50 protein-coding genes and 1 tRNA gene are annotated in these 56349 nt (G+C 65.2%); 38 read left to right on the top strand and 13 right to left on the bottom strand.

The genetic code is table 11. The annotated features are described in order from the left end of the window. Positions 1-146: 146 nt before the first annotated feature. Entirely contained in the window at positions 147-1847 is a 1701-nt protein-coding gene (locus V9L21_RS24375) for a bifunctional protein-serine/threonine kinase/phosphatase (RefSeq protein ID WP_337315366.1), read from the top strand. Between the two features lie 17 nt (positions 1848-1864). Here V9L21_RS24375 and V9L21_RS24370 read toward each other — a convergent pair whose 3' ends face one another. Beyond that, positions 1865-3130 (bottom strand): MFS transporter, encoded by a 1266-nt coding sequence (locus V9L21_RS24370; protein WP_337315365.1) that lies wholly within the window; start codon positions 3128-3130, stop codon positions 1865-1867. A 257-nt stretch (positions 3131-3387) separates the two neighbouring features. Between V9L21_RS24370 and V9L21_RS24365 the strand changes: the two genes are divergently transcribed. Further along, the gene (locus V9L21_RS24365) at positions 3388-4680 is read left to right on the top strand and encodes a type IV pili methyl-accepting chemotaxis transducer N-terminal domain-containing protein (RefSeq protein WP_337315364.1); all 1293 of its coding nucleotides are present in this window, start codon (positions 3388-3390) and stop codon (positions 4678-4680) included. Positions 4681-4705: 25 nt separating this feature from the next. Here the strand turns inward: V9L21_RS24365 and V9L21_RS24360 are convergent, their stop codons facing one another. The 4 genes from V9L21_RS24360 to V9L21_RS24345 all read right to left on the bottom strand — a co-directional run bounded on the left by V9L21_RS24360 (position 4706) and on the right by V9L21_RS24345 (position 9415). Continuing rightward, positions 4706-5515: an ABC transporter ATP-binding protein gene (locus V9L21_RS24360; RefSeq protein ID WP_337315363.1), complete on the bottom strand. Its 810-nt coding sequence runs from the start codon at positions 5513-5515 to the stop codon at positions 4706-4708. 55 nt (positions 5516-5570) lie between these two features. Further along, positions 5571-6509 carry a nitrate ABC transporter permease gene (ntrB, locus tag V9L21_RS24355; RefSeq protein ID WP_337315362.1) on the bottom strand — a complete coding sequence of 313 codons (939 nt, stop codon included), beginning with the start codon at positions 6507-6509 and terminating at the stop codon, positions 5571-5573. A gap of 22 nt (positions 6510-6531) precedes the next feature. Next, positions 6532-7776 (bottom strand): CmpA/NrtA family ABC transporter substrate-binding protein, encoded by a 1245-nt coding sequence (locus V9L21_RS24350; protein ID WP_337315361.1) that lies wholly within the window; start codon positions 7774-7776, stop codon positions 6532-6534. A gap of 358 nt (positions 7777-8134) precedes the next feature. Then, positions 8135-9415 carry a nitrate- and nitrite sensing domain-containing protein gene (locus V9L21_RS24345; protein ID WP_337315360.1) on the bottom strand — a complete coding sequence of 427 codons (1281 nt, stop codon included), beginning with the start codon at positions 9413-9415 and terminating at the stop codon, positions 8135-8137. 76 nt (positions 9416-9491) lie between these two features. Here V9L21_RS24345 and tsaD point away from each other — a divergent pair, with 76 nt between their 5' ends. Beyond that, positions 9492-10553: a tRNA (adenosine(37)-N6)-threonylcarbamoyltransferase complex transferase subunit TsaD gene (gene tsaD / locus V9L21_RS24340; RefSeq protein WP_337315359.1), complete on the top strand. Its 1062-nt coding sequence runs from the start codon at positions 9492-9494 to the stop codon at positions 10551-10553. On the opposite strand, the gene V9L21_RS24335 is transcribed toward tsaD, so the two are convergent. Further along, the gene (locus V9L21_RS24335; RefSeq protein ID WP_337315358.1) at positions 10489-11247 is read right to left on the bottom strand and encodes an alpha/beta hydrolase-fold protein; all 759 of its coding nucleotides are present in this window, start codon (positions 11245-11247) and stop codon (positions 10489-10491) included. The two genes, tsaD and V9L21_RS24335, sit on opposite strands and share 65 nt — an antisense overlap. Positions 11248-11443: 196 nt before the next feature. Then, entirely contained in the window at positions 11444-11815 is a 372-nt protein-coding gene (locus V9L21_RS24330; protein WP_337315357.1) for an Hsp20/alpha crystallin family protein, read from the bottom strand. 121 nt (positions 11816-11936) lie between these two features. Here V9L21_RS24330 and V9L21_RS24325 point away from each other — a divergent pair, with 121 nt between their 5' ends. The 25 genes from V9L21_RS24325 (at position 11937) to V9L21_RS24205 (ending at position 35810) form a co-directional block, all read left to right on the top strand. Then, on the top strand, positions 11937-13226 hold the full coding sequence (locus V9L21_RS24325; RefSeq protein ID WP_337315356.1) for a branched-chain amino acid ABC transporter substrate-binding protein: 1290 nt from the start codon (positions 11937-11939) through the stop codon (positions 13224-13226). Positions 13227-13238: 12 nt separating this feature from the next. Further along, on the top strand, positions 13239-14396 hold the full coding sequence (locus V9L21_RS24320) for a pyridoxal phosphate-dependent aminotransferase (protein WP_337315355.1): 1158 nt from the start codon (positions 13239-13241) through the stop codon (positions 14394-14396). 115 nt (positions 14397-14511) lie between these two features. Then, positions 14512-14778, top strand: coding sequence for a 30S ribosomal protein S15 (gene rpsO, locus V9L21_RS24315; protein ID WP_007837783.1), 267 nt, complete (start codon positions 14512-14514; stop codon positions 14776-14778). 215 nt (positions 14779-14993) lie between these two features. Then, positions 14994-17309, top strand: a complete 2316-nt coding sequence (gene pnp / locus V9L21_RS24310) for a polyribonucleotide nucleotidyltransferase (RefSeq protein WP_337315354.1) — start codon at positions 14994-14996, stop codon at positions 17307-17309. A gap of 82 nt (positions 17310-17391) precedes the next feature. After that, positions 17392-18390, top strand: coding sequence for an NAD(P)H-quinone oxidoreductase (locus tag V9L21_RS24305; protein WP_337315353.1), 999 nt, complete (start codon positions 17392-17394; stop codon positions 18388-18390). Beyond that, positions 18384-19169 carry a triose-phosphate isomerase gene (gene tpiA, locus V9L21_RS24300; protein WP_337315352.1) on the top strand — a complete coding sequence of 262 codons (786 nt, stop codon included), beginning with the start codon at positions 18384-18386 and terminating at the stop codon, positions 19167-19169. Before V9L21_RS24305 ends, tpiA begins: the two co-directional genes overlap by 7 nt. Before the next feature lie 39 nt (positions 19170-19208). Next, entirely contained in the window at positions 19209-19634 is a 426-nt protein-coding gene (gene secG, locus V9L21_RS24295; RefSeq protein WP_337315351.1) for a preprotein translocase subunit SecG, read from the top strand. Between the two features lie 117 nt (positions 19635-19751). Next, positions 19752-19836 (top strand) — tRNA-Leu (locus V9L21_RS24290). Between the two features lie 64 nt (positions 19837-19900). Next, on the top strand, positions 19901-20260 hold the full coding sequence (locus V9L21_RS24285; RefSeq protein ID WP_012748607.1) for an NADH-quinone oxidoreductase subunit A: 360 nt from the start codon (positions 19901-19903) through the stop codon (positions 20258-20260). A 15-nt stretch (positions 20261-20275) separates the two neighbouring features. Then, the gene (locus V9L21_RS24280; RefSeq protein ID WP_012748606.1) at positions 20276-20755 is read left to right on the top strand and encodes a NuoB/complex I 20 kDa subunit family protein; all 480 of its coding nucleotides are present in this window, start codon (positions 20276-20278) and stop codon (positions 20753-20755) included. Positions 20756-20768: 13 nt separating this feature from the next. Further along, positions 20769-21380, top strand: a complete 612-nt coding sequence (locus V9L21_RS24275) for an NADH-quinone oxidoreductase subunit C (RefSeq protein WP_258507957.1) — start codon at positions 20769-20771, stop codon at positions 21378-21380. A 1-nt stretch (position 21381) separates the two neighbouring features. Further along, entirely contained in the window at positions 21382-22635 is a 1254-nt protein-coding gene (locus V9L21_RS24270; RefSeq protein ID WP_157614743.1) for an NADH-quinone oxidoreductase subunit D, read from the top strand. Between the two features lie 10 nt (positions 22636-22645). Next, positions 22646-23203: an NADH-quinone oxidoreductase subunit NuoE family protein gene (locus tag V9L21_RS24265; RefSeq protein ID WP_337315350.1), complete on the top strand. Its 558-nt coding sequence runs from the start codon at positions 22646-22648 to the stop codon at positions 23201-23203. Next, on the top strand, positions 23203-24543 hold the full coding sequence (gene nuoF / locus V9L21_RS24260; protein WP_443305526.1) for an NADH-quinone oxidoreductase subunit NuoF: 1341 nt from the start codon (positions 23203-23205) through the stop codon (positions 24541-24543). The genes V9L21_RS24265 and nuoF overlap by 1 nt, the downstream gene beginning before the upstream one ends. Before the next feature lie 20 nt (positions 24544-24563). Further along, a complete protein-coding gene (nuoG, locus tag V9L21_RS24255) occupies positions 24564-26729 on the top strand; it encodes an NADH-quinone oxidoreductase subunit NuoG (RefSeq protein ID WP_337315348.1) in 2166 nt (721 codons plus the stop codon). Continuing rightward, complete coding sequence (nuoH, locus tag V9L21_RS24250; RefSeq protein WP_281146864.1) at positions 26726-27802, top strand: NADH-quinone oxidoreductase subunit NuoH; 1077 nt, start codon at positions 26726-26728, stop codon at positions 27800-27802. Before nuoG ends, nuoH begins: the two co-directional genes overlap by 4 nt. Positions 27803-27819: 17 nt before the next feature. Next, entirely contained in the window at positions 27820-28341 is a 522-nt protein-coding gene (gene nuoI, locus V9L21_RS24245) for an NADH-quinone oxidoreductase subunit NuoI (RefSeq protein WP_055805171.1), read from the top strand. 38 nt (positions 28342-28379) lie between these two features. Continuing rightward, entirely contained in the window at positions 28380-29048 is a 669-nt protein-coding gene (locus V9L21_RS24240) for an NADH-quinone oxidoreductase subunit J (RefSeq protein ID WP_337315347.1), read from the top strand. Beyond that, positions 29045-29353, top strand: a complete 309-nt coding sequence (gene nuoK, locus V9L21_RS24235; RefSeq protein ID WP_012748597.1) for an NADH-quinone oxidoreductase subunit NuoK — start codon at positions 29045-29047, stop codon at positions 29351-29353. Before V9L21_RS24240 ends, nuoK begins: the two co-directional genes overlap by 4 nt. A 7-nt stretch (positions 29354-29360) precedes the next feature. Next, positions 29361-31397, top strand: coding sequence for an NADH-quinone oxidoreductase subunit L (nuoL, locus tag V9L21_RS24230; RefSeq protein WP_337315346.1), 2037 nt, complete (start codon positions 29361-29363; stop codon positions 31395-31397). A gap of 25 nt (positions 31398-31422) precedes the next feature. Next, a complete protein-coding gene (locus V9L21_RS24225) occupies positions 31423-32898 on the top strand; it encodes an NADH-quinone oxidoreductase subunit M (protein WP_337315345.1) in 1476 nt (491 codons plus the stop codon). A 24-nt stretch (positions 32899-32922) separates the two neighbouring features. Then, on the top strand, positions 32923-34410 hold the full coding sequence (gene nuoN / locus V9L21_RS24220) for an NADH-quinone oxidoreductase subunit NuoN (RefSeq protein ID WP_337315344.1): 1488 nt from the start codon (positions 32923-32925) through the stop codon (positions 34408-34410). Between the two features lie 15 nt (positions 34411-34425). Next, on the top strand, positions 34426-34731 hold the full coding sequence (locus V9L21_RS24215) for a DUF2818 family protein (RefSeq protein ID WP_337315343.1): 306 nt from the start codon (positions 34426-34428) through the stop codon (positions 34729-34731). A gap of 1 nt (position 34732) precedes the next feature. Then, entirely contained in the window at positions 34733-35338 is a 606-nt protein-coding gene (locus V9L21_RS24210) for an NUDIX hydrolase (protein ID WP_337315342.1), read from the top strand. Between the two features lie 7 nt (positions 35339-35345). After that, on the top strand, positions 35346-35810 hold the full coding sequence (locus V9L21_RS24205) for a DUF1178 family protein (RefSeq protein ID WP_337315341.1): 465 nt from the start codon (positions 35346-35348) through the stop codon (positions 35808-35810). Positions 35811-35860: 50 nt separating this feature from the next. Here the strand turns inward: V9L21_RS24205 and V9L21_RS24200 are convergent, their stop codons facing one another. Continuing rightward, positions 35861-37645 carry an ABC transporter transmembrane domain-containing protein gene (locus V9L21_RS24200; RefSeq protein ID WP_337315340.1) on the bottom strand — a complete coding sequence of 595 codons (1785 nt, stop codon included), beginning with the start codon at positions 37643-37645 and terminating at the stop codon, positions 35861-35863. A 76-nt stretch (positions 37646-37721) separates the two neighbouring features. On the opposite strand from V9L21_RS24200, the gene V9L21_RS24195 reads away from it, so the two are divergent. Genes V9L21_RS24195 through V9L21_RS24180 form a run of 4 tightly spaced genes read left to right on the top strand, consistent with a single transcriptional unit; the run spans position 37722 to position 42715 of the window. Continuing rightward, positions 37722-38258, top strand: coding sequence for a MarR family winged helix-turn-helix transcriptional regulator (locus V9L21_RS24195; RefSeq protein ID WP_258507912.1), 537 nt, complete (start codon positions 37722-37724; stop codon positions 38256-38258). Further along, on the top strand, positions 38251-39744 hold the full coding sequence (locus V9L21_RS24190) for an efflux transporter outer membrane subunit (RefSeq protein WP_337315339.1): 1494 nt from the start codon (positions 38251-38253) through the stop codon (positions 39742-39744). The genes V9L21_RS24195 and V9L21_RS24190 overlap by 8 nt, the downstream gene beginning before the upstream one ends. A gap of 34 nt (positions 39745-39778) precedes the next feature. Next, positions 39779-41116: an efflux RND transporter periplasmic adaptor subunit gene (locus tag V9L21_RS24185; RefSeq protein ID WP_337315338.1), complete on the top strand. Its 1338-nt coding sequence runs from the start codon at positions 39779-39781 to the stop codon at positions 41114-41116. 27 nt (positions 41117-41143) lie between these two features. Further along, a complete protein-coding gene (locus V9L21_RS24180) occupies positions 41144-42715 on the top strand; it encodes a DHA2 family efflux MFS transporter permease subunit (RefSeq protein ID WP_337315337.1) in 1572 nt (523 codons plus the stop codon). Between the two features lie 42 nt (positions 42716-42757). On the opposite strand, the gene V9L21_RS24175 is transcribed toward V9L21_RS24180, so the two are convergent. Continuing rightward, complete coding sequence (locus tag V9L21_RS24175; RefSeq protein WP_337315336.1) at positions 42758-43957, bottom strand: AGE family epimerase/isomerase; 1200 nt, start codon at positions 43955-43957, stop codon at positions 42758-42760. A 224-nt stretch (positions 43958-44181) separates the two neighbouring features. On the opposite strand from V9L21_RS24175, the gene V9L21_RS24170 reads away from it, so the two are divergent. The 5 genes from V9L21_RS24170 (at position 44182) to V9L21_RS24150 (ending at position 48845) form a co-directional block, all read left to right on the top strand. Beyond that, positions 44182-44952, top strand: coding sequence for an ABC transporter ATP-binding protein (locus V9L21_RS24170; RefSeq protein WP_157614729.1), 771 nt, complete (start codon positions 44182-44184; stop codon positions 44950-44952). 1 nt (position 44953) lies between these two features. Further along, positions 44954-45661, top strand: coding sequence for an ABC transporter ATP-binding protein (locus V9L21_RS24165; protein WP_126749713.1), 708 nt, complete (start codon positions 44954-44956; stop codon positions 45659-45661). Positions 45662-45717: 56 nt separating this feature from the next. Then, positions 45718-46914 (top strand): ABC transporter substrate-binding protein, encoded by a 1197-nt coding sequence (locus V9L21_RS24160; protein ID WP_157614728.1) that lies wholly within the window; start codon positions 45718-45720, stop codon positions 46912-46914. 62 nt (positions 46915-46976) lie between these two features. Next, positions 46977-47852, top strand: a complete 876-nt coding sequence (locus V9L21_RS24155; RefSeq protein ID WP_021008140.1) for a branched-chain amino acid ABC transporter permease — start codon at positions 46977-46979, stop codon at positions 47850-47852. A 6-nt stretch (positions 47853-47858) separates the two neighbouring features. Then, entirely contained in the window at positions 47859-48845 is a 987-nt protein-coding gene (locus V9L21_RS24150; protein ID WP_258507900.1) for a branched-chain amino acid ABC transporter permease, read from the top strand. Between the two features lie 57 nt (positions 48846-48902). Here V9L21_RS24150 and V9L21_RS24145 read toward each other — a convergent pair whose 3' ends face one another. The 4 genes from V9L21_RS24145 to V9L21_RS24130 all read right to left on the bottom strand — a co-directional run bounded on the left by V9L21_RS24145 (position 48903) and on the right by V9L21_RS24130 (position 53527). Next, the gene (locus tag V9L21_RS24145; protein WP_337315335.1) at positions 48903-50738 is read right to left on the bottom strand and encodes a bifunctional metallophosphatase/5'-nucleotidase; all 1836 of its coding nucleotides are present in this window, start codon (positions 50736-50738) and stop codon (positions 48903-48905) included. Between the two features lie 93 nt (positions 50739-50831). Further along, positions 50832-51287: a hypothetical protein gene (locus tag V9L21_RS24140; RefSeq protein ID WP_337315334.1), complete on the bottom strand. Its 456-nt coding sequence runs from the start codon at positions 51285-51287 to the stop codon at positions 50832-50834. A gap of 93 nt (positions 51288-51380) precedes the next feature. Next, a complete protein-coding gene (locus tag V9L21_RS24135; protein WP_337315367.1) occupies positions 51381-52451 on the bottom strand; it encodes a lipocalin-like domain-containing protein in 1071 nt (356 codons plus the stop codon). After that, on the bottom strand, positions 52451-53527 hold the full coding sequence (locus V9L21_RS24130) for a PLP-dependent cysteine synthase family protein (protein ID WP_337315333.1): 1077 nt from the start codon (positions 53525-53527) through the stop codon (positions 52451-52453). The genes V9L21_RS24135 and V9L21_RS24130 overlap by 1 nt, the downstream gene beginning before the upstream one ends. 100 nt (positions 53528-53627) lie before the next feature. Between V9L21_RS24130 and V9L21_RS24125 the strand changes: the two genes are divergently transcribed. After that, the gene (locus tag V9L21_RS24125) at positions 53628-56138 is read left to right on the top strand and encodes a penicillin acylase family protein (protein ID WP_337315332.1); all 2511 of its coding nucleotides are present in this window, start codon (positions 53628-53630) and stop codon (positions 56136-56138) included. The last annotated feature ends 211 nt before the right edge of the window (positions 56139-56349 follow it).

The following is a 56349-nucleotide window of genomic DNA, read 5'->3' as shown; positions in this document are numbered from 1 at the left end:
TCTTCCAGGGTGCGCACGCCGGCCATGCCGTTGCCGACCATCACGAGCTTGAGTTTGTGCATGGGGTGGGGCCTTTCAACGTTTCAAGCAAAGGACGCACGCGGTGCGCGTGCAAAGTGCGTGGAAAGCACATGGAGAATGGCGCCATGAGCTTTGAAGTGGACATCGGCTACAGCAGCCAGCGCGGACCGCGCGAAGTGAACGAAGACTTTGCCGGTGCGGTCAACGCACCGCCGGGGGACGAGTCGCGCGGGCTCATTGCCGCCATTGCCGACGGCGTGTCCACGGGCGGACGCGGCCTGGAAGCGGCGCAGACCACTGTCATGGGCCTGCTGGCCGATTACTTCGCAACGCCCGCCACCTGGGAGCCGACCGCCGCGCTCGACCGCCTGGTGGCGGCGCAGAACGCCTGGCTTGCCGATCACAACCGCCGGCGCCAGGGCAGCGCGACGGCGCTCACCACCTTGACGGCACTGGTGCTGCACGGCCAGAGCTACACGCTGGCGCATGTGGGCGACACGCGTGCATGGCGCGTGCGCGCCGACGGCGAGCCGGCCATGCCGCTCACGCAGGACCATGCCTTCGAACATCCCGACATGCGCAGCCGCCTGACGCGCGCCATCGGCCTGGACGACCAGGTGCGTGTCGACTACGCGCAGGGCGACGTGCGCGTGGGCGATTGCTTCGTGCTCACGTCCGACGGTGTGCACGGCGTGCTCAAGCCTCAGCGGCTGGCCGCGCTCGCCTTGCAGGGCAGCGCCGAGCAGGCGAGCGAGGCGCTGGTGAACGCGGCTCTCGAGGCCGGTACACGCGACAACGCGACCGCCTTGGTCATTCGCGTCGTCGGCCTCGATCCGCGGCAGCTGGACGACGAGCTCGGAGACGGCCGCCGACTGGCGCCGCCGCCCTTGCTGAAGGTGGGCGACGTGCTCGACGGCTACGTGGTTACCGCCCTGGTGGCCGACACCGGCGTGCACCTGCTCTACCAGGCGCGCAATGCCGCCACGCGCGAACTGGTGGCGCTCAAGACGCTGCACCCCTCGCGTGCCAGCGATCCGCAGGAGCGCGCGATGCTCGCGCACGAAGCCTGGCTGGGCCAGCGCGTGGGAAGCGGTGGATTCGTGCGCGTGCACGAGCGCGCCGAGAACGCCAGCGCGCTCTACATCGTGTTCGACTGGCATGGCGGACGCACGCTGGAGCAGATGCGAAAGTCCGGCGCGCGTGGCGCGGTGGCCGAGGTGGTCACCGCGGCCATCGAAGTGACCAAGGCCCTGGGCCGGCTGCACCGCCACGGCGTGGTGCACCGCGACATCAAGCCCGGCAACCTGCACTTGGGCGACGACGGCCGCTGGCGCATTCTCGACCTGGGCGTGGCGCTGTCGGGCCGCGAAGGTGCGGCGCAACGCGAACTGCATGCGGGCACGCCCAGCTACATCAACCCCGAGCAATGGGAGGGCGCCCCCGCCGACACGGGCAGCGACCTGTTCGCACTCGGCGTCACGCTGTACCAGTGGCTTGGCGGACACTTGCCCTACGGAGAAATCGAGCCCTACCAGGTGGCGCGCTACCGGCGCGACCCGGCCGCGCTCTCGCGCCTGCGGCCCGATGTGCCCGTGTGGCTCGACCATCTGGTGCGCAAGGCCGTGGCCCGCGATCCGCGCGAGCGCTTCGAAACCGCCGAGGAAATGCTGCTCGCCCTGGAGCGGGGCGCTTCCCGCCCGGTCGGTGCGCCGCCCGCCACGCCGCTGATCCGCCGCGACCCGGCCGCGCTCTACAAGATCGCGCTCGCCGTGTCGTTGCTGTTCAACGCACTGCTCGTGGTGTGGCTGCTGTTCTTGCCACGCTGACGGCGAACGGACAAGGGTCATGGCCGCGTTGCCTTTGGTGGGGCGGTGTACTTGGATGGAGCCGGTGAGGGCGTGGTGCGCGCACGACCACCTTTTTCGGCCCAGGTGCGGGTCCAGCGAATCTGCATCACGCGCATCACGCCCAGCATGACAAGCGACAGCACGCCGAAGAACACGAAGCCCCACACGTAGCTGCCGAGGTATTGCTTCGAAAGGCCCATGGCGTTGGGCACCAGGCCGCCGCCCAGCGCGCCGATCTCGCCGATCATCGAACCGGCCACGGCGGTGCTGGTGGGCCAGCGCAGCGGCACCAGCTGGAACAGCGCGCCGTTGCCCGCGCCCAGTGCGGCAAAGCACAAGATCAGGAGCAGCGTGGTGAGCGCAAGCGAGGCCGACGAGATGCCCACCAGCACCAGCCCGACGGCCACCACCAGGAGCACCACCGTGAGCGTGTTCACGCCGCCCCACCGGTCGGAGATCCAGCCGCCGACGATGCGCACCGCCGCGCCCATGAAGGCCGCCAGCATGGTGAGCTGACCGGCCTGCACCTTGCTCACGCCGAACTGGTCGTAGTAATAAGAGGGCAGGAAGGTGATGAGCCCGATGAAGCCCCCGAAAGTCACGCCGTAGATCAGGCTGAACACCCAGCCGTCTTTTTCGAACAGGCAGGCAATGTGCTCGCGGAAGCTCGCGTGGCTGTCGACGTCGGGCGGCTCCTTGGCAAACAGCACCATCACGACCATCGGCACCAGAATGGCGGCCGCCGCCACGGCGTACACCGCCTGCCAGCCGAGCCATTGCGCGAGCGGCGGCGCCACCAGCACCGACACCGCCGTGCCCACGTTGCCGGCGCCCACCAGGCCCATGGCCAAGCCCTTGTGCTGCGGCGGGAACCAGCCCGAACCCAGCGACAGCGCCACGCCGAAACTGGCGCCGGCAATGCCCAGCAGCACGCCCATGGCCAGCAGGTCGTTGAAGCTCTTCACGAAGAAGAAGCCGAACAGCATTGCGACCGCGATCAGGCCCATTTCGACCAGCGTGGCGTTCTTGCGGCCGATGTATTGCGAGAGGATGCCCAGCGGAAAGCGCATGAGCGCGCCCGCGATGATGGGCACGGACAGCATCAGGCCCTTCTGCGCGGGCGAAAGATCGAAGGTTTCCCCGATGAACGGCGCCATGGCGCCGTTAAGCACCCAGATGCAGCAGGAGAACGAGAAGTACAGAAAGGCCGCGAACAGCGTCGGGCCGTGGCCTGAGTGCAAGAAGGTCCTGAAACTGGACATGGCGTTCAATCGTGCGAAATGCCGCGGCGCAGCCTTTGGAGGGCCGAGTCGACAGACGGGGTTGGGGCGGAATGCCGGCAGCGAACGCTGTCGGCGTGGGGGTGCTTCCCGGCCATTGCGCAGCCAGGACGGATGCAGGAGCCTGCAGCCTCACCAAAGCGGTGCTTCGTTACACCGCACCCTGATCGATGCAAGAGACGTGCCTGCGCAAACGCGCGGGCGTGGCCTATGCTTGCCGTGCCTCCAACCGCTTTTCCATGATGTCCCTTCTTGTCGTTCTGCCCAATGATTTCGCCGAATCCGCGCCGCTGCCGGAGCCTCTGCAGCAGGCGCTCGCGAGCGCCGGCGTCGTTGCCGTCGAGCGGGGCACCTGCCACACGCTGGTGCAGAAGGTGGGTGCGCTTGCACCGCAACAGGTGATGGCCTGGCTGCCCGCACCGGCGCAGCAGCTGCAGGCGCTGCTCGATGCCGTCGGCGAATGGAAGGGCATGCCTCCTTGCGGGCTGAGCCTCGTCAGCGCGCCGCTGGACAGCGCGCAGCACGAAGCGCTGGTTGCTCTCGGCGTGCACGCATGGCTGCCGATGCAAGCTTTCGACGGCGCCTCGCTTCGCGCGCTGACGGCGCTGGCGCAAGCTAGGCGAGAACGCGAGGCCGCGCTGCGCACCGAACTCGACGGCCTGCGCACCCGCATGGACGAACGCAAATGGGTCGACCGTGCCAAGGGCCTGCTGATGTCGTCCCGCGGCATCGGCGAGGACGAGGCCTTCGGCTTGCTGCGCGGCGCGGCCATGCATGCCAACCTGCGGCTGGGCGAGGTGTCGCGCTCGGTGATCGAGGCCGCGCAGTGGGCCGATGCGATCAACCGCGCCGGGCAACTGCGCATGCTGTCGCAGCGGCTGGTGCGGATTGCGGCGCAGATGCTTGCCGGCATCGACGTGCAGCGCGCACGCGTCTTGCGCACGCAATCGGTCGAGCGGGTGCAGCAGAACCTGGATCATCTGGCCACCCTCGAGCTCGGCGCCCCGGGCGCGGGCGCGCTGGGCGACGTGCAGGCCGCGTGGAGCGGGCTTTCCGCCGCGCTGGCGGCGCGGGCGGTGCCGCAGGCGCTAGCCGACATCGACAAGCGCGGCGACGAACTGCTGGCCGCTGCAGAAGCGCTGACCGATGCGCTCGAAGCCTCCGGCGCGCGGCGTGCGCTGCGTATCGTCAACATCTGCGGGCGGCAGCGCATGCGTGCACAGCGCCTGGCCAAGGACGCGTTGCTGGCCTCGGCGCTTGCCGCGGGTGCTTCGCGCGAGCGCCTGTTGCCGACGATGAACGAGTTCGAGGCGGCGCTCCTCGAGCTGGAGCGCGCCCCCCTCAGTTCACCTGAGATCCGTGCCGCGCTGGCGGCCGCGCGCGACGAATGGCTGCGCCTGGTCGGCGGCGTGCAGGCGCTCGAGAGCCCCGAGGGCCGCGCCACGCTGGTGCGGTCCAGCGAAGCGCTGGTCGATACCTTCGAGCGGCTCACCGCCTGGTACGAGCACAGCCTGCAGGTCATCATGTCCTGACTCCGGTTGTGCCGTGCCGGCGGTGTCAGGCCGCAACCTTCTCCACGTGCGCCTGGCGCGTGTAGAGAAAATCGATCACGGCCTTGCGGGCGTGCACATAGGTCGGGTCTTCGGCCAGTTCGACGCGGTTGCGCGGACGTGCGATGTCGACCTTCAGCACTTCGCCGATGGTGGCGGCCGGGCCGTTGGTGAGCATCACGATGCGGTCGCTCAGCAGCACCGCTTCGTCGACGTCGTGCGTGACCATGACGACGGTGCTCTGCGTCTTCTGCACGATGCCGAGCAGTTCGTCCTGAAGCTTGGCGCGCGTGAGTGCGTCAAGGGCGCCGAAGGGTTCGTCCATCAACAGCACCTTGGGTTCCATGGAGAGCGCGCGTGCAATGCCCACGCGCTGCTTCATGCCGCCGGAGATTTCGCCGGGGCGCTTTTGCGCGGCAGGCGTAAGGCCAACCATCGCGAGCGCCGCATCGGTGCGTGCGCGCAACTGCGCCTTGCTCTCGGTGGCGGCAAAGACGCGCTCGACCGCGAGGTACACGTTCTCGAAGCAGGTGAGCCAAGGCAGCAGCGAGTGGTTCTGGAAGACCACCGCGCGCTCGGGGCCGGGGCCCTTGATTTCGCGGTTGGCGCACAGAAGCACGCCTTGCGTGGGCGTCGTCAGTCCGGCAATCAGGTTCAGCAGCGTCGACTTGCCGCAGCCCGAGTGGCCGATGAGCGTGATGAACTCGCCCTTGGCCACGTTCAGGTTGATGCCCTGCAACGCCAGGAAGCTGCCCTTGGCGGTCTTGAAGCGCTGCTCGACGTTGTGGATCTCGATGTACTTCGAATCATCATTCATTGGAAACCTCCGCGCAGCAGCGCTGCGGTATTCGCCTTCGGAAAGGCCGTGCGGCTCATGACTTCACCTCTTCGAACGTGAATGCGGTTGCAAGCTTGATGAGCGCGAACTCCAGCACCAGGCCGACGATGCCGATGACGAAGATCGCGATGATGATGTTGGCGACGTTGAGGTTGTTCCACTCGTCCCACACCCAGAAGCCGATGCCGACGCCGCCGGTGAGCATTTCGGCCGCAACGATCACCAGCCAGGCGGTGCCCACCGCCAGGCGAACGCCGGTCAGCATGTAGGGCAGCACGGCGGGGAAGAGGATCTTGGTGAAGATCTTCCATTCGCTGAGGTTGAGCACCTTGGCCACGTTCATGTAGTCGCTCGGTACGCGCTGCACGCCCACGGCGGTGTTGATCACCATCGGCCAGATCGAGCAGATGAAGATGGTCCAGATGGCAGCCGGGTTGGCACCCTTGAACACCAGCAGGCCGATCGGCAGCCAGGCCAGTGGCGACACCGGGCGCAGCAGGCTGATCAGCGGATTGAACATGCGCGAAAGAAACTCGAAGCGCCCGATGGCAAAGCCCGCCGGAATACCGACTGCGGCCGCAAGCCCGAAGCCCAATGCCACGCGCTGCAGCGACGAGAGCACGTTCCAGCCCACGCCCTGGTCGTTCGGCCCCTTGCTGTAGAACGGATCGCTGAACACCGTGAGCGCCTGCTGCCAGGTGGCCAGCGGCGAGGGAAAGCCGGTGGTGCTCTTCATGGCGACCAGTTCCCAGATCAGCACCAGCAGGCCGAAGCCTGCGAGCGGCGGCAGCACGCGCATCCAGAAGGCGCGCAGGTCGATGGATGTGCGTTGCTTTTGCTCCTTCTCCACTTTGAGGAGTGGGGTGGGGAGGGGGGCAGCTTCTGCGCGGGGCGAACCCTCACCCCGGCCCTCTCCCGCACGCGGAAGAGGGAGCGAGGCATCCAGGGGCGAATGGAAGACGGCACTGACCATGGTGTGTTTCTCCTCAGTCGTCTCAGACGTGGATCTTGAAAGAGTCGGCATATTTCTTCGGGTCCTTGCCGTCCCACACGGAGCCGTCGAACAGCTTGCTGGTGCGCATCACGTCCTTGGGAACCGGCGTCTGCGTGGCAGCGGCGGCCTGCTTGTAGATGTCGATGCGGTTGATCTCGGTGGCCACCTTCAGGTAGTCCGGATGCTCCTTCAGCAAGCCCCAGCGCTTGTGCTGCGTGAGGAACCACATGCCGTCCGACAGGTAGGGGAAGCTCACGGCGCCGCCGTTGTAGAACTTCATGTGGTTGGGGTCGTCCCAGCTCTTGCCCATGCCGTTGACATAGCGGCCCAGGATGCGCTGGTTGATGGCGTCCACGCTGGTGTTCACGTAGCTCTTGTCGGCAATGGTCTCGGCCATCTTGTTCTTGTTCTGCAGGCCGGTGTCGATCCACTTGCCCGCTTCGATGATGGCCGCGGTCACGGCGCGCGCGGTGTTGGGGTACTTCTTGACGAAGTCGCCCGTGGTGCCGAGCACTTTTTCCGGATGGTCCTTCCAGATGTCCTGCGTGGTGATGGCCGTCACGCCGATGCCGTCCATGATCGCGCGCTGGCCCCAGGGCTCGCCCACGCAGTAGCCGTCCATGTTGCCCACGCGCATGTTGGCCACCATCTGCGGAGGCGGCACGGTGATGTTCTTCACGTCCTTGAACGGATCGATGCCGGCCGAGGCCAGCCAGTAGTAGAGCCACATTGCGTGGGTACCGGTGGGAAAGGTCTGGGCAAAGGTGTATTCGCGCTTTTCGGCGGCGATGAGCTTGGCGAGCGAGGCGGCATCGACCGCGCCCTTGTCGGCGAGCTTCTTCGACAGCGTGATGGCCTGGCCGTTGTTGTTCAGCGTCATGAGCACGGCCATGTCCTTCTTGGGGCCGCTCAGGCCCAGGTGCATGCCGTAGACCAGGCCGTAGAGTACGTGCGCCATGTCCAGGTCGCCGTTGGAGAGCTTGTCGCGCACGCCGGCCCAACTGGCTTCCTTGCTGGGCACGATCTTCACGCCGTACTTCTTGTCGATGCCGAGCACCGAGGCCATCACCACGCTGGCGCAGTCGGTCAGCGGAATGAAGCCGATCTTCACTTCTTCCTTTTCCGGCTTGTCGGAGCCCTGGGCCCAGACGGCGGCGCGCAGGGCGGGATCGATTCCCACGGCGCCAATGGCGGCGGCTTGCAGTACGCGGCGGCGGCTGAGGCGGGTTTTCAGCAGGTCGGTCATGTGGCGGGCTCCGGTTGAAGAACAACAACAAACAAAAGGAAGAACAAAAACGAAAAAGGCGTCCCGCACCGCGCAGGGGCTGCTCGAAAACGAGCCCTTGCGGGATGGGGGACGCCTTTGTCCAATTTCGGTGGGCATCACCCGCCGTTGGGTGCCGCCTGCCTCGGACCCGAGGGTCCATGTACTACTTCAGCAAACTGCGTGCCAGCTTTGCCGGCCGCTTTTTGCTAGTGCCTTGCTATCGAATAGGCAGCAAAAGAACGACGGCCAGCGGGTGCGCAGGGCACCTGAGGCGGAAAGTCGGTGCCATGCACGCTTGTTGTGCGCCGCACCATTTCGAACGTATGCGGGCGGCTGCTCAGCGCCGCGATGCCGTGTCCAAGGGCAGGTAGTCGGCCATGGCGAGCATCGACTCGGCCACGTCCACGAGCCGGCGCTTCTGGTTCATGGCGGTTTGCAGCAGCATCTTGTGTGCTTCGTTCTCGCTCATGCGGCGGTGCGCCATCAGGAGGCCCTTGGCGCGTTCGACCAGCTTGCGCTCGTTGAGGGAGGCGCGAACGGTTTCGAGCTCTTCGCTCATGGCCTGCAGCCGGTGCGATTGCTCCTGCACCATGTCGAGCACCGAGCGTTCGAGGTGCCGGCCGTATTGGGCCGGTGCCGTGGCCTCCGTGCCGGTGTCGTCGAAGAAGACGGCGCCTTCGGCTTGCGGCGCAAGGGTGCCGAGCACCTCGTGGTATTTCTGCAGTTCGCCGCGCGCCTGCGCGATCTTGCGGGCGCAGAGTTCGCGCAGTTCTTCCGCCAGCCGGTGTTCGACGGTTTTCATCGCGTCGATGCGGCGGGTGCAGCAGTCGAACCACGTCTGACTCAGCCGGGGGTCGGGCGCAGCCGCCGAAGCCGCCTGGGCCGAGGTCACGCTCATGCGGCGCAGGCGCTCGATCTCGGCCATGACGGCATCGGACTGGCTCTGGTGCCAGAGCGCAAGCACGCCGCTGCTGGAAAAGTCGATGAAGACCTGGAAGCAGCGCTCCTGCAGCTCGATGAGGTGCAGCCATTGCTGGCGCTGCGCCTCGTCGGTACGCCCCACCGCCAATGACCCGGCTCCGAAGGCGCGCTCCTGGCCGGCAAATTCCTTGCCCTGCATGAAGTTGAACATCGCGACGAGCAGGCGCGAAATCTCGGGGTCGGTGGCGCCGTCGGCGGCCTCGAACACCACGGCCAGCAGGCCTGCAACGAGCTTGGCGTAAGCGGCGGTGGCCTGGGCGGGCGTCAGTTCGAGCGCAGCAACGCGGCGGCGCAGCGCGGGCAAGCCGTCCAGGCCGGGGAGCACCCAGGCAATGCGGCTGAAGAGCCGGGCGCTGTTGCCCGCGGTGGCGCCCGGGCGGCCTTCGGTTTCGAGCTGGTCGAAGCCGGCGCGCACCTCCTGTTCGAGCGCCAGGCATTCGGCGATCTGCGGATCGCGCTGCTCGGCAAAGCGGACCCCGCGGGAGGCGAGAAACACGTTGGACATGCCGCGCTCCCGCTGCAGCGCATGAACGAGCCGCGCGATCAGCCCGACCAGGTCGCTGGTGCGCGCGAGCTGGTCGAGCTCGTCGATTTCGCACTTTCTGGCGGCGATCAGGAAATTCAGTCCGGATTTCATGGCGGGGAGGGGAGGCAAAAGGCTTGCTGCAACATCCGTGCCGCACGGGCATTCTGCGCCGCCTACACTCCTGCGGATGCTTCTTCTGGGAATCGAATCCTCCTGCGACGAAACCGGCGTGGCGCTGGTCGAATCGCACGGCGACGCGCTGCCGCTGTTGCGCTCGCACGCGCTGCACAGCCAGATCGCCATGCACCAGGCCTACGGCGGCGTGGTGCCCGAACTCGCCAGCCGCGACCATATTCGCCGCGTGCTGCCGCTGACCGAAGCGGTCATGGCGGAAGCCGGGCGGGCGCTGGCCGATATCGACGTGGTCGCCTACACGCGCGGCCCGGGCCTTGCCGGGGCCTTGCTGGTGGGCGCGGGCGTGGCGTGCGCCCTGGGGGCGGCGCTCGGCAAGCCGGTGCTCGGGGTGCATCACCTTGAGGGGCACCTGCTGTCGCCCTTCCTGAGCGCGGACCCGCCGGAGTTTCCGTTCGTGGCGCTGCTGGTTTCCGGCGGGCACACGCAACTGATGCGGGTCGACGGCGTGGGGCGCTACGAGCTGCTGGGCGAAACCATCGACGATGCGGCGGGCGAGGCTTTCGACAAGAGCGCCAAGCTCATGGGCCTGCCGTATCCGGGTGGCCCGTGGCTGGCCAAGCTGGCGGAAGAGGGCAATGCCGAGGCATTCAAGCTGCCGCGGCCGCTCTTGCACAGCGGCGATCTGGATTTTTCATTCGCCGGGCTGAAGACCGCGGTGCTGACGCAGGCCAAGAAGCTCGGCGCCGGGCTGGAGGCGAGCAAGGCCGACCTGGCCGCTTCCACGCAAGCGGCCATCGTCGAGGTGCTGCTGAAGAAGTCGTTGGCCGCGCTCGGGCAGACCGGCCTGAAGCGGCTGGTTGTTGCGGGCGGAGTGGGCGCGAATCGAAGCCTGCGGGAGCAGCTGAACGCCGCCTGCGCCAGGCGCGGCGTGCGCGTGCACTACCCCGAGCTGCACCTGTGCACCGACAACGGCGCAATGATCGCAATGGCGGCCGCCATGCGGCTGCAGTCGGGCCTGGCGCAGGCCAGCGCGCGCTATGCCTTCGACGTCAAGCCGCGATGGCCCATGGCTTCGCTGATGGCATCCGAGGCGGCGCCGCAGGTGCCCGCGTAGCAGCAGGGCGCGGCGCGCGGCCGAGCGACGGCACCGGCAGCACGTCGAGCATGTTGCGCCACAGCTGGCGCCACTGCGGCCAGTCGTGGCCGCCTTCGGTGGTGAACACGCGGCCTTCGGGCAGCGCATCCGCCAGCAGCTTGTGGTTGCTCGCAAAACGGTCACTCAGGCCAAACCCGAGGTAGAGCTGCGGCAGGTTCTTGGATCTTTGGGGTTCCAGGTATTGCTGGAACCAGGGCCACAGCTTGCGGTCGACTTCCTCGTCGGGCTGGGGGCCGGTGGGCGCCTGCCAGGTGCGCAGGCCGCCGGCCTTGTGGATTTCGGCGCCCAGAACGCGCCGCCCCAGGTAGGGTGCCAGCGCGACGATGCCGTCGACCGAGCCCGGCCTGGACAACTCGTGGACCAGCGCGCCGAAGCCGCCGATGGAAATGCCCACGAGCCAGATCGACTTGTAGCCCTTGGCCCGCTGCGGCTCGATGACGTCCGCATGCAGGCGCTCGCTGAGCGTCTGGTCGTAGTAGTAGGAGACGTCCGCGTCCACCAGCAGCGAGTCGGCGGCCAGATGGCGCTCTCGCACGGCGCTGATGAAGCCTTCGCGTTCGAATTCGTCGGGTTTCAGATAGGCGCCGGGCAGGAATACCAGGAGCGTATCGGACCGTTCATTGTCATTGGCTGACTTGAGGTGCGTGATCATGGCGTGCCTTAAGGGGCACCCGAATCCGCACCGTCAGCGATTCGGTGCGTTTGCGAGACGCCCACGAAGAGAAAAGAAGAAAAATGTGAATACATCACATGATGTGACGTTATTCACTGCCCTATTGTGAATAGGGAGCGTCTTCAAAGTCAAAAACAATAGTTAACGACACTTTCCTCTCGTGGGCTTTGCAAGATCAGTTGATCTGCAGCTCCGAAACGCGGCTCACCGGCACTTGTTTGCCCAGCTTGAGCGTGAGCACGCCGTTCTCGAGCTTGGCTTCGCTAGCGCTCACGTCGATGTCTTGCGGCAGCTCGTAGGCGGCCTTGAACTGGCGCTTGGCTTCGGCCTTGCTGTCGATGCGGACCACGGCACCTTCGATGCCGATGGAGAGATCGTCGCGCGAAAGTCCGGGCACATCGATGGAAAGCGTCCAGCTCTTGTCGTCTTGTTCGACGAGCGGCGACTTGCGCGCGCCGGCAAAGGCTTCGTTGACGAAACGCTCGAAGGCGCGGTCGTACGAACGCGGGGCGAAGCGGGCGGTATGAAGGGCGGGTGCGAAAAACATGAAAGAACTCCTGAATGAACACAATGGGGACAAGAATGTGTGTCCCTTACACTGCGCGGCCATTCAATGCTGAGTGCCGCTTGCCACCACATCTAGGCGCGGCCGCAACCGTTTCAAGACAATGAATCCCCCCTTTATTTGGCGTCGCAAGGCCTTGAAATTTGCGGCGCTGGCGCTATGCGCGGCCCCCTTTGCCGCAGCGGCGCAAACGCCGCCGGCGCCCATTCGCCTGGCGCTGATCGAGAGCATGAGCGGTCCCTTTGCCAACACCGGAGAAGCGGTGTTTCGCAATCTGCTGTGGGCCGTGGAGCGCGTGAATGCGCGTGGCGGCGTCAAGCTGCCGGGTGTGCCCGGCGGTGCGCGGCCGCTGCAGCTCGATCGCTACGACAGCAAGGGGCAGAACGAAGAAGCGCTGTCGGCGCTGCGCGCGGCCATGGACGACGGTGCGCGCATCGTGCTGCAGGGCAACTCGTCGGCCACCGCCGCAGCGCTGGTCGATGCCATTGAAAAGAACAACGAGCGCGATCCGTCGCGGCGCGTGATCTTTCTCAATTACGCGGCGGTCGATCCGGTGCTCACCAACGAGCGCTGCAGCTTCTGGCACTTTCGCTTCGATGCCCATGCCGACATGCGCGTGGCCGCGCTGATGGACGTGGTGAAGGACGATGCAACGCTCAAGCGCGCGTATCTCATCGGCCAGGACTACAGCTTTGGCCAGGCGGTGCTGCGCGAGACGAAACGCCAGCTCGGCGTGCAGCGGCCCGATGTCGAAATCGTCGGGGACGAGCTGCACCCGATGGGCAGGGTGAAGGACTTCGCGCCTTACGCCAGCAAGATCATTGCAAGCGGCGCGCAGGCGGTGTTCACCGGTAACTGGGGCAACGACCTCACGCTGCTCGTGAAGGCGGCGCGCGAGGGCGGCTTCAACGGCACTTTCTATACCTTCTACGGCAACGCGCTCGGCGCGCCCGCCGCCATCGGCGATGCGGGCATCGGCCGCGTGATCGCGGTGGCCGACTGGCTGCCCAACGTGCAGACCGCGCAGTCCGAGGCGTTCTATCGCGCGTTCCGCGCGCGCTTTCCAAAGCCTGCCGACGACTACGTGCACATGCGCATGCAGCTGCTCGTGGAGTCGCTGGCGCAGGCCATCGAGCGCGCCGGCAGCGTCGATGCTGCCGCTGTGGCGCGGGCGCTCGAACAAGCCGATGTGAGCCTTTACGGACAGCGCGGGCGCATGCGCGCGGCGGACCATCAGTTCCAGCAGCAACTCGTGGTCGGCGTGATGGACAGGCAGGGCAGGCCGGGCGTGCAGTTCGATGTCGAAGGTTCCGGCTACGGCTTCCGCGTGATCAAGACCATTGCACCCGAACGCGCCGAACTGCCGACCACCTGCAAGATGAAGAGAAGCTAGGAAAACCCACACATGCGCGAAGCCATTCACAACCTCGAAGCCTCCAAGATCCGCGAGGTTGCCAATGCCGGTCTGGGCCGCGACGACGTGCTCGCCTTCTGGTTCGGCGAAAGCGACGAAGTCACGCCCGAGGTGATCCGCCAGGCGGCGATCGATTCGCTTCAGCGCGGCGAAACCTTCTACGCGCATAACCTCGGCTTGCCCGAACTGCGCCAGGCAATTGCCGGCTACACCAGCAAGCTGCATCCCAAGGTCGATGCTTCGCGCATTGCCGTGACCTCCGGCGGCGTGAGCGCGCTGATGCTCGCGGTGCAGGCGCTGGTCGATGCGGGCGATGAAGTGGTCGCGGTCACGCCGGTGTGGCCCAACCTCACGGCGCAGCCTGCAATCCTTGGCGCCGTGGTGCGCACGGTGTCGCTGGTGCCTGCCGATGGCCAATGGACGCTCGACCTGGCAGCATTGCGCAAGGCGGTGACGCCAAAGACCAAGCTCTTGATCGTCAATGCGCCCAACAACCCGACCGGCTGGACCATGACGCGCGAAGAGCAGCAGGCCGTGCTCGACCACTGCCGCGAAACCGGCACCTGGATCCTGGCCGACGAGGTGTACGAGCGGCTGTATTTCGAGTCCACGCCCAACGGCTGCGCACCGAGCTTCCTGGACATTTCGAGGCCCGACGACCGGCTGGTGGTGACGCACAGCTTCTCTAAGAGCTTTCTCATGACCGGCTGGCGCCTCGGGTGGCTGGTGCTGCCGCCCGCGCTGCTCGAGGGCATCGGCAAGCTGATCGAGTTCAACACCTCGTGCGCCAGCGTTTTCACCCAGCGTGCCGCCGTTGCCGCCATCGAGCACACCGCGGAGATCACGCCTCGCGTGGTCGCCCACCTGAAGCAGTGCCGGGACACCCTGGTGCCGCTGCTGGAAACCTTGCCCGGTGTGCAGGTGGCCCCGGCCAAGGGCGGCATGTATGCCTTTTTCCGGCTCGAAGGCTTCGGCGATTCGCTGGACCTGGCCAAGCGCTTGGTCGTCGAGGCCGGCCTGGGTCTGGCCCCCGGCAACGCCTTTGCCCCGGAAGCCCAAGGGTGGCTGCGCTGGTGCTTTGCCTCGAAGGACCCGCAGCGCCTCGTGCAGGGCGTGGAGCGCCTGAAAGCCTGGCTATCCAGGCAGTAAACGCGCAAGCCCCGGGCGAGCTATAATCCCGAGGCTTTGCATGCCGCAAGGCGCACGGTGAGGGCAGTTCCAGCGCTCACCGCAAGTCAAACATCCCGGAACAAGGAAATTCAACATGATCGCAGCCTCCATCAAGGCCGAAGTCGTCAAAGACAACGCCCGCGCCGCCAACGATACCGGTAGCCCCGAAGTGCAAGTCGCACTGCTGACCGCCCGTATCAACGAGCTCACCCCCCACTTCAAGACGCACGCCAAGGACCACCACGGCCGTCGCGGCCTGCTGCGCATGGTGAGCCGTCGCCGCAAGCTCCTGGACTACCTCAAGTCCAAGGACGCCGATCGTTACACCGCGCTGATCGCCAAGCTGGGTCTGCGCAAGTAAACCGAATCGCATGAAAAAACGCCTGGGTTAGTCCGCTAGCTCAGGCGTTTTTTACTTCGCGATCCACTTTCGGAGTGCCAAAACAGAGCGAAGCTGTGTCATTCCAATGAAGTTCCCGCCGAGCTTCGCTGGAATGGCATCGTGTTCTGAGAAGCCTCCGTCCCTGCGAAACCTGTGATGAATACAGGTCCATCGCTATCAAAACAGGAGCAAACATGAGCCTCTTCAACAAAGTCACCAAGTCCTTCCAATGGGGCGACAAGACTGTCGTCATGGAAACGGGTGAAATCGCCCGCCAAGCCAGCGGCGCCGTGGTGGTCGACATCGACGGAACCGTGGTCCTGGCGACCGTGGTGGCCTCCAAGTCGGCCAAGCCCGGCCAGGACTTCTTCCCGCTGACCGTCGACTACATCGAGAAGACCTACGCCGCGGGCAAGATCCCCGGCAGCTTCTTCAAGCGCGAAGCCAAGCCCAGCGAACACGAAACCCTGACCAGCCGCCTGATCGACCGTCCGATCCGCCCGCTGTTCCCTGAAGGCTTCCTGAACGAAGTGCACGTGGTCATCCACACGCTGTCGCTCAACCCTGAAGTCGACGCCGACATCGCCGCCATGATCGGCGTGAGCGCCGCGCTGTCGATTTCCGGCATTCCGTTCAGCGGCCCGATCGGCGCTGCACGCGTGGGCTACATCAACGGCCAGTACGTGCTGAATCCGGGCCAGACCGCCCGCAAGGATTCGCAGATGGACCTCGTGGTGGCTGGCACCGAAGCCGCCGTGCTGATGGTCGAATCCGAAGCACGGCAACTCAGCGAAGAAATCATGCTGGGCGGCGTGGTGTTTGGCCACGAACAAGCCAACATCGCGATCAACGCGATCCATGAACTCGTGCGCGACGCCGGCAAGCCGGTGTGGGACTGGCAGCCGCCGGCCGAAGACGAAGCCTTCGTCGCCAAGGTCAAGAGCCTGGCCGAAGAAAAGCTGCGCGCCGTCTATCAGATCCGCAGCAAGCAAGCCCGCACGCAAGCCCTGCGCGAAGCCAATGCCAGCGTGATGAACACGCTGAAGGAAAGCGGCGAACCCTTCGACGCCGGCAAGGTCAACGACCTGCTGTTCTCGATCGAATCGAAGATCGTCCGCAGCCAGATTCTGTCGGGCGAACCCCGCATCGACGGCCGCGACACGCGCACCGTGCGCCCCATCGAGATCCGTAACTCCGTGCTGCCGCGCACCCATGGCTCGGCGCTGTTCACGCGTGGCGAGACGCAGGGCCTGGTCATCACCACGCTCGGCACCGAACGCGACGCACAGCGCATCGACGCGCTGGCCGGCGAGTACGAAGACCGCTTCCTGTTCCACTACAACATGCCTCCCTTTGCCACCGGTGAAGTGGGCCGCATGGGCTCGACCAAGCGCCGCGAGATCGGCCACGGCCGCCTGGCCAAGCGCGCTCTCGTCGCCGTGCTGCCGACCAAGGAAGAGTTCCCGTACACCATTCGCGTGGTGTCGGAAATCACTGAGTCGAACGGCTCCTCGTCGATGGCTTCGGTCTGCGGCGGCTGCCTCTCGATGATGGACGCCGGCGTGCCGATGAAGGCGCACGTGGCCGGCATCGCCATGGGCCTGATCAAGGAAGACAACCGCTTTGCGGTGCTGACCGACATCCTGGGTGACGAAGATCACCTGGGCGACATGGACTTCAAGGTGGCCGGCACGACCAACGGCATCACCGCGCTGCAGATGGACATCAAGATTCAGGGCATTACCAAGGAAATCATGCAGGTCGCACTGGCTCAGGCCAAGGAAGCGCGCATGCATATCCTGGGCAAGATGCAAGAGGCGATGGGCGAAGCCAAGACCGAGGTGTCGCAGTTCGCACCGCGCCTGACCACGCTCAAGATCAACCCCGAGAAGATCCGCGACGTGATCGGCAAGGGCGGCGCGGTCATTCGCGGCCTGCAGGAAGAAACCGGCACGACGATCAACATCGACGAAGACGGCACCATCACCATCGCCTCGACCGATCCGGAAAAGGCCGAGCTGGCCAAGAAGCGCATCGAGCAGATCACCGCTGAAGTCGAAATCGGCAAGGTCTACGAAGGCCCGGTCACCAAGATCCTGGACTTCGGCGCCCTCATCAACCTGCTGCCCGGCAAGGACGGCCTGCTGCACATCAGCCAGATCGCGCACGAGCGCGTCGAGAAGGTGACCGACTATCTGAGCGAAGGCCAGATCGTCAAGGTCAAGGTTCTCGAGACCGACGAAAAGGGCCGCGTCAAGCTGTCCATGAAGGCTCTGAGCGAGCGTCCGGCCGGCATGGAATTCCAGGAGCGTGCACCGCGTGAAGATCGTGGCGACCGCGGTGATCGCGGCGGCGAACGTCGTGAGCGTTCGGACCGCGGCGATCGTGGTGGTGACCGCGGCGGTGATCGCGCTCCTCGTTTCAACAACGAGCAGCAGCAGCCGCGCAACGAGCAGCAGCAGGCGCCCGCCGGCGAGCAGCCGTACGCACCGCGCGAATCGCAAGAGTAAGAGGGGCGCAACGGCAGCGTTGCCGTTGCCCACTTTTTAATTGCTAACCACGCCCGGACACGGGCGTTGCAGGCCAAAGACCATGAAAGCCATTGAAATCACTTCGTACGGCGCCCCTGAGGTGCTGCGCGCCGTGGAGCGTCCCGATCCGGTGGCCGGCGTGGGCGAATTGCTGATCCGCGTTGCAGCGAGCGGCGTGAACCGTCCGGACGTGTTGCAGCGCAAGGGCCACTACCCGGTGCCGCCGGGCGCTTCCGACCTGCCGGGCCTCGAAGTGGCCGGTGAGATCGTGTCGGGCGATGCTGCGGCCCTGGCCGAAGCCGGCTTCAAGATCGGCGACCGCGTCTGCGCGCTGATCGCCGGTGGCGGCTATGCCGAGCTGTGCGTGGCGCCTGTGGCGCAATGCCTTCCGGCGCCCAAGGGCTGGAGCGACATCGAGGCGGCTTCGCTGCCCGAGACCTTCTTCACCGTCTGGAGCAACGTGTTCGAACGGGGCGGCCTGCAGAAGGGTGAAACCCTGCTGATCCAGGGCGGCTCGAGCGGCATCGGCGTGACCGCGATCCAGATCGCCAAGGCGCTGGGTGCCACCGTGATCGTCACGGCAGGCAGCGACGACAAGTGCGAAGCCTGCAAGAAGCTGGGCGCGGACCACGCCATCAACTACCGCACGAGCGACTTCGCCGAAGAGGCGAAGAAGCTCACCGGCGGCAAGGGCGTGGACGTGATCCTCGACATGGTTGCGGGCGACTACGTGGCGCGCGAGATCGAATGCATGGCCGAAGACGGCCGGCTGGTGATCATTGCGGTGCAGGGCGGCGTCAAGAGCGACTTCAATGCGGGCCTGGTGCTGCGCAAGCGGCTGGTGATCACCGGCTCGACGCTGCGTCCGCGGCCCGTGGCGTTCAAGGGCGCCATTGCCAAGGCGCTGCGCGAGAAGGTCTGGCCGCTGCTCGAAAGCGGTGCGGTCAAGCCCGTGATCTACAGCACCTTTGCGGCGGGCGGCGAACCCAGTGGTGCGGCGCAGGCACATGCGCTGATGGAATCCAACCAGCACATCGGCAAGATCGTGCTGACATGGTGACGGGCAACAACACGATGACAACCAAGAAGAAGCTGATCGCCGGCAACTGGAAGATGAACGGCAGCCTGGCTGCCAACGAGACGCTGGTGAAGGCCTTGCTGCAGGGCTTGGCCGCTTCGCCGGCCAGTTGCGATGTCGCGCTTTGCGCGCCGGCTCCGTATTTCGCGCAGCTGCAATCGCTGCTGGCGGATTCGAAGGCCATTGCACTTGGTGCGCAGGACATTTCGGCGCACCCGCAAGGTGCGTTCACCGGCGAGCAATCGGCGGCCATGCTGAAGGAATTCGGCGTGCGCTATGCCATCGTCGGCCATTCGGAGCGTCGCCAGTACCACGGCGAAACCGATGAAGCGGTGGCGGCCAAGACGGCGGCTGCGCTCGCGAACGGCATCACGCCGATCGTCTGCGTGGGCGAAACTCTGGCCGAGCGCGAAGCCGGGCATACCGAAGAAGTCGTCAAGCGCCAGCTGGCCGCGGTGATCCATGTCAATGGCCACTGCATCAGCGAAATCGTCGTGGCCTATGAGCCCGTCTGGGCCATTGGCACCGGCAAGACGGCCACGCCCGAGCAGGCACAGGCGGTGCACGCCGTGCTGCGTGCGCAACTGCACCATGCCGCCAGCGAACACGCGGCCGGCATCTGCATTCTTTACGGCGGCAGCATGAACGCGGCCAACGCCGCCCAGTTGCTGGCGCAGCCCGACATCGACGGCGGCCTCATCGGCGGCGCTTCGCTCAAGGCAGCAGACTTTTTGCAGATCATTTCCGCTGCCGCTCGCTGAACGCGAGGGGCGGCTGACATCAACTAGGAGTAAGAACGAATGAATGTGGTCCTCAATCTCTTGGTCGGCGTGCAGATGCTGTCGGCCCTTGCAATGATCGGGCTGATCCTGATCCAGCACGGCAAGGGCGCCGACATGGGCGCGGCCTTCGGCAGCGGCAGTGCCGGCAGCCTGTTCGGCGCGAGCGGCAGCGCGAATTTCCTTTCGCGCACCACGGCAGTGCTGGCGGCGGTGTTCTTTGCATGCACGTTGCTGCTGGCCTACTTCAGCCACGCACGGCCAGCCGGCGGCGGCAGCCTGCTGGAGCGCGCAGCCGTCGGTACACCCGCTGCGCCTGCTTCCGCTCCCGCAGGGCAAATTCCCGGTCAGATTCCTTCGGGTACCTCGGGCGCTGCGCCGGCCAATGCGCCTGCCTCGGCTCCTGCCGCGCCTGTTTCGGGCCCGGGCCAGATCCCGAACAAATAATCAAGTTGTTTTCATGGAGTCGCCAGTGAGAAACGGCTCCATTTCAGGGTAAACTCTAAAGCTGTTCGGAAAGCCAAACACCTTTCCAGGTACCTCATGCCATCCGAACAAAAAACCGCGGTCGTGGTGAAATTGGTAGACACGCTATCTTGAGGGGGTAGTGGCGAAAGCTGTGCGAGTTCGAGTCTCGCCGACCGCACCAAATCTCACCGGCAGAAAACTCATCCAGAGCGTTTCTGCCGGTGGCAAGCGGTGAAAATCTCCCGATGAACCTCGATTCCTATCTCCCCGTCCTCTTGTTTATTTTGGTCGGTGTCGGTGTAGGTGTCGCACCGCAAGTCATCGGCTACATCCTGGGTCCCAATCGGCCCGACGCAGCGAAGAACGCTCCCTACGAGTGTGGCTTCGAGGCCTTCGAGGATGCGCGCATGAAATTCGACGTGCGCTATTACCTCGTCGCCATTCTCTTCATCCTGTTCGATCTCGAGATTGCCTTTCTCTTTCCGTGGGCCATTGCGCTCAAGGAAATCGGCGCCGTCGGCTTCTGGGCCATGATGATCTTTCTCGCCATCCTCGTCGTGGGCTTTGCCTACGAGTGGAAAAAAGGCGCGCTCGACTGGGAATGACAAGGAATCATCAAAATGGCCATTGAAGGCGTCATGAAGGAAGGCTTCGTCACCACCACCTACGACTCGGTGGTGAACTGGGCGAAGACCGGATCACTCTGGCCGATGACTTTCGGTCTGGCTTGCTGTGCCGTCGAAATGATGCACGCAGGCGCGGCCCGCTACGACATCGACCGTTTCGGCATGCTGTTTCGGCCCAGCCCTCGTCAGTCCGATCTGATGATCGTGGCCGGCACGCTGTGCAACAAGATGGCGCCCGCTCTGCGCAAGGTCTACGACCAGATGCCCGAGCCGCGCTGGGTTCTTTCCATGGGCTCCTGTGCCAATGGCGGCGGCTACTACCACTACAGCTATTCGGTGGTGCGCGGCTGCGACCGCATCGTGCCGGTGGACGTCTATGTGCCGGGTTGCCCGCCCACCGCCGAGGCCTTGCTCTACGGTGTGATCCAGCTGCAGCAGAAGATTCGCCGCACCAACACCATTGCCCGCGCCTGAGAGATTGCCGACGATGACCGACTTTGCAATATCGCCGGAGGTGCTGCGCGCCACCATCGCCGAGACCCTCGGCGCCAAGGCCAAGAGCGTGACGATCGCGCTGGGCGAGGTGACCGTGGTCGTCGGTGCTGCCGACTACATCGAAGCCGCCACGCTGCTGCGCGATGCGCCCGGCTGCCGCTTCGAGCAGCTGATCGACCTCTGCGGCATGGACTATTCCGACTACCGCGAAGGCGAGTGGCAGGGCGAGCGCTATTGCGTCGTCACGCACCTGCTTTCGGTGAGCCTCAACCAGCGCGTTCGCCTCAAGGTGTTTGCGCCGAACGAAGACCTGCCCGTGGTCGATTCGCTCCAGCCTGTGTGGAATGCCGCCACGTGGTTCGAACGCGAAGCCTTCGATCTCTACGGCATCGTGTTCGAAGGGCATGACGACCTGCGCCGCATTCTTACGGACTACGGTTTCATCGGCCATCCGTTCCGCAAGGACTTCCCGGTGTCGGGGCACGTTGAAATGCGCTACGACGAAGAGCAGAAGCGCGTCATCTACCAGCCGGTCTCCATCGAGCCGCGGGAAATCACGCCGCGCGTGATTCGCGAAGACAACTACGGCAGCGGTTTGCACTGATATGGCCGAAATCAAGAACTACACACTCAACTTCGGTCCCCAGCATCCTGCAGCGCACGGCGTGCTGCGCCTGGTGCTCGAGCTCGACGGCGAAGTGATCCAGCGCGCCGATCCGCACATCGGCCTGTTGCACCGCGCGACCGAAAAGCTCGCCGAATCGCGCACCTTCATCCAGTCGCTGCCTTACATGGACCGCCTCGACTACGTGTCGATGATGTCCAACGAGCACGCCTACTGCCTGGCCATCGAGCGGATGATGGGCCTCGAAGTGCCGATCCGCGCGCAGTACATCCGCGTGATGTTCGCCGAGATCACCCGCTTGCTGAACCACCTGCTGTGGCTCGGCGCGCACGGTCTCGACTGCGGCGCGATGAACATGCTCATCTATTGCTTCCGCGAGCGTGAAGACCTGTTCGACATGTACGAAGCCGTGTCGGGCGCGCGCATGCATGCGGCGTACTTCCGTCCGGGCGGCGTGTACCGCGACCTGCCCGACGCAATGCCGCAGTACAAGGTCAGCAAGATCAAGAATGCGAAGGCCATCGAGAAGCTCAACGAGAACCGCCAGGGCTCGCTGCTCGACTTCATCGACGACTTCTGCAAGCGCTTCCCGAAGATGGTCGACGAGTACGAAACGCTGCTCACCGACAACCGCATCTGGAAGCAGCGCACCGTGGGCATCGGCGTGGTCACGCCGGAGCGCGCGCTGAACCTCGGCTTCACCGGCCCCATGCTGCGTGGCTCGGGCGTCGAATGGGACCTGCGCAAGAAGCAGCCCTACGACGTCTACGACCAGATGCAGTTCGACGTGCCGGTCGGCAAGACGGGCGACTGCTACGACCGCTATCTTGTGCGCGTGGAAGAAATGCGCCAGGCCAACCGGATCATTCAGCAGTGCTCGGCATGGCTGCGCGCCAACCCCGGCCCCGTCATCACCGACAACCACAAGGTCGCCGCGCCCGCGCGCGAATCGATGAAGGCGAACATGGAGGAGCTGATCCACCATTTCAAGCTCTTCACCGAAGGCTTCCACGTGCCCGAAGGCGAGGCTTATGCCGCCGTCGAGCACCCGAAGGGCGAGTTCGGCATCTATCTGGTGAGCGACGGCGCCAACAAGCCGTACCGCCTGAAGATCCGCGCCCCCGGTTTCCCGCACCTCGCCGCCCTCGACGAAATGTCGCGCGGCCACATGATCGCCGACGCTGTCGCGGTGATCGGCACGATGGACATCGTGTTCGGCGAAATCGACAGGTGAGAAAGAGCGAATGACGACTTCCTCGACCCACCATGACACGGCGCCTACGGCGCCTTCTGCTCCTCTGAGGCCCGCGATTCTCGAGCGCTTTGCGCGCGAGGTCGCCAAGTACCCTGAAGCGGGCAAGCAATCGGCCGTGATGGCCTGCCTGGCCATCGTGCAGCAGGACGAAGGCTACGTGAGCATGCAGCGCGAGCGCGAGATCGCCGATTACCTCGGCATGGCGCCCATCGCCGTGCACGAGGTCACGACCTTCTACAACATGTACAACCAGCATCCGGTGGGCAAGTTCAAGCTCAACGTGTGCACCAACCTGCCATGCCAGCTGCGTGACGGCGTCACGGCGCTCGTTCACCTCGAGAAGAAGCTCGGCATCAAGATGGGCGAGACCACGGCCGACGGCCTGTTCACGCTGCAGCAGAGCGAATGCCTGGGCGCCTGCGCCGATTCGCCCGTGATGCTGGTCAACGACCGCACCATGTGCAGCTTCATGAGCAACGAGAAGCTCGACCAGCTCATCGACGGGCTGCGCTCGTCCACTGGAACCGCCAAAGGGGAGGCCGCATGATGTCGCCCGAACAAGTGCTCCAGCAGTTCCAGGCTACGGGCGTCCAGACCTGCTTCCATGACCGCCACATCGAGCCGCAGATCTATGCCGGCCTCGACGGCACCAACTGGCGCCTGGCCGACTATGAAGCGCGCGGTGGCTACCAGGCGCTGCGCAAGATCCTCACCGAGGGCCTCACGCCCGACCAGGTGATTGCCGAAGTCAAGGCCTCGGGTCTGCGTGGCCGCGGCGGCGCGGGCTTTCCCACCGGGCTGAAGTGGAGCTTCATGCCCCGCCAGTTTCCGGGCCAGAAGTACCTCGTCTGCAACTCCGACGAAGGCGAGCCGGGTACGTGCAAGGACCGCGACATCCTGCAGTTCAACCCGCACATCGTGATCGAAGGCATGGCCATCGCCGCGTATGCGATGGGTATCAGCGTGGGCTACAACTACATCCACGGCGAAATCTTCCAGAGCTACGACCGCTTCGAGGAAGCGCTCGAAGAAGCGCGCGCTGCCGGCTATCTCGGCGACGGCATCATGGGCAGCACGTACAACTTCCAGTTGCACGCCGCCCACGGCTTCGGCGCCTACATCTGCGGCGAAGAAACCGCGCTGCTCGAATCACTCGAAGGCAAGAAGGGCCAGCCGCGCTTCAAGCCGCCGTTCCCGGCCAGCTTCGGCCTGTATGGCAAGCCGACCACCATCAACAACACCGAGACCTTCGCGGCGGTGCCCTGGATCATCCGCAACGGCGGCCCGGCCTACCTCGAGTGCGGCAAGCCGAACAACGGCGGCACCAAGATCTATTCGGTGAGCGGCGACGTCGAGCTGCCGGGCAACTACGAAGTGCCCATGGGCACGCCGTTCTCCAAGCTGCTTGAACTGGCTGGCGGCGTTCGCAAGGGCCGCACGCTCAAGGCCGTGATTCCCGGTGGATCGTCGTCGCCGGTGCTGCCGGCTTCGATCATGATGGAATGCACGATGGACTACGACTCCATCGCCAAGGCCGGCTCCATGCTGGGTTCGGGGGCTGTCATCGTCATGGACGACAGCCGCTCGATGGTCGAGTCGCTTCGGCGCCTCTCGTATTTCTACATGCACGAATCCTGCGGCCAGTGCACGCCTTGCCGCGAAGGCACGGGCTGGCTGTACCGCGTGGTGGACCGTATCCACAACGGACAGGGCAGGGCGTCGGACATGGACCTGCTCAACTCCGTGGCAGACAACATCCAAGGTCGCACGATCTGCGCGCTCGGCGACGCGGCGGCCATGCCGGTGCGCGCCATGATCAAGCACTACCGTCACGAGTTCGAAGCCTTGATTCCGGGCTACGTCCCGAAGGCACCGGTCCAAGCCTGAGCGCGAGAAGAAACATACTCATGATCGAAATCGAACTCGACGGCAAGAAGGTCGAAGTGACCGAAGGCAGCATGGTGATGCATGCGGCCGACAAGGCGGGCACTTACATCCCGCACTTCTGCTATCACAAGAAGCTCAGCATTGCGGCCAACTGCCGCATGTGTCTGGTCGACGTAGAAAAGGCGCCCAAGCCGATGCCGGCCTGCGCCACGCCCGTCACGCAGGGCATGATCGTTCGCACCAAGAGCGAGAAGGCCATCAAGGCGCAGCAGTCGGTCATGGAGTTCCTCCTGATCAACCACCCGCTGGATTGCCCCATCTGCGACCAGGGCGGCGAGTGCCAGCTGCAAGACCTGGCTGTGGGCTACGGTGGTTCTTCTTCGCGCTACGAAGAAGAAAAGCGCGTCGTCTTCCACAAGGACGTCGGCCCGCTGATCAGCATGGAAGAAATGAGCCGCTGCATCCATTGCACGCGCTGCGTCCGCTTCGGCCAGGAAGTGGCCGGCGTGATGGAGCTCGGCATGACCCAGCGCGGCGAGCACTCCGAAATCGAAACCTTCCTCGGTGACTCGGTCGACTCCGAACTGTCGGGCAACATGATCGACATCTGCCCGGTCGGCGCGCTCACGAGCAAGCCGTTCCGCTACAGCGCCCGCACCTGGGAGCTGTCGCGCCGCAAGTCGGTGAGCCCGCACGATTCCACCGGTGCCAACCTGATCGTCCAGGTCAAGAACAACCGCGTGATGCGCGTGGTGCCGCTCGAGAACGAAGACGTCAACGAATGCTGGATTGCCGACCGCGACCGCTTTTCGTACGAAGGCCTCAACGGTCCCGAACGCCTCACGCAGCCCATGCTCAAGCAGGGCGGCCAATGGCAGCAGGTCGACTGGCAGACCGCGCTCGAGTACGTGGCCAACGGCCTGAAGCAGATCAAGGCAGACCACGGCGCGCAGAGCATCGGCACGCTGGTCAGTCCGCACAGCACGCTCGAAGAACTGCAGCTTGCCGCCATGCTCACGCGTGAACTCGGCAGCGACAACATCGACTACCGCCTGCGCAATGCCGAATTCACGGCGTTCGAAGGCGTGCGCTGGCTCGGCACCTCGATCGCATCGCTCACGCAGCTGCAGCGCGCATTCGTGATCGGCTCGAACCTGCGCAAGGACCACCCGCTGTTCGCGCAGCGCATCCGCCAGGCCGTGCGCAAGGGCGCCGCGCTGTCGGTGCTGACCTCGTCCAACCTGATGGCCGACCGCGAAGCATGGGCCATGAGCGTGGCGCAGGCTTCGATCGTCGATGCTGGCCAGTGGGTCGAAGTGCTCGCCGGCATTGCCGCCGCCGTGGGCCAGACCACCGGCCAGGCCGCGCCGCTCGCACCGGCAAACGCACCCGACGCCGCGGCACAAGCCATTGCGGCCTCGCTGCTGAGCGGCGAGCGCAAGGCCATCCTGCTCGGCAATGCCGCTGCCCACCACGCGCAAGCCAGCAGCCTGCTGGCCCTCGCGAACTGGATCGGCGCGCAGACCGGCGCCACCGTCGGCTACCTGACCGAAGCCGCCAACACCGTGGGCGCACAGCTCGTCGGCGCGTTCCCGAAGAACGGCGGCCTCGACGCCGGCCGCATGCTCGCCGCCGGCTCTGGCCTCAAGGCCGTGCTGCTGCTCAACACCGAACCGGTGTTCGACTCGGCCGCGGGCGCCGCAGCCGCCGACGTCATCGGCAATGCACAGATGGTCGTCACGCTGAGCCCCTTCAAGGCCAACCTCGAGTTCAGCGACGTGCTGCTGCCCATCGCGCCGTTCACCGAAACGCCCGGTACCTTCGTCAATGCCGAAGGCCGTGTGCAAAGCTTCCATGCCGTCGTCAAGCCGCAAGGCGAGACGCGCCCGGCCTGGAAGGTGCTGCGCGTGCTGGCCAACCTGCTCGGCCTGCCCGGCTTTGCTTTCGAATCGACCGCTGAAGTGCTCCGCACCATTGGCGACAACGGCGCCGTGCCCGCGGATGCGCTCGGCAACGCCACTGCCGCGAAGGCTGTGGCTGCCAGCGGCGCGGTTTCCGCACCCGTGGTGGCGAGCATCTATCAGCTCGACTCCATCGTGCGCCGCGCACCGTCGCTGCAACTCACCGCCGACGCGCGCAATGCAATGGCGGCAGTACCGGCCCGTGCCGAGGAGGCATTGGCATGATCGACGCAGTGCACGCTTTCGGCCAGGGGCTGATCAACGCCGGCTGGTGGACGTCCGCAGGCTGGCCCGTGATCTGGACGCTGATCAAGATCATCGTGGTCGTGCTTCCGCTGATGGGCGCCGTGGCCTACCTCACGCTGTGGGAACGCAAGGCGATCGGCTTCACGCAGATCCGCGTGGGCCCGAACCGCATCGGCCCGCTGGGCCTGCTGCAGCCCATTGCCGACGCGCTCAAGCTGATGACCAAGGAAATCATCCTTCCGACTGTCGCCAACAAGGGCCTGTTCCTGCTCGGCCCGATCATGACCATCATGCCGGCGCTCGTCGCATGGGCCGTGATTCCGTTCGGCCCCGAAATGGCGCTGGCGAACATCAATGCCGGCCTGCTGTTTGTCATGGCCATCACCTCGCTCGAGGTCTACGGCGTGATCATTGCGGGCTGGGCTTCGAACTCGAAGTACGCCTTCCTGGGTGCGCTGCGCGCCTCGGCGCAAATGGTGAGCTACGAAATCGCGATGGGCTTCTGCTTCGTCGTGGTGCTGATGGTTTCGGGCAGCCTGAACATGAGCGAAATCGTGAATGTGCAGGGCAAGGGTACCTTCGCCGAAATGGGCGTCGGCTTCCTGTCGTGGAACTGGCTGCCGCTGCTGCCGATCTTCGTCGTCTACTTCATCTCGGGCCTGGCTGAAACCAACCGCCACCCCTTCGACGTGGTCGAAGGCGAGTCCGAAATCGTCGCGGGCCACATGATCGAGTACTCGGGCATGAGCTTTGCCATGTTCTTCCTGGCCGAGTACGCCAACATGTGGCTGGTCTCGATCCTGTGCGTGGTGCTGTTCCTCGGTGGATGGCTGCCGCCGTTCGAGTTCCTGAGCTTCATTCCCGGCTGGATCTGGCTTGGTGCCAAGACCTTCTGTGTGGTCACCATGTTCCTGTGGGTTCGCTCGACGTTCCCGCGCTTCCGCTATGACCAGATCATGCGTCTGGGCTGGAAGATCTTCATTCCGGTCACGCTCGTGTGGCTGGTCGTGGTCGGCGCCTGGATGCAGACCCCGTTCAATATCTGGAAATAACTGGAAGCGCCAACATCATGTCTGCTGCGCATACCGCAACAACGTCCGCTCCGTTCTCGCTCAAGGACTTCCTGGGCAGCTTCATGCTGTTCGAACTGTTCAAGGGCCTGGCCATCACCGGCAAGTACGCTTTCGCCCGCAAGATCACGGTGCAGTTCCCGGAAGAGAAAACGCCGCTGTCGCCGCGTTTTCGGGGCCTGCATGCGCTGCGCCGCTACGAAAACGGCGAAGAGCGCTGCATTGCCTGCAAGCTTTGCGAGGCCGTGTGCCCCGCACTGGCCATCACCATCGAATCCGATGTGCGCGACGACGGCTCGCGCCGCACCACGCGCTACGACATCGACCTGACCAAGTGCATCTTCTGCGGCTTCTGCGAAGAAAGCTGCCCCGTCGATTCGATTGTCGAGACCCACATCTTCGAATACCACGGCGAAAAACGCGGCGACCTGTACTTCACCAAGGACATGCTCCTGGCCGTGGGCGACCGCTACGAAAAAGAAATTGCAGCGAACAAGGCGGCCGACGCCAAGTACCGCTGATCCCGGCCAGCCCGAACCCCGTACCAATTCGAATTCCAATGGACGTCAAGACCGGTCTGTTCTATCTGTTTGCCGCGGTGCTGCTGTTCGCGGCCTTCCGCGTCATCACCGCCCGCAATCCCGTGTACGCGGCGCTGTACCTGGTGCTCGCCTTCTTCCAGGCGTCCGCTATCTGGCTGCTGCTGCGCGCCGAGTTCCTGGCGATCTCGCTCGTGCTCGTCTACGTGGGCGCGGTGATGGTGCTGTTCCTGTTCGTCGTGATGATGCTGGACATCAACGTGGACGGCTTGCGGCAGGGGTTCTGGAAGCACTTTCCGCTGGCCGCCGGCGTGGGTGCGCTCATTGCGCTTGAAATGGCTGCCGTGCTGATGGGCGGCTTCCGCCTGGCAGAGCCGCCGCGCGCCGGGGCTGCCGCTGCAGCCAACAGCTCGAACACGCTCGAGCTCGGCAAGCTGCTGTACTCCGAGTACCTGTACCCGCTCGAAATTGCGGCTGTCATTTTGCTCGTGGCCATTGTGGCGGCCATTGCCCTCACGCTGCGTACCCGCAAGGACAGCAAGTACGTCAACCCGTCCGACCAGGTGCGCGTGAAGGCGCGCGACCGCGTGCGCATCGTGCAGATGCCGGTCACGCGCGCCGCCGAGCCGGTGGTCGAAGCACCCGCCGATGCAGGCGCAGCAGCGACGGCAAAGGAAAACAAGGCATGACGCTCACGCTCGGACACTTTCTTTCGCTCGGCGCAATGCTTTTTGCGCTGTCGGTGATCGGCATTTTCCTGAACCGCAAGAACCTCATCGTGCTGCTGATGGCGATCGAGTTGATGCTGCTTGCGGTGAACATGAACTTCGTGGCGTTCTCGTACTACCTGGGCGACATGCACGGCCAGATCTTCGTGTTCTTCATCCTGACGGTGGCTGCGGCCGAGTCGGCAATCGGTCTCGCGCTGCTGGTCTTGTTGTTCCGCAACAAATCCAACATCAACGTAGACGAACTCAACTCGCTCAAGGGTTGAAAGCAGTATGAGCGCAACCCTTTCCGCATCCACCCTGCTGGCCGTGCCGCTGGCGCCCCTGGTCGGCGCCGCCGTTGCCGGCCTGTTCGGCACGAAGTTCGGCGGCAACCACATCGGCCGCAAAGTCACGCATTCGCTGACCATCCTCGGCGTGCTGGTCGCCTTCATCATCTCGGCCATGACGCTGAAGTCGGTCGTCGTCGACGGCGCCCGCTTCAACGCGACCATCTACGAATGGATGGTGGTCGGCGGCCTGAAGATGGAAGTCGGCTTCCTGGTCGACGGCCTCACGGCCATGATGATGTGCGTGGTGACCTTCGTCTCGCTGATGGTGCACATCTACACCATCGGCTACATGGAAGAAGACGAAGGCTACAACCGCTTCTTCGCGTACATCTCGCTGTTCACCTTCTCGATGCTGATGCTCGTCATGAGCAACAACATGCTCCAGCTGTTCTTCGGCTGGGAAGCGGTGGGCCTGGTGTCGTACCTGCTGATCGGCTTCTGGTTCAACAAGCCCACGGCCATCTTCGCCAACATGAAGGCCTTCCTGGTCAACCGTGTGGGCGACTTCGGCTTCATCCTCGGCATCGGCCTGATTGCAGCCTATGCCGGTACGCTGAACTACGGCGAAGCCTTCGCCAAGGCCAACACGCTGGCCGGCATCACCTTCCCCGGCACCGAGTGGATGCTGGTGACCGTGATCTGCATCTGCCTGTTCATCGGCGCCATGGGCAAGAGCGCGCAGTTCCCGCTGCACGTGTGGCTGCCCGACTCGATGGAAGGTCCGACGCCCATCTCCGCGCTGATTCACGCGGCAACGATGGTGACCGCCGGCATCTTCATGGTGGCGCGCATGTCGCCGCTGTTCGAGCTCAGCGATACGGCCCTCTCGTTCATCCTGGTGATCGGTGCCATCACGGCGCTGTTCATGGGTTTCCTGGGCATCATCCAGAACGACATCAAGCGCGTGGTCGCGTACTCGACGCTCTCGCAGCTCGGCTACATGACGGTGGCGCTCGGCGCGTCGGCCTATTCGGTCGCGGTGTTCCACCTCATGACGCACGCCTTTTTCAAGGCACTGCTGTTCCTGGGCGCGGGCTCGGTGATCATCGGCATGCACCACAACCAGGACATCCGTTGGATGGGCGGCGTGCGCAAGTACATGCCCATCACCTGGATCACCTCGCTGCTGGGGTCGCTCGCGCTGATCGGCACGCCGTTCTTCTCGGGCTTCTACTCGAAGGACAGCATCATCGAGGCGGTGCACGAAAGCCACCTGTGGGGTGCGCAGTTTGCCTACTACGCGGTGCTGGCCGGCGTGTTCGTGACGGCGTTCTACTCGTTCCGGATGTACTTCCTGGTGTTCCACGGCAAGGAGCGCTACGACCAGAACCCTGACGCGCACCATGACGACCATGCCGCGCATGGCGACGACCACGGCCATGGCCATCACGACCACAAGCCGCACGAGTCGCCGATGGTGGTGTGGCTGCCGCTGGTGCTGCTGGCCATTCCGTCCGTGGTGATCGGCTTCATGACGATCCAGCCGATGCTCTTCGGCGAGTTCTTCAAGGACGCGATCTTCGTGGACGCCGCCAAGCACCATGCCATGAAGGAGCTCGGCGAAGCGTTCCACGGCCCGGTCGCCATGGCGATCCACGGCTTGCAGACGGCGCCGTTCTGGCTGGCGCTGGCGGGCGTGGTTGTTTCGTACCTCATGTACATGCAGTTCCCCGCGGTGCCGACTGCGATCAAGCGTGCCTTCGGTCCGGTCTACCGCCTGCTCGACAACAAGTACTACCTCGACTGGATCAACGAGAACATCGTCGCCCGCGGCGCGCGTGCCCTTGGCACCGGCCTGTGGAAGGGCGGCGACCAGGCGCTGATCGATGGCGCCGTGGTCAACGGTTCGTGGAAGCTCGTCGGCCGCATCTCCGGTGTGGTGCGGTGGCTGCAGTCGGGCTACATCTATCACTACGCCTTCGCGATGCTGCTCGGCATCTTCATCCTGATGACGTACTTCGTCTGGTTCAAACGCTGAGCCCGAACGCTGGAGAAAAAGAAAAATGGGTTTGTTGAGCCTTGCCATCTGGGTGCCGATCGCATTCGGTACCGCGCTGCTGGCGTTTGGGCGTGACGAGAACGCCAGGGGCGTGCGCTGGGTCGCACTGGTCGGCGCGATCGTCAGCTTCCTGGTCACCGTGCCGCTTTACACCGGCTTCCAGAACGGCACTGCCGCGATGCAGTTCGTCGAGAAAGCCAGTTGGATTGCGCGCTTCAACGTCAACTACCACCTCGGTGTCGACGGCCTGTCACTCTGGCTGGTGCTGCTGACCTCGTTCATCACCGTGGTGGTCGTGATCTCGGCCTGGGAAGTGATTACCGAGCGCGTCAACCAGTACATGGGCGCGTTCCTGATTCTCTCGGGCTTCATGATCGGCGTGTTCGCCGCGCTCGACGGCGTGCTGTTCTACGTGTTCTTCGAAGCCACGCTGATCCCGATGTACCTGATCATCGGCATCTGGGGCGGCCCGAACAAAATCTACGCGGCGTTCAAGTTCTTCATCTACACCTTGCTCGGCTCGCTGCTGATGCTGGTGGCGCTGATCTACCTGTACAACAAGTCGGGCGGCAGCTTCGACATCCTTACCTGGCACAAGCTGCCGCTGGGCTCGACCGCGCAGACCTTCCTGTTCTTCGCGTTCTTCGCCGCCTTTGCCGTCAAGGTGCCGATGTGGCCGGTCCACACCTGGTTGCCCGACGTGCACGTCGAGGCGCCGACCGGCGGCTCGGCCGTGCTGGCGGCCATCATGCTGAAGCTCGGCGCCTACGGCTTCCTGCGCTTCTCGATGCCGATCGCTCCCGACGCCTCGCACGAATGGGCCTGGCTCATGATCGCGCTGTCGCTCATCGCGGTGATCTACGTCGGCCTGGTGGCGATGGTGCAGGAAGACATGAAGAAGCTCGTCGCTTATTCATCCGTCGCGCACATGGGCTTCGTGACGCTCGGCTTCTTCATCTTCAACGAGTTGGGCGTGTCAGGCGGCATCGTGCAGATGATTGCGCACGGCTTCGTCTCGGGCGCCATGTTCCTGGGGATCGGCGTGCTCTACGACCGCGTGCACTCGCGCCAGATTGCCGACTACGGCGGCGTGGTGAACACCATGCCCAAGTTCGCCGCGTTCGCGCTGCTGTTCGCCATGGCCAATTGCGGCCTGCCGGGCACCGCCGGTTTCGTGGGCGAGTGGATGGTCATCCTGGGCGCGGTCAAGTACAACTTCTGGATCGGCCTCGGGTCTGCAACGGCACTGATCTTCGGTGCGGCCTATACCCTCTGGATGTACAAGCGCGTGTACCTTGGCCCGGTCGGCAACGACCACGTCAAGGAGCTCACCGACATCAACGCCCGCGAGTTCCTGATGCTCTCGCTGCTGGCCATTGCCGTGCTGTGGATGGGCATCTATCCGAAGCCGTTCACCGATGTGATGGATGTTTCCGTGACGGAGCTCCTGCGCCACGTGGCAACGTCCAAACTGCCCTGATTCCACGCTGAAGAAGAGAACGAGATGATTGACAAACTCAGCTGGGTCGCGATCTACCCCGAAATCGTGCTGCTGGTCATGGCCTGCATCATTGCGCTGGTCGACCTGTCGACCACCAGCCCCCGCCGCACGCGCACCTACATCCTGACGCTGCTCACGCTGGCCGTGGTGGCCGTGCTGACCGGCATGGCCGCAAACGACGGCAAGACGATCTACGGCTTTGGCGGCATGGTCGTGAGCGACCCCATGGGCAACTGGCTCAAGTGCTTTGCCACGGTCGCGCTGATGGTCACGCTGGTCTACGGTCGTCCGTACGCGGCAGACCGCGAAATGCTGCGCGGCGGCGAACTGTTCACCATCAGCATGTTCGCGCTGCTGGGCATGTTCGTGATGATCTCGGGCAGCAACTTCCTCCTGATCTACCTGGGTCTCGAGTTGCTTACCTTGTCCAGCTACGCCCTGGTGGCGCTGCGCCGCGACAACGCGGTAGCCAGCGAGGCGGCCATGAAGTACTTCGTGCTCGGCGCCATGGCCAGCGGCTTTTTGCTCTACGGCCTCTCGATGCTGTACGGCGCCACCGGCTCGCTCGACGTGAACGAAGTGTTCAAGATCATCGCCAGCGGCAAGGTGAACCATCAGGTGCTGGTGTTCGGCCTGGTGTTCATCGTGGCGGGCCTGGCCTTCAAGGTGGGGGCGGCGCCTTTCCACATGTGGGTGCCCGACGTGTACCAGGGCGCTCCGACGGCAGTCACGCTGCTGATTGGCGCGGCGCCCGAGCTGGCTGCGTTCGCCATCATCATCCGCCTGCTGGTGGAAGGTTTGCTGCCGCTGGCTATCGACTGGCAGCAGATGCTGGCCCTGCTGGCTATTGCCTCGCTGCTGGTGGGCAACCTGGCCGCCATTGCGCAGACCAACCTCAAGCGTATGCTGGCCTACTCGACCATTGCGCAAATGGGCTTCATGTTGCTCGGCCTGGTGGCGGGCGTGGTCAACGGCAACACCTACAACGCGCAGTTCGCATACAGCGCGTCGATGTTCTACATCGTGACCTACGTGCTGACCACGCTGGCCAGCTTCGGCATCATTCTGCTGCTGGCGCGCGAAGGCTTCGAAAGCGAAGAGATCACCGATCTGGCCGGCCTGAACCAGCGCAGCCCGCTGTATGCCGGCGTCATGGCCATTGCGATGTTCTCGCTCGCAGGCCTGCCTCCGCTGGTCGGGTTCTACGCCAAGCTTGCGGTGCTCCAGGCGCTGATCGCGTCGGGCCAGGCGATCTACATCGGTCTTGCGGTGTTCGCGGTGATCATGTCGCTGATCGGCGCCTTCTACTACCTGCGCGTGGTCAAGGTCATGTACTTCGATGCACCCGTTACCGCCAGCACCGTGTCTGCGCCGCGCGACGTGCGTGCCGTGCTCTCGGTCAATGGCTTGCTGATTCTCGTGCTGGGCATCGTTCCCGGCGGCCTCATGACGCTGTGCGCCGAGGCGATCGTGGCCACGCTGGCCAACTGATCGCGGTTGCCCACGGTGTCGCAAACCGCGTCGGTCTGGGTCGTTCTGCTGGTGGCGCTGGTGGCGGCCAACCTGCCGTTCCTCAATGAACGGTTGTTCGGTGTCGTATCGCTGGCCACGCAACCCAAGCCGCTCGCGGTGCGGCTCGCCGAATTGGTGGTGCTGTATTTCTTGGCTGGCGGCGTCGGCTTTCTGTTCGAGAGCCGGGCAGGGCAGATCGCTCCTCAGGGCTGGGAGTTCTATGCCGTGACCGGTGCTCTCTTCATCGTGCTGGCCTTTCCCGGTTTCACTTGGCGCTACCTGATGAAACATAGGCACTGACATGACCGATCCCGCCATCGATTCGCACCTGAAGGAAGAACGCACGGCCAGCGAGGTTCTGCTCAAGGGCAATTTCCTCCAGGTCTGCCGCGACACCGTGCGGCTGCCCGACGGGCACAGCGCCACGCGCGAATACGTGATTCATCCGGGCGCGGTGGTGGTGGTTCCTCTGCTGGACGATGGCCGTGTGGTGCTGGAGCGGCAATACCGCTATCCGGTCGGACATGTGATGGTCGAGTTTCCGGCCGGCAAGCTCGATGCGGGCGAGGATCCGCTGGTTTGCGGCCAGCGCGAACTGCTCGAGGAAACCGGCTACACCGCGCGCGAATGGGCCTATGCCGGCGCCATGCACCTGGCGGTGGCGTACTCCACCGAAATCATCCACATCTATTTTGCGCGCGGCCTCTCGCTCGGCACGCGCCAGCTCGACCACGGCGAATTCCTCGACGTGTTCACGGCCACGCCGCAAGAAGTGGCCGACTGGTGCCGCGAAGGCAAGATCACCGACGCGAAGTCGCTCACTTGCACGCTGTGGCTGCAGAACGTCCTTTCGGGCGCATGGGCACTCGATTGGCAGGGTACCGCTTCGCAAGGCGGCGCGGGATAATCCGCGCATGAAGGTTCTCGATCTCCGCTGCTCGCACGGCCACGGCTTCGAAGGCTGGTTTGCGTCCAACGAAGCTTTTGAAAGTCAACTTGCCGACGGCCTGGTCGAATGCCCGGTCTGCGCCGACACGCGCATCGTCAAACTGTTGAGCGCACCGCGCCTCAACCTGGGCAATGCCAAGGCGCCCGCCGAGGCCGCCGCATCGCCGGCACCAGCAGCATCGTCAGCCCAGGTGCCCGCCGAATCGTCTCCTGAAGCGCGCTGGATGCGCGCAGTGCGAGAAGTTCTTGCAAAGACCGAAGACGTCGGCAACCGCTTTGCCGACGAGGCGCGCAAGATGCATTACGGCGAAACCGAAGAGCGCGGTATTCGCGGCCAGGCGACCCGCGAACAGACCGAAGCGCTGCTCGACGAGGGCATTCCCGTCATGCCGCTGCCGATTCCCGCGGCGCTCAAGGAAACGCTGCAATAGGCTGCGTTTCTGCTGCGTTTCTGCTGCGGACTTGCCGCAGCGACAACAGGTCAAGCAGTGAACTGAAGCGCAGCCAGGCGGGCATACACCCCACCTTGCGCCACCAGCGTGGCATGCGTTCCCTGTTCCACGATACCGCCATGGTCGAGCACGATGATGCGGTCGGCCTTTTGCACCGTGGCGAGCCGGTGCGCAATGACCAGCGTGGTGCGGCCTTCCATGGCCGACTCGAGCGCGGCCTGCACCATGCGCTCGCTCTCCGCATCGAGCGCACTCGTGGCTTCGTCGAGCAGCAGCAGCGGCGGGTTCTTGAGAATGGCGCGCGCAATCGCGATGCGCTGTCGCTGTCCGCCCGACAGGCGCACCCCGCGTTCGCCCAGGAAAGTGTCGTACCCCTCGGGCAGCGCTTGCAGAAAGTCGTGCGCAAAAGCTGCGCGGGCAGCCGCATGCACCTCGTCGGCCGTCGCGTCCGGACGGCCATAGCGAATGTTCTCGAACGCACTGGCCGAGAAGATCACCGCGTCTTGCGGCACCAGGCCAATACGGGTGCGCAGGTCCGGCAATGCCAGTGAAGCGAGCGGCGCGCCATCGAGCAGCAGCCGGCCCGACTGCGGATCGTAGTAGCGCAGCAGCAGCTGGAACACCGTGCTCTTGCCAGCGCCGCTCGAACCCACCAGCGCCACCGTTTCGCCGGGAGCAATGTCCAGGCTGAAATCTTTCAGGGCCGGAGTGCCGGGCCTGGAGGGGTAGTGAAAAGTGACCGCCTCGAACTTGACTGCGCTACCCGCCACGGGAACAGGCGCAGCCGCCGGGTTGGCCGGCGAAACGATGGCCGCCGGCGCGTGCAGCAGTTCCATCAGGCGCTCGGTGGCACCCGCTGCCCGCAGCAGATCGCCGTAGACCTCGCCGAGCACGGCTGTCGCGCTTGCAAGAATGGCCACGTAGACGACTGTCTGGCCGAGATGGCCGGCAGTGATGTCGCCGCGCAGCACGGCTTGCGTGCCTTGGTACAGGCCCCAGAGCAGTGCCGCCGAGGTGGCGATGATGATGAAGGCCACCAGCACCGAGCGCGCCTTGGTGCGCCGCACGGCGGTTCTGAATGCGTTTTCGGTCGACGCATTGAAGCGGTCGGCTTCGCGTGCTTCGGCCGTGTAGCTTTGCACCACCGGAATCGCGTTGAGCACCTCGGCCGCGATGGCGCTCGAATCGGCCACGCGGTCTTGGCTGGCGCGCGAGAGCTTGCGCACGCGTCGGCCAAACCACATGCTCGGCAGCACCACCAGAACCAGGATGCCCAGCACCTGCACCATCACATAAGGGTTGGTCCAGATCAGCACCGCCAGCGCGCCCACGCCCATGACGGCGTTGCGCAGCCCCATGCTCAGGGAGGAGCCGACCACCGTCTGTACCAGCGTGGTGTCGGCCGTCAGGCGCGACAGCACTTCGCCGGTCTGCGTGGTCTCGAAGAAGGCCGGGCTCTGCCGCAGCACGTGGCCGTACACCGCGTTGCGCAGATCCGCTGTCACACGCTCGCCGAGCCAGCTCACCGTATAGAAGCGCGCCGCCGAGAAAAGACCCAGCGCCACGGCCACGGCGAAGAGGGCGCCGAAATGCTCGCGCAGCGCCATGGTCTGCGCACCCTTGTCGGAGCTGATCAGCCCGCCGTCGATCAGGCTTCGCAGCGCCAGCGGAAACACCAGCGTCGTGACGGCAGCCATCACCAGAAAAATGCCCGCCAGGACGATCTGCACGCGGTAGGGCCGAAGAAAAGGGCTCAGGCCCGACAGTGATCGGGGCGAGCCCTTGGCCGGTGAGGACAGGGGGGAAGAAGCCATGGCGCGGATTCTACCGACCCTTGCCTTCACAAAGGCAGCCTTGACAATAATTGCCGAGGCAACTAATATTCAGGGCATGAGCGATACAGACACCCCGCAAGTCCCGCCGGCTTCTGGCGGCGCCGAGCGCCGGCCCGCCGACTTCTATCGCGCCGAGACCTACCAGGCCGAAGAAAGCATCGGCTATCTCATGCGCCGCATCCTGAGTGCGGTGGCGCAGGCGGTCGAAACCCGCATGTGCGAGCCCGGCAGCCCGACCTTTCCGCAATGGCTGCCGCTGTACAAGCTGCACATCGGTGCCGCCACCACGGTGGCTGAACTTGCCCGCGCCTGCGAGCTCGATACCGGCGCCATGACGCGCCTGCTCGACCGACTCGAGGCCAAGGGCCTGTGCCGCCGCGTGCGGTCGCTCGAAGACCGCCGCGTGGTCAACATCGAACTCACCGAAGAAGGCCGCGCCGCCGCCAAGGAAGTGCCGTACGTGCTCAGCCGCGTGCAGAACGAACACCTGGCGGGTTTCACCAAAGAGGAATGGGAGCAGCTCAAGGGCTATCTGCGCCGCATCCTCGACAACGCGCAGGCCCTTGCAGCCCGTGGAGAAAAAAATGACTGATTCTTTCGCCGCCCGCGTCCTGCGGCGCACCCCCGTCATGGCCGCCGCACTGCTGGTGGTTGCACTGGCCGGCTGTGCCGACATGGCCGGCATCGGTTCGCATGCCAAGCTGCGCGATGCGTCTTCGCTCGGCATTGCCGCCGACACCAGCGCCGCAGTTGTGCCCAGTGTCGACGGCCAATGGTGGCGAGCATTCGGCGACGCGCAACTCAACACGCTGGTCGACCAGGCCGTGGCCGGCAATCCGAACCTCCAGGTGGCACGTGCGCGCCTGGCGCGGGCGCAGGCCTCCGCGGACATCGCCGAGTCGGCGCTGAAGCCCAAGGTGAACGGCGAGCTCGACCTGAACCGCCAGAAGTTCAACAGCAACTACATCTATCCCGCACCGCTCGGCGGCTCGACCCAGAACATCGGCCTGCTGCAGCTCGGCGCCAGCTGGGAGCTCGACTTCTTCGGCAAGAACCGCACCGCGCTCGAGGCCGCCATTGGCGCCGCCAATGCAGCCGCAGCCGACGCCGATGCCGCCCGCGTGCTGCTGGCCAGCAACGTGGCGCGCAGCTACTTCCAATGGGCTCGCCTGAACGAACAGCTCGGCGTGGCCCAGCGCACGCTGGCCCAACGCGATGAAACGCTCAAGCTGGTGCGAGACCGCGTGTCCGCCGGCCTCGACACTCGCCTCGAGCTGCGCCAGAGCGAGGGCGGGCTGCCCGAGGCACGCCAGCAGATCGAAGCGCTCCAGGAGCAGATTGCGCTGCAGCAGCACGCGCTCGATGCACTCGTGGGCCAGCCCAACGTGTCCGCATCGCTCAAGGCGCCGATGCTCGAGGCCGTCAAGCCGATTGCGATGCAAGCCAACATTCCGGCCGACCTGCTCGGCCGCCGCGCCGACATCGCGGCAGCGCGCTGGCGCGTCGAGGCCGCCACCAGCGACGTGGCCAATGCAAGGACGCAGTTCTACCCCAACGTGAACCTCACGGCCTTCGCCGGCTTCCAGAGCCTGGGTTTCGGCAAGCTGCTCAAGTCGGGCAGCGAGCAGTGGGGCGTGGGCCCCGCCATCCATCTGCCGATCTTCGAAGGCGGCCAGTTGCGCGCCAACCTGCGTGGCAAGGCCGCCGATCTCGATGCGGCCATCGAAAGCTACAACGCCACCGTCATCGATGCGGTACGCGACGCGGCCGACCAGGTGTCGAGCGCGCAGTCGATCGCACGCCAGCAGGCCGAACAGCGCGACGCGCAGACCGCGGCCGAAGGCGCCTACGACATTGCCGTGCAGCGCTACCGCGCGGGCCTTGGCAACTACCTCAACGTGCTGACCGCGGAAACCGCCGTGCTCGCACAACGCCGCCTGGCCGTGGACCTTGCCGCGCGCGCCCTCGACACGCAGGTGGGCCTGGTGCGCGCCCTCGGCGGCGGCTGGCAAGCGCCAGCCACGGCCACGGCCACGGCCACGGCCAATGCGCCGGCCTTATCGGCCGCGCTGAACTGAACCGACTTTTCTCGTCTTCGGAAAGAACTTCATCATGAGCGATAACAACACTCCGACGCCCGCTGCCACTGCAGCCTCCGCAACGCCCGAAGCCCCCGCAGGCAACGGCAAGCGCCGCCGCGCACTCACCGCGCTTGCCGCGGTGGTCATCGTCGCCGGCGGCGGCTGGGGCCTCTATGAATGGCTGGTTGCCAGCCACTACGAGAACACCGACAACGCCTACGTGCAGGGCAACGTGATCCAGATCACGCCTCAGATCGGCGGCACCGTCATGGCCATCAACGCCGACGACACCGACTTCGTGAAGGCAGGCCAGCCGCTGGTGCAGCTGGACCCCGCCGACGCGAAGGTGGCGCTCGAGCAGGCCGAGGCCGCGCTCGCCCAAGCGGTGCGCCAGGTGCGCACGCTGTACGCCAACAACGGCTCGCTCGCGGCGCAGGTCAGCCTGCGCCAGGCCGACATCGTCAAGGCGCAGAGCGACATCGCCAAGGCGCAGGACGACTTGCAGCGCCGCCGCGCGCTGTCGGGCAATGGCGCGGTCTCGAAGGAAGAACTCAACCACGCCGAAACCGCGCTCGACAACGCCAAGAGCCAACTCGCAGCGGCGCAGGCCGGCGTGGTGGCCGCGCGCGAGCAGCTTGCAAGCAACCAGTCGCTGACCGAAGGTACCAGCGTGGCCCAGCACCCGAGCGTGCTGGCCGCCGCCGCCAAAGTACGCGAGGCCTACCTCGCCACGCAGCGCGTGGCCATGCCCGCGCCGGTGGACGGCTACGTCGCCAAGCGCACGGTGCAGCTCGGCCAGCGGGTCGCGGCCGGCACACCGATGATGTCGATCGTGCCGCTGAACCAGCTGTGGGTCGACGCCAACTTCAAGGAAGTGCAGCTGCGCAACATCCGCATCGACCAGCCCGTGAAGCTCACCGCCGACGTGTACGGCAAGAAGGTCGAGTACACCGGCAAGGTTGCGGGCCTGGGCGTGGGCACCGGCAGTGCGTTCGCGCTGCTGCCCGCGCAAAACGCCACCGGCAACTGGATCAAGGTGGTGCAGCGCGTGCCCGTGCGCATTGCGCTCGACCCCGAGCAGCTCAAGGCCAATCCGCTGCGCATCGGCCTTTCGATGGACGCGGAGATCGACATCACGCAGAAAGCCGGCAAGATGCTGGCCGATGCGCCGCGCGCCACGGCTATTTCGCAGACCCAGGTCTACAGCAAGCTCGACGACGGGGCCAATGCAGAGGTCGATCGCATCGTTGCCGCCAACCTCGGCCGCAGCGCGCCCGCCGCCGCCGCGCAGCCGGCGGGCCGTGCCGCAGCAACGTCCGCAACCGCCGGCAACGCGGGCCACACGGCATCGCAGTCGCACCCCGGCTGATCGCCCTCGGTCTTCAAGGCAAAGCCAATGGCCACTGCTGCCGCTCCCGCTCCCGCTTACGTAGCGCCGCCGCCGCTCGAGGGCTCCGCCCGCGTGTGGGGCACCATCGCGCTCTCTGCGGCAACGTTCATGAACGTGCTCGATTCGTCGATCGCGAACGTGTCGCTGCCGGCCATCTCGGGCGACCTGGGGGTGAGCACCACCCAGGGCACCTGGGTCATTACCAGCTTCGCGGTGGCCAATGCCATTGCGGTGCCGCTCACGGGTTTCATGACCCAGCGCTTCGGCCAGGTGCGCCTGTTCATGGCGAGCGTGATCCTGTTCATGATCAGCTCGCTGCTCTGCGGGCTGGCGCCCAACATGACCATGCTGATCGCGTTCCGCGCGCTGCAGGGTTTCGTCGCGGGCCCGATGATCCCGCTGTCGCAGACGCTGCTGCTGTCGAGCTATCCGCGCGCCAAGGCCGGCCTCGCCATGGCCATGTGGTCGATGACCACGCTCGTGGCGCCCGTGATGGGGCCGCTCCTTGGCGGCTGGATCACCGACAACATCTCGTGGCCGTGGATCTTCTACATCAACATTCCCGTGGGCATTGTTGCGGCGGCCATCACCTGGGCGCTTTACCGCGACCGTGAAAGCACCACGCGCAAGGTGCCCATCGACGCCATCGGCCTCGCGCTGCTGGTGCTGTGGGTCGGCGCGATGCAGCTCATGCTCGACAAGGGCAAGGAGCTCGACTGGTTCCATTCGCCCGAGATCATCACGATGGCGGTCGTGGCCGTGGTCGGCTTCGCGTTCTTCCTGATCTGGGAGCTCACCGACAAGCATCCGGTGGTCGACCTGTCGCTCTTCAAGCGCCGCAACTTCTGGTCGGGTGCGGTAGCCACCGCGGTGGCCTACGGGCTGTTCTTCGGCAATGTGGTGCTGCTGCCGCTGTGGCTGCAGCAGTGGATGGGCTACACCGCCACGCAGGCCGGCATGATCATGGCGCCCGTGGGGCTATTGGCCATCTTCTTCTCGCCGGTGGTGGGGCTCACGGTGTCCAAGATCGATCCGCGCCGCTACGCGACCTTCTCGTTCCTGGTGTTTGCGCTGGTGTTGTGGATGCGGTCGAACTTCAACACGCAGGCCGACTTCGTGACGATCATCATCCCGACGATCATCCAGGGCATTGCGATGGCGTTCTTCTTCATCCCGCTGGTGACCATCACGCTCTCGGGCCTCACGCCCGACCGCATTCCGGCGGCATCGGGCCTGTCGAACTTCCTGCGCATTACCGCCGGCGCCATGGGCACTTCGATCACCACCACGCTGTGGGAGAACCGCGCGGCGCTGCATCACTCGCAACTGGCCGAATCGGTGAACCTGGGCAACGGCGCCGCAACCAGTGCGATGAACGGCCTGGCAAGCAGCGGCTTGAGCAGCGAGCAGGTGCTGGGCCAGATCAACCGGCTGGTCGACCAGCAATCGTTCATGCTGGCCGCGAACGACATCTTCTATGCGTCGGCCATTCTGTTCCTGCTGCTGATCCCGCTGGTGTGGCTGGCGCGGCCACAAAAGGGCGGTGCGGGCGGCGACGCCGCGGCAGGCGCGCACTAGGCGCCGAGCAAAGCCGCGCACCGGGGGCACGGCGCGCGCTGGTCACGCACCCTGCGCGCGCAGCACGTCGTAGCACGCGCCCATGGTGTGATAGTCCGTCTTGCCGGCGGGGCTCTTCTCGTCGCTGATCTTGCGGTTGTCAGGCGTGAGAATGCGGTACCAGGCCCCGTGCCGGTGATCGACGAAGTGCTCCCAGCTGTAGGCCCAGATGCGGTCGTACCAGCTCCAATAGTCCACATCGCCGGTGCGCACGGCCAGCAGCGCCGCGGCGGCAAAGCTCTCGGCCTGCACCCAGAAGTACTTGTCGCCGTCGCACACCTCGCCGTCGGGGCCGAATCCGTAGACGAGGCCGCCATGCGCCGCGTCCCAGCCGCGCAGCATGGCGGTGTCGAAGAAATGCGTTGCGCGCGGCACTATCCAGTCCGCTTCGCGGCCCGCTGCAACAAGCGCTCGCTCTAGCTGCAGCAGCAGCTTGGTCCACTCGGTGAGATGGCCGGTCTGAAAACCCCAGGGCCTGAAGATGTTGGTCTTGTCGCCGCGGTTGTAGTCCCAGTCGATCGACCAGTCTTCGCGGTAGTGCTCCCACACGAGTCCGCCAGCCAGCGCGGCGAGCTTGCCCGTTACCGATTCCGCAAGCTCCAGCGCACGATCAAGGTAGCGCGCCTCTTGCGTGGCTTCGTATGCGGCAAGCATCGCCTCGCAGGCGTGCATGTTGGCGTTCTGTCCCCGATAGGGCCCGACTCGCCAATCAGGAGTGGCCTCGTCGGCATACAGTGAATGTTGCGGCTCCCAGAAACGCTGTTCCATCAACTGCCAGGTTTGCTCCAGCCCCGCGCGCGCTTCGCCGATGCCCGCCATGAGCGCGTGCGCGTGAGCAAGCAGCACGAAGGCGAGGCCATAGCAATGGTGCGTGCCGTCCTGCACGTCGGCTTGCGCATCGTGCCAGTCGATCTGCCATGCATAGCCGCCTCCCGGCTGTGCATGCGCATGCTGCACGAATGCGAGGCCGTGGCGTGCCGCCTCCAGATCCCGCGGCTTGCCGAAGCGCCGGTATGCCATGGCATGGTTGAAGACGAAGCGCGTGCTGCTTACCAGGTGCCGCGTGCGACGGTCGTACACCGCGCCGTCGTCCTTGAAGAAATGAAAGAAGCCGCCTGACGGGTCGCGGCCGACCGGCGCATAGAACGCCAGCGTGTTCAGGATGTGGTCAGCAAGAAAGTCGGGTGAGCGGAAGTTCGGCATGGGTAGCACGGGAGTAAGGGTTCGAACCGATAAGTCATTGTCATTGTGACGACAGTCGCCCGATGCCGGAATCGCCCGCGCGGACAGGTTGCACTGCAGCATAGGCATTTGCCCCAGTATGCAAGTGCGAGGCGCCCACCAACAATCAGGCCGCGCTCGGTAGTGGCGCATGAGATGGACCGCATGACCGACATATCTTTCCTGAACCCGGGCGACTTCGCGAGATGAGCGACGTCATCCTCGAAACACGCCAGCTCACCAAGGAATTCAAAGGGTTCACCGCGGTCAGCAAGGTCAACCTGTCGGTGGTGCGCGGCTCCATCCATGCGCTCATCGGTCCCAACGGTGCCGGCAAGACCACCTGCTTCAACCTGCTCACCAAGTTTCTCGAGCCGACCAGCGGCACGATTCTTTTCAACGGGCAAGACATCACGGGCGAGCAGCCCGCGCAAATCGCCCGGCGCGGCATCATCCGCTCGTTCCAGATCTCGGCGGTGTTTCCGCACCTCACGCTGCTGGAAAACGTGCGCCTGGGCCTGCAGCGCGCGCTCGGCACTTCGTACCATTTCTGGAAGAGCGAAAAGACGCTCACGCCGCTCGATGCGCGCGCTCGCGAACTGCTGGCCGAAGTCGGCCTCGCGGACCAGGCGGACGAACTGACCGTGAACTTGCCCTACGGTCACAAGCGTGCGCTCGAAATTGCCACCACGCTGGCCATGGACCCCGAGCTGATGCTGCTCGACGAGCCCACGCAGGGCATGGGCCATGAAGACGTGCACCGCGTGGCCGAACTCATCAAGCGCGTGTCGGCCGGCCGCACCATCCTCATGGTCGAGCACAACATGAGCGTGGTCTCGACCATTGCGGACACCATCACCGTGCTCCAGCGCGGCGCCGTGCTGGCCGAAGGCCCGTACGCTGAAGTCTCGAAGAATCCGCAGGTGATGGAGGCCTACATGGGCACCACCGAAGGACAGCTGCAAGGGGCGCATTGACATGACCGCCGCGCTTGAAATCAAGGACCTCCACGCCTGGTACGGCGAATCGCACGTGCTGCACGGCGTCAACATGGTGGTGCAGCCCGGCGAGGTGGTCACGCTGCTCGGCCGCAACGGTGCAGGGCGCACCAGCACGCTGCGCGCCATCATGGGCCTGACCGGCTCGCGCAAGGGCAGCATCGAGGTGAACGGCGTGCAGACCATCGGCATGGCCACGCACCGCATTGCGCACCTGGGCATTGGCTATTGCCCCGAAGAGCGGGGCATCTTCGCGAGTCTTTCGGCCGAGGAAAACCTGCTTCTGCCGCCTGCGCTCAAAGGCGCGGGGCAGGGCATGTCTGTGGCCGAAATCTACGAGATGTTTCCCAACCTGGCCGAGCGCCGCAACAGCCCGGGCACGCGGCTTTCGGGCGGCGAGCAGCAGATGCTGGCTGTGGCGCGCATCCTGCGCACCGGCGCCAAGCTGCTGCTGCTCGACGAGATTTCCGAAGGCCTGGCGCCTGTGATCGTGCAGGCCCTCGCGCGAATGATCCACACCCTGCGCGGCAAGGGCTACACGATCGTGATGGTGGAGCAGAACTTCCGTTTTGCCGCGCCGCTGGCCGACCGCTTCTACGTAATGGAGCACGGCCGCATGGTCGAGGCTTTCGGCGCCAAGGAGCTCGACGCCAAGATGCCCGTGCTCAGCGAACTGCTGGGCGTGTAGCCGAGCACTCGCCAATCGTTTTTCCGTTGACTCTCTCAAATCATCCAGGAGACACCATGCAAACCAAGCTCAAAATCATTGCACTCATGCTCGGCGCCGCGGGTCTTGCAAGCCATGCCGTGCAAGCGCAAGAGAAGGTCGTCATCGGCTACATCAGCGACCTCTCGGGCCTGTATGCCGACCTGGAAGGCAAGGGGGGCGCCACCGCCATCCAGATGGCCATTGACGACATGGGCGGCAAGGTGCTCGGCCAGCCGGTTGAAGTGCTGAGCGTCGACCACCAGAACAAGCCCGACATCGCCGCCTCCAAGGCCCGCGAGTGGATCGACACGGCTGGTGCCACGATGATCTTCGCCGGCACCAATTCGGGCGTGGCGCTGGCCACCGCCAAGGTGGCGCAAGAAAAGAAGCGCGTGTTCTTCACCAACGGCGCAGCCACTTCGGCGCTGACCAACGCGCAGTGCAGCCCCTACACCGTGCACTATGCCTACGACACCGTCGCGCTTGCCAAGAGCACCGGCGGCGCCGTGGTCGACACGGGCGGCAAGAGCTGGTTCTTCCTGACGGCCGACTACGCCTTCGGCCATGCACTCGAGGCAGACACCGCCAAGGTCGTCAAGGCCAAGGGCGGCTCGGTGGTGGGCACGGTGCGTGCGCCGCTCAACGCGTCGGACTTCTCGTCCTTCCTGCTGCAGGCGCAGAACTCCAAGGCCCAGGTGCTCGGCCTGGCCAACGCCGGCGGCGACTTCATCAACTCGATGAAGGCATCGAAGGAATTCGGCATCGACAAGTCGATGAAGGTCGCGGGCCTGCTGGTGTTCCTCACCGACGTGAAGAGCCTGGGCCTGCCGGCCACGCAAGGCCTGCTGCACACCACCAGCTGGTACTGGGACGCCGACGACGAGTCGCGCAAGTGGGCCGCCCGCTACGAAGCCAAGACCAAGAACAAGCCGACCGACATCCAGGCGGCCGACTACTCGGCCACCATGGCCTACCTCAAGGCCGTCGAAGCCGTGAAGAGCACAGATGCCGACAAGGTGATGGCGCATCTCAAGAAGACGCCGATCAACGACTTCTACGCCAAGGGCGTGATCCGCCCCGACGGCCGCATGGTGCACGACATGCTGCTGGCCGAGGTCAAGAAGCCTTCGGAATCGAAGGGCCCGTGGGACCTGCTGAAGATCGTCAAGAAGGTGCCGGGCGACCAGGTCTACACGACCAAGGAAGAAAGCACCTGCGCCCTCTGGAAGTAATTGCTGCCCGCGACCCGGTCTTTTGACGCCTTTCTGAACCTGTTTCTGAACCTGTCTCCACGATGAACATCTCTATGCCTGCCCTGTTGAGCCAGCTCCTGTTGGGGCTGGTCAACGGGTCGTTCTACGCGATCCTGAGCCTGGGGCTGGCGGTGATCTTCGGGCTGCTCAACGTCATCAACTTCGCGCATGGCGCGCTGTTCATGATGGGGGCGGTACTGTCGTGGATGGCGATGAATTACTTCAACGTCAACTACTGGGTCATGCTGGCGGTGGCGCCGCTCATCGTCGGCCTGTTCGGCGTGCTGATCGAGCGGCTGCTGCTGCGCTGGATCTACAAGCTCGACCACCTGTACGGCCTGTTGCTCACGCTGGGTCTCACGCTGCTGATCGAAGGCGGTTTCCGCTCGGTGTACGGCGTCTCGGGCCTGGCCTACAACACTCCGGAGGCATTGAGCGGCGGCACCAACCTGGGCTTCATGTTCCTGCCCAACTACCGCGCCTGGGTGGTGGTGGCGTCTCTGGTGGTGTGCTTTGCCACCTGGTATGCCATCGAGAAGACGCGGCTCGGCGCCTACCTGCGCGCGGGCACCGAGAACCCGCGGCTGGTCGAGGCCTTCGGCGTCAACGTGCCGCTGATGGTGACGCTGACCTACGGCTTCGGCGTGGCGCTGGCCGCATTCGCGGGCGTGCTTGCCGCGCCGGTGATCCAGATCTCGCCGCTCATGGGGCAGAACCTCATCATCATCGTGTTCGCGGTGGTCGTCATTGGCGGCATGGGCTCGATCATGGGGGCCATCCTCACGGGCCTGGGGCTCGGCGTCATCGAGGGGCTGACCAAGGTGTTCTATCCGGAGGCCTCGGCCACCGTGGTGTTCGTGATCATGGTCGTGGTGCTGCTGATTCGTCCGGCCGGCCTCTTCGGCAGCGAGAAGTAAAAGTCCATGAAGAAAATATCGCTCGTCGTCTACGGGGTGCTGCTGCTGGCGCTCATTGCCGCACCTTTCATCGGCTTCTACCCCGTGTTCGTGATGAAGGTGCTGTGCTTCGCACTGTTCGCCTGCGCCTTCAACCTGCTGCTGGGCTACACCGGCATGCTGTCTTTCGGCCATGCCGCATTTCTGGGCGGCTCGGCTTACCTTACGGGCCAGGCGCTCAAGGTCTGGCATCTCACGCCCGAGCTGGGCTTGATCCTGGGCACGCTCGCCGGTGCGCTGCTGGGCCTGGTGTTCGGCTGGCTGGCCATTCGCCGCCAGGGCATCTACTTCTCGATGATCACGCTGGCGCTGGCGCAGATGATGTATTTCGTCGCGCTGCAGGCCAAGTTCACCGGCGGCGAAGACGGCCTGCAGAGCGTGCCGCGCGGCAAGCTCTTCGGCCTTGTCGATCTGCGCGACGACCTGACGATGTACTACGTCGCGCTGGTCATCGTGGTCGCGGCCTTCCTGCTCATTGCGCGCACTGTGCACTCGCCTTTCGGGCAGGTGCTCAAGGGCATCAAGGAAAACGAGCCGCGCGCCATTTCGCTCGGCTACGACGTCAACCGCTTCAAGCTGCTGGCCTTCGTGATCTCGGCCGCGCTGTCGGGCCTGGCCGGTTCGCTGAAAACGCTGGTGCTCGGCTTCGCTTCGCTCAGCGACGTGCACTGGACCGCGTCGGGCCACGTGATCCTGATGACGCTGGTGGGCGGCCTCGGCACGCTCTCGGGCCCGCTGGTGGGTTCGGCCGTGGTGGTGCTGCTGGAGAACAAGGTCGGCGACTTCGGCACCTTCATGGCGCGCCTCACGGGCGTCGACTGGTTCAACACGCTCGGCGAATCGGTGACCATGGTCACAGGTCTGATCTTCGTGATCTGCGTGCTGGCGTTCCGCAAGGGCATCATGGGCGAGGTCATCGCCTTCATCGACCGCCGAAAAGGCAAGGCGCGATGAAATGAAAAAAGGCGGACCCTGTGTCCGCCTTTTTTGTTCCTGGGGCAGGAAGCCCGCTCAAGGCAGCACAGTGATGCGGTTGGCAGTGGGCGGCACCAGCGGGCTGTTCGCCTTGATGTAGGCCTCCAGCGCGTCCACGTCCTGGTCGCCGCCCAGCGTGTCCGTGCCCTGGTTGAACACCGTGAAGTTGTCCCCGCCGGTCGCCAGAAAGCTGTTCATCGTCACGCGGTAGCTCGCGCCGTCCGTCATTGCGGTGCCGTTGAGCGCCATGTTGCTGATGCGCGAGCCCGCGGGTGCCGAGAGGCTGTAGCTGTAGCTCAGGCTGCGCGAAGGCAGCAGCACCCTCGGCGATGCGACCGTGTTGGTGCCGCTGTTGAACTGCTGCTCGAGCAGCGCCTTGATCTGCGCGCCCGTCATCGTCTTCACCACCAGGCTGTTGCCGAAGGGCTGCACGCTGAAGAGCTGGCCATATGTCACGCTGCCGTCGTTGGCCGGCACGAGGTCGGCCCGCACGCCGCCCGGGTTCATGAAGGCGATTTGCGCGCCGCCCTTGTTGCTGGGGCTGGTGGCATCGAGCTGTGCGTCGGCAATCAGGTTACCCAGCACGCTTTCGCGCGATGCCGTCTGCGTGCGCGTGGCCGGGCCCGAGAGGGTGCCCACCACCCGCTGCACCAGCGGCGCTGCAACGGAAAGGTACTGGCTGATGAGCGCGGCCACTTCCTGGTTCTTGCCGAACACCGGGTACTGGTCGGTCACGGCCACCGTGTTGGCACCGCTGGTGTAGGCTTCGCCCTGCACGATCACGTTGTCGGCCGACTTGGCCGTGACTTTGCGCGTGCGCGTGTCGATCGTCAGGTTGATGTCGGTCAGCAAGGTGCCGTACTGGCCGGCGCTCGTCAGCAGGAAGGGCTTGGCCGGATTGGTCTTGCTGTAGTCGCAGATGTACGAGCGGTGGGTGTGGCCCGAGATCACCACGTCCACGGCCGCATCGAGCTTGTTGAGAATCGGCAGGATGTCGCCGCTCAGCCCCGCGCAGCTCTTGTCGTTGTAGCCGACGGTGGTCGTGGCGCCTTCGTGCACCACGACGACGATGGCGTCGGCGCCCTCGGCTTTCAGCTGCGGAATCAGCGCGTTGGCGGTGTCCGCCTCGTCCTTGAAGCTCAGGCCCGCAACGCCGGCCGGCGTCACGATGCTCGGCGTGCCCTTGAGCGTCATGCCGATGAACGCTACCTTCACCGTGGCGCCGTCCTTGGTGAAGGTCTTCATGCCCGTGGCGGGGAAGAGCGTGTTGCCGTCGTTCTTTACGGTGTTGGCGGCCAGGAACCCGAAGTTGGCGCCCGGAAAGGCCTTGTTGACCCGGCACGGCTCCAGCGGCGTGTTCTTGGCGCAGCCGCCGTTCTTCATGCGCAGGAGTTCGGTCTGGCCTTTGTCGAACTCATGATTGCCGACCGCGTTGAAGTCGATCTTCATTGCGTTGACGGCTTCGATGGTCGGTTCGTCGAGGAACAGCGCCGACACCAGCGGCGAGGCGCCGATCATGTCGCCGGCGGAGACCACCGCGTTGTTCTCGTTCTTTGCCTTGAGCGACGCAATGGCCGAAGCCATGTACGCGGCGCCGCCCGCCGGCACCGGCACCGTGCCGCCGCCGTTGGCCGGCGCGGTGATGGAAAGCCTGGGCGGCTCGAGATTGCCGTGCAGGTCGTTGAAGGCGATGAGCTTCACGTCCACGCTGCCTGGCGTTGCCGGAGCAGGCGGCGGCGCCGGAGGAGCGGGCGCCGGTGCCGGCGGCGGGAGAAACGGAATGAAGCCGTTCGAATCGTTGCTTCCGCCGCAGGCGGACAACGTGGCCAGGACAACCCCCGCCATGGCGAGATGTTTCAGCGATGCAGGCATGAGCCTCTCCTCTTTTGATGGAATGCAGCGCATGCTGGACAAGGCAGATGACGTCGCCATGACCGCTGGCGCATCGCGTCGCACATCGCGTGCTCAGGACAGGGGGATGACGCGGATGGTTACGCCGGGGCCGAAGGCGCGTTGCAGCAGCTGCCTGGCCTGCGTGGTGCGATCGTCATCCGGCGATTGCACGGCGAGCCATGCCTCTGTCGCGTGCCGCTGCAGGTGCCAGCCCTCTTGTCCAAGGCGGATGAGGCTGGCGAGCGACGCGGCATCGGCCACGGGCAGCGCCGCGGGCGCGATGTCGAGCCAGTCCACCACCTGGTTGGCTTCTCCGCCGAGCCGTGCGGTCGCGCCTTCCACCAGCACTTGCTGCGTGGCCGCGTCCCTCACCGCGCCCTGGAGGACGATGCCGTTGCCGTGCCAGCGGATTTCAAGCAGTGCGTTGGTTGCCGGCGATGCGGGCCGCATGGCCGCAAACACCCACGCGGCGCCCACGGCAGCCGCTACAACCATCAGCAGCGCGATGAGCCGGAGTCTTCTGTTCATTCAAGCCTTGGCGCACGTTCAATCGTGCGGTGTCGGAGGCCGAGTTCAGGGCCTCGGCATGACGGCTTGATGACAGACGCGCGCTGGGCGATCTCAGAGCCGCAGCGGTGCGGCGTAGCCGGTCATCTCCAGGTACCCCCGCCCAACGCGGCGGCCTTGCGCATCGAGCAGGTCGCTCACGCCTTCCCAGTACACCCCGCCGGTGGAGCCGCGGCTGTCGAGCTCCTGGTCGTCGAGCAGCGCGCGCACCTCGAAGCTTCCCGACGGGGTCTGCACGCGCCACTGGGTCGGGTACCTGGCCTGCGTGCGCGGACTGGTCCACGCGTTCGTGCCATCGAACCGTACCTCGTCGTTGCTGAAAACACGCAGCGCACCGTCGCGCGAGCGAAACGAACCGCCGGCCCATAGCGCACTGCCGTCGCGGCGGCGCAGGCGAAAGGCCGTGAGGGCGCTGCCGTCGTCCAGGTTCATGCCGATCCAGTCCCAGCCCACGGCCTCGGGATGCATCAGCGCCTCGCTCCATTCGTGGTCGAGCCAGGCCGTCCCGTCGACATCGAAGGCCTGGCCTTTGAGCGTGAGCCGGCCCTGCGTCTTGAGCTGCGGCTCGCTGTAGTAGTAGCTTGCCTGTGCTTCTTCGGGGCCCTTGCGCGAGAGCCCGCTCTTGCCTTGCAGCAGCACCGGCTGCGTGGGCGTGAAGCGCAGGTCGAGCGTGAATTCGCCGGCCGGCACGCGCGCCGCATAGCCGCCGTTCGAGCGCACGAGCGACCAGTCGCGCAGGCGCACGTCGGTGTCGGCTTCGCTGGCCGACGCAACGCCGAAGCCCGCGCGCGCAATGCGCTGGTCATGCAGCAGCACGCGGCCTTCAAGGTCGGTAACCGCGGCATGCGCGAACACGAGGTTCTTGGCCGCGAACGCCGAGCGCATGCCTTGCGCGGCATCGACGCGCGAGCGAAAGAACGTCACCTGAAAACCGAACTCGCGTCCCACCGAAGTTCTTGCATGGCCCGTGATGTACCACCATTCGGTGCGCAGGTCGGGGTGGCTGCCGAAGTCGCGAGGAAACTGCAGGGTGCGCTCGGGCAGCGCCCAGCTTGCGGGCGCTGCGGCCAGCGCCGCAAGCAGCAGGCTGCGGCGCGAGAGCTTGCAGAAGGCCGGCGCAGGCATCACTGCGCAACCAGCGCGTCGATGCGCTGCTGTGCTGGCCCCACGTCGCCGAAGGCGCTCTGCACCCACGCCGCGTCGTGATAGCTCGGCAGGTAGCGCTCGCCCGCATCGCACAGCAGCGAAAGAATGGAGCCTTGCTGGCCGGCCGCACGCATCTCGCGGGCTATGGCCAGCATGCCGACAAAGTTGGTGCCGGTCGATGGGCCGACCTTTCGCCCCAGCAGTGCAGAGAGCGCATGCATGGCGGCCACCGAGTCGAGGTTGGGCACTTCGATCATGCGGTCGACCAGCGTGCGGACGAAGCTCGGCTCCACCCGTGGTCGGCCGATGCCTTCGATGCGCGAGCCCGCCGCAGTCAGCGTTGCATCGCCCGTGCGGTGATAGGCCGAGAACACCGAGCCTTCGGGGTCTGGCACGCACACCTGCGTGTCGTGGCAGCGGTAGCGCACGTAGCGCCCGATGGTGGCGCTGGTGCCGCCCGTGCCCGCGCCCACCACGATCCACGCCGGCACCGGATGCCGCTCGCGCGCCATCTGCTGGAACATGCTCTCGGCGATGTTGTTGTTGCCGCGCCAGTCGGTCGCACGCTCGGCATACGTGAACTGGTCCATGTAGTGCCCGCCGGTCTGCTCGGCGAGTGCGCGCGCCTCTTCATAGACCTGCGCCGCATGGTCGACGAAGTGGCAACGCGCGCCGTAGAAGGCGATCTGCGCCACCTTCTCGGGCGAGGTGCTGCGCGGCATCACTGCAATGAAGGGCAGGCCGAGCAGCCGCGCGAAGTAGGCTTCGCTCACGGCGGTGGAGCCGCTCGATGCCTCGACGATGGTCGTGCCTTCGCGTACCCATCCGTTGCACAGCGCATAGAGAAAGAGCGAACGTGCGAGCCTGTGCTTGAGGCTGCCGGTCGGGTGGGTCGACTCGTCCTTCAGGTACAGGTCGATGCCGGCCGCGGCAAGCGAAGGCAGCGGCAGCGGGATCAGGTGCGTGTCGGCGCTGCGCTGGTAGTCGGCTTCGATGCGGCGTATGGCAGAGCCGAGCCAGCCGCCGCATGAGATGGAAGAGGGTGTTTGCTGCATGTAGGAGGAAGTCTACAAGTCATCCCTCGCAGTACCCAGCGGATATGCAAATCGGGATACTGTGCGCTGCCCAAAATCCACCCGGCAGGAGACAAGACGCATGAGAACAAGAAACCTGCGCCCCGTGTTGCGGCGCTCGTTAGGTCAAAGGCATTCCATCGGCGCCGCGGCGTTCGCGGCCCTCGCGCTCGCGGGCTGCGCATCGGCGCCTCCGGGTGTGCAGACGTCACCGCGCGCGCCGTCGTCCTTCGCCGTGCCTGGCCTCGAGAAGCCGGCCGAGGTGCTGGTCGACCGCTGGGGCGTGCCGCACTTGTATGCCGGCACGCTGTACGACGCCTTCGTTGCGCAGGGCTTCATTGCCGCGCGCGACCGGCTCTGGCAAATGGACCTCTGGCGCAAGCGCGGCCTCGGCGAAATGGCCAAGGACTTCGGCCCCGCATGGGTCGAGAGCGACCGTGCCGCGCGCGCCGTGCTCTATCGCGGCGACATGTACCGCGAGTGGCTGGCCTATGGCTCCGATGCCAAGCGCGTGGCCGAGGCCTTTACCGCCGGCGTCAACGCCTACGTTGCCCAGGTGCGCGCGCAGCCCGCGCTGCTGCCGACCGAATTTGCATTGCTGGGCTACCAGCCGGCGGTGTGGTCACCCGAAGACGTGGTGCGCATCCGGCACCACGGCCTCACGCTCAACTTCACGTCGGAGATCGACCGCGCCCGCGCCTTCTGCGCCGGCAGTGAAGGCGTCAAGGCCGATTGGCTGCGCCGCGAACTCGATCCGCCGGTCACGCCGCAGGTGCCGCCTGGCTTCGATCCCTGCACCATTCCAGCGGCCGAGTTGCGCGCTGCCTACCTGCGTGCCACCGAGTCGCCGCGCTTCACCAAGGAGAACACGCGGCTGGCGGGTGCGGCGCCGGCTTCGGTCGCTGCAAGGGCCGATGAAGAAGACGAGCAACAGGCCATGCAAGGCGACCCGACAGCCGCTTATGGCAGCAACAACTGGGTCATCGCGCCAAGGCTCACATCCACCGGAAGGCCCATCCTCGCCAACGACCCGCACCGCGCCCATGGCGCGCCGAGCCTGCGCTACATGACGCATCTGAGCGCCCCGGGCATGGACGCCATCGGCGCGGGCGAGCCTTTTTTGCCTGGCCTTTCCATCGGCCACAACGGCACCATCGCATTCGGGCTCACCCGCTTCTACATGGACCAGGAAGACCTGTACGTGTACCAGCTGAACCCGCAGAACCCGAACGAGTACCGCTACCAGGGCCGCTGGGAGCCGATGACGAGCGTGACCGAGCGCATTGCGGTGCGTGGCGAGAGCGCGCCGCGCGAGGTGGTCAACACCTTCACGCGCCACGGCCCGGTGCTGCTGTCCGAGCCCGGCAAGCAGCGTGCCTTCGCGCTGCGGGCCGCGTGGCTCGAACCCGGCATGGCGCCGTACTTCGGGTCCATGGACTACATGCGCGCGCAGAACTGGGACCAGTTCCGCGCCGCAATGAACCGCTGGGGCGCACCCGGCGAGAACCAGGTCTATGCCGACCGCAATGGCAACGTCGGCTGGATGCCGGGCGGCCTGACACCCATCCGGCCCAACTGGGATGGGCTGATGCCCGTGCCTGGCGACGGCCGCTACGAGTGGTCGGGCTTTCGCAATGGCGACGAACTGCCTTCGGAATTCAACCCCGCGCGCGGCTACGTGGTGACCGCAAACGAAAACAACATTCCGCCCGATCATCCGGCTGCGAAGAAAGGCATCGGCTACGAGTGGAGCGACGCCGCCCGTGCGCGCCGTCTCAAGGAGCTGTTCGCCGCGAAGGCGGCCGCGGGTTCGCGCTTCACCATCGAGGACTCGGAACGCATGCAGAACGACATCGTTGCGACGCCCGCGCAGCGGCTGCTGAAGCTCCTGGCCGGCTTGCGCAGCGACGATGCGCAGACTGCGGCCGGCCTGCGCCTGCTGCAGGGTTGGGACGGCACCATGCACCGCGACAGCGCTGCCGCTGCGTTGTACGAGGTTTGGAGCAGCAAGACCCTGCGTGCAGCCGTGCTCAAGGCCGGGGCCGGAGATGCTGCCTCATCGCTCGCCGCGCCCGGCGACAACACGCGCATGGTGCTGTTGCTCGAAAACCCGTCCGGCTGGGTCAGCGATGCGCAGCGCAACGCCTTGCTGCTGCAGACCTTGCCGCCTGCGATGCAGGAGCTCACCGCCAAGCTCGGGCCTGACATGACTGGCTGGAAGTGGGGTGCGCTGCATCGCGCGGAATTCCGGCATCCGCTGGGCGGTGTGGTCGATGCGGCCAGGCGCAAGAAGCTGGAGGTCGGCGACTGGCCGATGTCTGGCTCTGCCTTCACGCCGATGGCTGCGAGCTACCGTGCCAGCGACTACAGGCTGACTTCAGGGGCTTCGTTCCGGATGGTGCTGGACGTGGGCAACTGGGACGCCTCGCGGGTGATCAATACGCCGGGGCAATCGGGGAATCCGGAGAGTCCGAACTATCGGGACCTTGCGCCGCTTTGGCTTGAGGGGAAGTACGTTCCGCTTGTTTATAGCCGGGGGGCTGTGGAGAGGGAGACTGTGGAGCGGGTTCTTTTGGTGCCTTCGGGGCAGTAGATTTCCCGAGGCCGGGATTCCGCCCGGCGGCGGACTCACTTTCTTTTGCTTCGCCAAAGAAACGTAGGCAAAAGAAAGGCGACCCCACTGTCTGCGACCCTGCGCTGCGCTGCGGGCAACCTGCGGTGCTCGTTTTTCGCGGGGTCTCGCAGAACTCGCTTCGCTCAGACAGCTGCGAGCCCTGATCCGCGAAACCCTCCGCTCCTCGGCG

Source organism: Variovorax sp. CCNWLW235 (assembly GCF_037204085.1).
Taxonomy (GTDB): Bacteria; Pseudomonadota; Gammaproteobacteria; order Burkholderiales; family Burkholderiaceae_C; genus Variovorax.
The sequence above is the reverse complement of the archived record's forward strand: the minus strand, read 5'-3'. Positions and strand labels throughout refer to the sequence as shown.

Bases quoted from the DNA above. Each gene is read 5' to 3' on its own strand.
- V9L21_RS24190 (WP_337315339.1), top strand. From the start codon at position 38,251: ATGACTGATTCTTTCGCCGCCCGCGTCCTGCGGCGCACCCCCGTCATG.
- V9L21_RS24320 (WP_337315355.1), top strand. From the start codon at position 13,239: ATGCGCGAAGCCATTCACAACCTCGAAGCCTCCAAGATCCGCGAGGTT.
- V9L21_RS24145 (WP_337315335.1), bottom strand. From the start codon at position 50,738: ATGCCTGCATCGCTGAAACATCTCGCCATGGCGGGGGTTGTCCTGGCC.
- V9L21_RS24185 (WP_337315338.1), top strand. From the start codon at position 39,779: ATGAGCGATAACAACACTCCGACGCCCGCTGCCACTGCAGCCTCCGCA.
- V9L21_RS24325 (WP_337315356.1), top strand. From the start codon at position 11,937: ATGAATCCCCCCTTTATTTGGCGTCGCAAGGCCTTGAAATTTGCGGCG.
- nuoG (WP_337315348.1), top strand. From the start codon at position 24,564: ATGATCGAAATCGAACTCGACGGCAAGAAGGTCGAAGTGACCGAAGGC.
- nuoH (WP_281146864.1), top strand. From the start codon at position 26,726: ATGATCGACGCAGTGCACGCTTTCGGCCAGGGGCTGATCAACGCCGGC.
- V9L21_RS24125 (WP_337315332.1), top strand. From the start codon at position 53,628: ATGAGAACAAGAAACCTGCGCCCCGTGTTGCGGCGCTCGTTAGGTCAA.
- V9L21_RS24275 (WP_258507957.1), top strand. From the start codon at position 20,769: ATGACCGACTTTGCAATATCGCCGGAGGTGCTGCGCGCCACCATCGCC.
- V9L21_RS24195 (WP_258507912.1), top strand. From the start codon at position 37,722: ATGAGCGATACAGACACCCCGCAAGTCCCGCCGGCTTCTGGCGGCGCC.
- nuoL (WP_337315346.1), top strand. From the start codon at position 29,361: ATGAGCGCAACCCTTTCCGCATCCACCCTGCTGGCCGTGCCGCTGGCG.
- V9L21_RS24280 (WP_012748606.1), top strand. From the start codon at position 20,276: ATGGCCATTGAAGGCGTCATGAAGGAAGGCTTCGTCACCACCACCTAC.
- V9L21_RS24285 (WP_012748607.1), top strand. From the start codon at position 19,901: ATGAACCTCGATTCCTATCTCCCCGTCCTCTTGTTTATTTTGGTCGGT.
- V9L21_RS24345 (WP_337315360.1), bottom strand. From the start codon at position 9,415: ATGAAATCCGGACTGAATTTCCTGATCGCCGCCAGAAAGTGCGAAATC.
- V9L21_RS24150 (WP_258507900.1), top strand. From the start codon at position 47,859: ATGAAGAAAATATCGCTCGTCGTCTACGGGGTGCTGCTGCTGGCGCTC.
- V9L21_RS24180 (WP_337315337.1), top strand. From the start codon at position 41,144: ATGGCCACTGCTGCCGCTCCCGCTCCCGCTTACGTAGCGCCGCCGCCG.
- rpsO (WP_007837783.1), top strand. From the start codon at position 14,512: ATGATCGCAGCCTCCATCAAGGCCGAAGTCGTCAAAGACAACGCCCGC.
- V9L21_RS24370 (WP_337315365.1), bottom strand. From the start codon at position 3,130: ATGTCCAGTTTCAGGACCTTCTTGCACTCAGGCCACGGCCCGACGCTG.
- V9L21_RS24375 (WP_337315366.1), top strand. From the start codon at position 147: ATGAGCTTTGAAGTGGACATCGGCTACAGCAGCCAGCGCGGACCGCGC.
- V9L21_RS24305 (WP_337315353.1), top strand. From the start codon at position 17,392: ATGAAAGCCATTGAAATCACTTCGTACGGCGCCCCTGAGGTGCTGCGC.
- V9L21_RS24140 (WP_337315334.1), bottom strand. From the start codon at position 51,287: ATGAACAGAAGACTCCGGCTCATCGCGCTGCTGATGGTTGTAGCGGCT.
- tsaD (WP_337315359.1), top strand. From the start codon at position 9,492: ATGCTTCTTCTGGGAATCGAATCCTCCTGCGACGAAACCGGCGTGGCG.
- secG (WP_337315351.1), top strand. From the start codon at position 19,209: ATGAATGTGGTCCTCAATCTCTTGGTCGGCGTGCAGATGCTGTCGGCC.
- V9L21_RS24270 (WP_157614743.1), top strand. From the start codon at position 21,382: ATGGCCGAAATCAAGAACTACACACTCAACTTCGGTCCCCAGCATCCT.
- nuoK (WP_012748597.1), top strand. From the start codon at position 29,045: ATGACGCTCACGCTCGGACACTTTCTTTCGCTCGGCGCAATGCTTTTT.
- V9L21_RS24335 (WP_337315358.1), bottom strand. From the start codon at position 11,247: ATGATCACGCACCTCAAGTCAGCCAATGACAATGAACGGTCCGATACG.
- V9L21_RS24360 (WP_337315363.1), bottom strand. From the start codon at position 5,515: ATGAATGATGATTCGAAGTACATCGAGATCCACAACGTCGAGCAGCGC.
- V9L21_RS24160 (WP_157614728.1), top strand. From the start codon at position 45,718: ATGCAAACCAAGCTCAAAATCATTGCACTCATGCTCGGCGCCGCGGGT.
- V9L21_RS24175 (WP_337315336.1), bottom strand. From the start codon at position 43,957: ATGCCGAACTTCCGCTCACCCGACTTTCTTGCTGACCACATCCTGAAC.
- V9L21_RS24365 (WP_337315364.1), top strand. From the start codon at position 3,388: ATGATGTCCCTTCTTGTCGTTCTGCCCAATGATTTCGCCGAATCCGCG.
- V9L21_RS24130 (WP_337315333.1), bottom strand. From the start codon at position 53,527: ATGCAGCAAACACCCTCTTCCATCTCATGCGGCGGCTGGCTCGGCTCT.
- V9L21_RS24205 (WP_337315341.1), top strand. From the start codon at position 35,346: ATGAAGGTTCTCGATCTCCGCTGCTCGCACGGCCACGGCTTCGAAGGC.
- nuoI (WP_055805171.1), top strand. From the start codon at position 27,820: ATGTCTGCTGCGCATACCGCAACAACGTCCGCTCCGTTCTCGCTCAAG.
- V9L21_RS24210 (WP_337315342.1), top strand. From the start codon at position 34,733: ATGACCGATCCCGCCATCGATTCGCACCTGAAGGAAGAACGCACGGCC.
- nuoF (WP_443305526.1), top strand. From the start codon at position 23,203: ATGTCGCCCGAACAAGTGCTCCAGCAGTTCCAGGCTACGGGCGTCCAG.
- V9L21_RS24350 (WP_337315361.1), bottom strand. From the start codon at position 7,776: ATGACCGACCTGCTGAAAACCCGCCTCAGCCGCCGCCGCGTACTGCAA.
- V9L21_RS24155 (WP_021008140.1), top strand. From the start codon at position 46,977: ATGAACATCTCTATGCCTGCCCTGTTGAGCCAGCTCCTGTTGGGGCTG.
- pnp (WP_337315354.1), top strand. From the start codon at position 14,994: ATGAGCCTCTTCAACAAAGTCACCAAGTCCTTCCAATGGGGCGACAAG.
- V9L21_RS24330 (WP_337315357.1), bottom strand. From the start codon at position 11,815: ATGTTTTTCGCACCCGCCCTTCATACCGCCCGCTTCGCCCCGCGTTCG.
- V9L21_RS24170 (WP_157614729.1), top strand. From the start codon at position 44,182: ATGAGCGACGTCATCCTCGAAACACGCCAGCTCACCAAGGAATTCAAA.
- V9L21_RS24240 (WP_337315347.1), top strand. From the start codon at position 28,380: ATGGACGTCAAGACCGGTCTGTTCTATCTGTTTGCCGCGGTGCTGCTG.
- V9L21_RS24225 (WP_337315345.1), top strand. From the start codon at position 31,423: ATGGGTTTGTTGAGCCTTGCCATCTGGGTGCCGATCGCATTCGGTACC.
- V9L21_RS24200 (WP_337315340.1), bottom strand. From the start codon at position 37,645: ATGGCTTCTTCCCCCCTGTCCTCACCGGCCAAGGGCTCGCCCCGATCA.
- V9L21_RS24135 (WP_337315367.1), bottom strand. From the start codon at position 52,451: ATGCCTGCGCCGGCCTTCTGCAAGCTCTCGCGCCGCAGCCTGCTGCTT.
- nuoN (WP_337315344.1), top strand. From the start codon at position 32,923: ATGATTGACAAACTCAGCTGGGTCGCGATCTACCCCGAAATCGTGCTG.
- V9L21_RS24265 (WP_337315350.1), top strand. From the start codon at position 22,646: ATGACGACTTCCTCGACCCACCATGACACGGCGCCTACGGCGCCTTCT.
- ntrB (WP_337315362.1), bottom strand. From the start codon at position 6,509: ATGGTCAGTGCCGTCTTCCATTCGCCCCTGGATGCCTCGCTCCCTCTT.
- V9L21_RS24165 (WP_126749713.1), top strand. From the start codon at position 44,954: ATGACCGCCGCGCTTGAAATCAAGGACCTCCACGCCTGGTACGGCGAA.
- tpiA (WP_337315352.1), top strand. From the start codon at position 18,384: ATGGTGACGGGCAACAACACGATGACAACCAAGAAGAAGCTGATCGCC.